The following is a 56,155-nucleotide window of genomic DNA, read 5'->3' as shown; positions in this document are numbered from 1 at the left end:
AGGGCCCGACGGCGCACCGTGGCGGGCCGTCGGCCGCGCAGGTGGGCGTGCAGCTCGAGCTGTTCCAGGGCCGTCAGGGAGTCCAGCAGCCGCGGTGCCTGGAAGACGACGCCGAGGTGGTCGCGGCGCCACCGCGTCGCCTCGGCCACGGAGGTCGTCGGGGTGAGCGCGACCTCCTCCCCGAGACGGACCCGGCCCGAGGTGGGCGGTGTCAGGCCGGCCGCGACCGCCAGCAGGCTCGACTTGCCCGACCCGGACGGTCCGAGCAGCGCGGTCGTGGTGCCGGCCGGCACGGTGAGCGAGACGTCGTCGACGGCGGTGAGCGTCGAGGTCCCGTCCGGGTAGACGAGGGTGATGCGGTCCAGGTGCAGGTCCACGGGTCTCTCCTTGCGGGGTATTCAGTGCGCGGCCAGCGCGGCGTGCGGGTCGATGCGGGTGATGCGGGCGACGGAGACGGCGGCCCCGGCCAGGCCGAGGAGCACGAGCCCGGCGGCGGGCAGCACGGTCGTGGTGGTGTCCACCAGCACGGGGACCGTCGCGGGCAGCAGACGGCCGCCCACGGCCGTGAGCAGGGTCCCGAGCCCGACTCCCACGGCGAGCACCACGGCCGCCTGGCCGAGCGCGTCCCGCAGCAGGTATCGGGTCGTGGCGCCGAGCGCCTTGAGCACGGCGACGTCGGCCGACCGGCTGATGGTCCACACGCTGAAGAAGGCACCCACCACCAGGGCCGAGATCGCGACCAGGAACCCCTGCATCGTGGTCAGCGACGTGTTCTCGCCGGCGTAGGAGGCCACGGCAGATCGTGCCTGGGCGGTCGTCACGGTGGTCGTGCCGACCGCGGCGTCGCCCCGGGCGGCTCCGTCGTCGCTCGTGGTCAGCGCGACGACGGTCGCCACCGGGTCGTCGGCGGACCCCGTGCCGCGGGCGCCGACGGCCTGCCAGTCCGCGAGGGTCGTCCACACCACCGGGGTGTGGGCGAAGGACGCCTCGACGTCCGTGGTGCCCACGACCTCCAGGGCGGTCCCCCCGACGGTCACGGTGTCGCCGGGAGCGGCGTCGAGCTCGGTGGCGGCCGCGGGGGAGAGCAGGACGCCGCCGGTGATGAGGTCCGGGGAACCGGCGGGCAGCAGGTGCGAGCCGGCCGGGACCCCGAACGCCGTGACCGAGGCGGTGCCGGCCGCCGACCCGGCGCGGGTCGTCGCGACCCCGAGGGGTTCGGCGGCGTCCACCCCCGGGACCTCTCGCCAGCGTCGCCACTGGTCGGCCGTGACCTGCGAGGCGGTGAAGGCCGGGGCGTCGTCCGGCCCCGGCATGGCGAACGCCAGGTGGTCGGCGGGCAGGTCGGTCACCGCTGAGGTGGACTCGCGGGCGAGGCCGGCGGTCAGGGAGGCGAGGAAGGTGACCAGGAAGGTGACGAGCACGATGACGGCGGTCATGAGGGCGAACCGCCCCCGGGCATGACGCAGGTCGCGCAGGGCGACGAACACGGCGGGTCCTTTCGACGAGGGATGTCCCCAGCGTCGTCGGCGCGGCGAGGCGTGCCATCGCCCCGGGGTGCGGTCCTGTCGCGCCGCACGGTCGATCCCGGGATCAACCGTTCGGACGATGTGCGGCGCGGCGGGCGGGCTAGCGTGGGACGGATGGACGGTCGCCCGCAGCACACGGCGGCACGCGGGCTCCTGGTGGGCCTCGACGTGCTCCTGGTCGTGCTCACCGTCGTGACGGTCGTCCGGGCGCCGGCGGGGCAGCGCGCGGCGACCGCGGTCGTCGCCCTGGTGCTGCTGGGGCTGTACGCGGCCGGACGACGCGTGGTGCGGGTGCACGACCGGCCCGTGGACGCCCCCCGCGGACGCTGGTGGCCGGACGCCGCCTGGGTGACCGCCCTGACGGTCGTGTGGGCCGTGCTGCTGGCCCTGTCCCCGGAGGCGTTGTGGACAGCCTTCCCGCTGCTGCTGCTCCAGATGCACGTCCTGGGGCCGCGCCGCGGGCTGCCCGCGGTGGCGGCGACGACCGTCGTGGCCGTCGGTGCCGGCCTGGCGCGCGCCGAGGGGCCGTGGCTCGGGTTCGTGCTCGGTCCCGTGCTGGGTGCCGCCGTCGCGGCCGGCGTCGTGCTGGGCCTCGAGGCGATCGTCCGCGAGTCCCAGGCGCGTCAGCGCGCCCTGGACGAGCTCACCCGCGCCCGCCGCCACCTCGCCCGGGCCGAGCGGGAGTCCGCCGTCGCGGCGGAGCGGGAACGGCTCGCCCGCGACATCCACGACACGCTGGCGCAGTCGTTGTCCGCGATCGAGCTGCTGCTGCGCACCGCCGACGAGGCCATCGGGACCGACGACGCCCGGGCACGGGCGCTCGTGGCCCGGTCCCGCGAGGCCGCCGCGAGCAGCCTCGCCGAGGCCCGACGGTTCGTGCGCGACCTGACCCCCGTGGACCTCGACGGCGGCACCCTGCTCGCGGCGCTGCGGCGCGTGGCCGAGCGCTCGACCGCCACGGCCGACGAGGCCGCGGGACACGCCGGCGCCCTGACGGTGACCGTGGAGTCGAGCGGCACACCACGGCCGCTGCCCCTCGCGGTGGAGACCGCGCTGCTGCGGGTCGCGCAGTCGGCGCTGGCGAACGTGGTCCGGCACGCCCGCGCCACCCAGGCCGGCGTCGTGCTGCGCTTCACCGACGACACCGTGGTGCTCGACGTCGTCGACGACGGGTGCGGGTTCGACCCGGGGGCGACCGACGGGTTCGGGCTCGCCGCCATGAGGTCGCGGGCGGCGGAGCTCGGCGGCACCCTCGTGGTCGACAGCACCCCGGGCAGCGGGACGGCGCTCGCGGTCGCGGTGCCTCTCGCCGAGGAGGCCGCGCCGTGATCGACCTGGTCATCGCCGACGACCATCCGGTGGTCAGGGCCGGCCTGCGCGCCGTCGTCGAGTCCACCGGGGACCTGCGCGTCGTGCACGAGGTCGCGACCGCCGAGGAGCTGCTGGCATGGCTGGCCGACGGCGGCACGGCCGACGTCGTCCTGCTCGACCTGCGGTTCGGCCCGGACCGGCTGACCGGGGCCGAGGCGACGCGCACGGTCGTGGACCGGTACGCCGTCCCGGTGCTGGTGGTGACGACCTACGGGTCGGACGCCGAGATCCTGTCCGCCGTGGAGGCCGGCGCGACGGGGTACCTGCTCAAGGACGCCCCCACGGAGGAGCTCGCGGGGGCGGTCCGGGCGGCCGCCGCGGGCCGGACCGTCCTGGACCCCGCGGTGCAGCGCCGGCTGCTGGGCCGGGTCAGGCAGCCCTTCGAGGCGTTGAGCTCACGGGAGCTCGAGGTGCTCGCGCTGGTCGCGGCCGGACGGTCCAACGAGGCGGTCGCCCGCGAGCTGGTCGTGTCGGTCGCGACCGTCAAGACGCACCTGACGCACGTGAACACCAAGCTGGGGACGCGTTCGCGCACCGAGGCGGTGGCGGTGGCGCGGGAGCGCGGGCTACTGCCCTGACCGACCGCGGGCGGTCCGTGGGGGGATGTGACGGCGCCCGTCACGTGCGGGCGGTGCGGCCCTGCAGCGCGCGGAACGCCAGCACGAAGCTCAGGACGCCGACGACGGCGATCGCCGCGAGGCCCTGCCAGAGCGCGGTCGCGTCCCAGCCCTCCATGATGAGCGACCGCAGCGCCGCGAGGAGATAGGTCACTGGGTTGAACTGGGCGATCGTCGCCAGCCACCCGGTCAGGGCGTCCAGCGGCAGGAACGTGGTGGTGAGGAACGCGAACGGGAAGAACAGCAGGAAGCTGGAGTTCACCGCCGCCGGGTTCCCCGTGCGCAGCGCGATGGCGTAGGGGAACCCGGTGAAGGCCAGCCCCCACAGGCCGGCGAGGAGCAGGAAGACCAGGACACCTGCGGCACCGGTGGCGAACTGGACGCCGAGGGCGAAGCCGAGGACGAGCACCGGCACCGACAGGGCGACGACCAGCGCGAGGTCGGCGACCATCAGGCCCAGCAGCAGCGAGGTGCGGTGCATGGGCGTGACGAGCAGCCGGTCGAAGTAGCCGCCGGTGATGTCGGTGACCAGGGCGCTGGCCCGCGACACACCCGTCACGGCGAAGATGATCGCCACGGGGATCTGGAAGGCCTTGAAGTCGTCGACGCCGGTGAACGTCGCGACGTCGCCGAGCGCGCCGACGTTGACCACGAAGAAGAACAGCGGGATGACCAGGGCGGGGATGATCGCCTCCGGCTCCCGGGGGATCTGCCGGAGCGCGCGGATCGCGACGGACAGCAGGTCACGCCAGAACCCGGCGGGTCGGGCCGAGACCGGATCGTCGCGCACGGCGGTGTCGGTGCTCATGGGGCCTCTCCTTCGTCGTCCTGGATGCGGTGACCGGTCACCCGGAAGAAGACGTCGTCGAGGGTCGGGTGACGCAGCGCGAGCTGCTGGACGGTGATGCCCGCACGGTCGAGCGCGAGGGCCACGGGGCTGACGGCTCGTGCGCCGTCGTCCACCGAGACCATGAGGGAGGTGCCGTCCGTCTCGACGCCACCGATGCCGGTGCCGCCGTCGAGCGTCTCGAGCGTCGTGCGGGCGTTCTCGACCTGGTCGCCGACCTCCACCACCAGGACGTCGGTGCCGATGGAACGCTTGAGCTCGCCCGGGGTGCCCTCGGCGACCAGCCCGCCGCGGTTGATGATGCCGACCCGGTCGGCGAGCGCGTCCGCCTCCTCGAGGTACTGGGTCGTGAGGAACACGGTGACCCCGAGCTCACGGTTGAGGCGGCGCACCTCGGCCCAGACCGTGGCGCGACTGATGGGGTCGAGTCCGGTGGTGGGCTCGTCCAGGAAGAGGATCCGCGGGTTGTGGATGAGGGCGAGCGCGAGGTCGAGCCGGCGCTTCATGCCGCCGGAGTACGTGCCCACCCGGTCGTCCAGCGCGTCGCCGATGTCGATGAGCTCGCGGAGCTCGGCCACGCGACGGGTGGTCTCCCGGGCGGTGAGCCCGTAGAAGCGGCCCTGCAGGCGGAGCATCTCGACGCCGGTCTGCTTGTCGTCGAGCGCCGCCTCCTGGAGCGCGACGCCGATGCGCAGCCTGACCGCGGTGGGCTCGTGCACGACGTCGTGGCCCGCGACCGTCGCCGTGCCGCCGGTCGGCGCCAGCAGGGTGCACAGCAGGCGGGTGAGCGTCGACTTCCCGGCGCCGTTCGGCCCCAGGAACCCGTACATCTCGCCCTCGTGGACGGTCAGGTCGACGCCGGCGACGGCGACGTTGTCGCCGAAACGTCGTTCGATGGCGCGCGTGACGATCGCGGTCTCGCTCATGGGGCTCCTCGGGGTGGCTGCACTCAGTGTGCTGAGTGATCACACGATCCGCTTCTCGAACGGGCGCCGACGAGCGTCCCGTGGTCAGGGCGCGGGAGCGTGGACTGCCCGCCTGACCGCTGGTTGACCGGAGCCTGAACATGTCCTGGACGGGCGCGGCGGATCCCTGTACTGTCCCGGACATCGACGACGGTGACGGGAGATCACTCCGATGACCAGCGGTTTCACCGCCCTGACCCGCACCGTGGCGATGGCGGTCGCCATTGCCCTCGGTCTGCTCACGATGCTCGTCGTCCCGGCCTCCGCGGCTGACGACGAACGTGAGGCCTCGGTGGTGGTCGTCGAGCAGGACACCAACTTCGTCTGGAGGCCGGCCGGGGGGTTCGTGCTCGACGTACGGGTGACCGACGAGGGCGGTCGCTCCATCGGCGGCCCGATCGAGGTGCTGGTGGACGGCGAGGTGGTCGAACGGAGGCGCCAGCCCTCCTACGAGCTGGGCGTGAACCCGCCGCCGTCGCTGCCCGGGCCGCACGAGGTCACGGTCCGGTTCCTGGGGGACCCGGCCTACCTGCCTGCCGAGTGGACGGGCACCCTCGACGTCGTGGAGGGCGACGTGTCGGCCGTCATGACCGTCGACGCCCCCGAGCAGGCCGCCCACCACGAGGGCGCGACCTTCACGGTCGACGTCGCGACGCCGTCCGACCCGCTGGTCGACGATCCTGACCAGCCGGACGGACGCGCGGTGGTGACCTGGGACGACCCGGCGATGGGCTTGCAGGACGCCCCGGTCCGGGAGGGATCCGGCGCGGTGCCGGTGCCGACGCAGATCCCCGGTGAGCACGCCTACGAGGTGACGTTCTACAGCTATGGCGACGTCCAGATCACCCGGGCCAGCGGGACGCTGACCATCGGCAAGGCCGGCCTCCCGCTGAAGGTCTGGTCCGACGACGCGCACGACGGGGTCGTGAACACCGCCCGGGGTGCGTGGGAGGTGGCCGTCTCCACGAACGCCTCCTGGTCGGTCGACGGCACGGTCTCGCTGTATGACGGGGACCGGCTGCTGCGGACCCGGGACGCCGTGGGCATCGAGTCCAGTGCCGCCGTGTTCACCCTCGCGGCCGACGAGGTGCCCGCCGGCCACCGGACGCTCACGGCGAGGCTGACGGGTTCGCCGTTCGTCGAGGACGCCAGCGCCACCCTGGACCTGGAGGTCGTGCGGAACCCGGCGGTGATCGGCGTGGAGCGCGCCACGGCCCGGACCTTCCAGTGGGGCCGTCCGCACAAGCTCCGTGTCGCCGTCCACAGCGCCGACAACTACTGGCCCGACGCCGTCCCGACGGGCACGGTGAAGGTGTACCGCGGAACGACGCGCGTCGGGACCGGGACTCTCGACGACTCGGGTGAGGTCGTCGTGCGGATCTGGGGCAAGAAGCTCCCGGTCGGACGCACGACGCTCCGGGTCGTCTACACCGGTGACACCGTCTACGAGAAGACGGTGCGGTACCGCACCGTGCGGGTGTACAAGGCCAGGACGAAGCTGCGGGCGAGCATCCTCGACACGACCGTCCACCGTCCCCAGCAGGTCAAGGTCCGGTTCCGCCTGAGCTCGCCGTCGAACGTCGCCCTGACGGGCAAGGTCAAGCTCAAGGTGGACGGCGTGACGGTCAAGACGGTGCGACTGAGGAAGAAGCACGACGGAGCGCGCACGGTCTCGCTGCCCGCGTCGGTCGAACCGGGGCACCACTACCTGAAGGTCGTCTACGTCGGCACCGCGACGAAGAAGAGGTCGGTCAAGGTGCCGCTGTACTTCACCGTGTCCTGACACGACCCCCCGCACGGCGTCAGAGGGACGACGCGACCGCGTGCACGCGCAGCAGCACGGCCTGCTCGGGTGCCAGCGGCGGCAGCGGCAGCCCGGTGCTGCCCAGCACCGATCCGGGCAGGGTGACCGACCCGGCGACCCACCACGGCGGCAGCGTCTCGCCGACCGCCAGCGGGGGACCGGTCAGCTCGACCCGTTCCAACCGGTAGGTGGTGGCGGGGTCGAGACCGGGCAGGACGAGCGGTGCGGGCACCGCCGGGCCCGAGGACCACCGGGTGACCACCGCGAAGGCCGCCTCCGCGGCGTCGGGGGACACCACGCCGTGCACCCACGTGTCCTCGTCCGGCCGGTCCGCCCGGACGGTGCGTCCGCCGGCCACGAGCGGCCGCAGCTCGCGCACGAGCGCCGTCCAGCGGGTGATCGCCGCGAGGTCGTCCCCGTCGAGGCGCGTCAGGTCCGTCTCCAGCCCGGAGTGCCCGAACAGCGCGGTCACGAGGCGCAGCTCGAGGTCGTGCACCCGGCCCGTCGTGTGCGCCCGGTCGGCCCCGACGTGGGAGCCCACCAGCTCGGGCGGCACGAGCAGACCGGTCCAGCGCTGCACGGCCTGGCGTTCCAGGGCGTCGTTCGTGTCCGAGGCCCACACCCGGTCGGCGCGGTCCAGCACGTCGAGGTCGACACGGCCGCCGCCGGAGGAGCACGACTCGATCTCCACGCCGGGGAAGCGGGCGCGGAGCTCGTCCATGAGCCGGCGCGTCGCCAGCACCTGGGGCCGGGAGGGCGCGTCGAGCACGTCCCGGTTCTGGTCCCACTTGAGGAACTCGATCGGGTACTCCTCCAGGAGCGCCACGAGGGCGTCCCGCACGTGGGTCCAGGCGTCCGGGTTCGCGAGATCGAGCACCTGCTGGAACCGCCACGGGATCGGGTCACGGTGGGCCGTGCCCCGCAGGACCCAGTCGGGGTGCTCGCGCGCGAGGTCGGAGTCGGCGTTGACCATCTCCGGCTCGATCCACAGCCCGAACCCCATGCCCAGGCCCCGCACGTGGTCGACGAGCGGGTGCAGGCCGGCGGGCCAGACGTCCTCGTCCACGGTCCAGTCGCCGAGGCCCCGGCGTTCGTCCCGGCGGCCGCGGAACCAGCCGTCGTCGAGCACGAACCGCTCGACGCCGGTGACGGCGGCGAGGTCGGCCAGCTCCCGCAGCCGCCCGAGGTCGTGGTCGAAGTAGACGGCCTCCCAGGTGTTGAGCGTGACGGGCCGCGGGCTGCGTACCCGGCCCGGCCTCGCCCGCACCCAGTCGTGGAACCGTGCCGAGACGCCGTCGAGGCCCTGGTCGGACCAGCACGCGAGGGTGCGCGGGGACGTGTAGGTCTCCCCGGGGGCGACGACGACGTCCCCGGGACCCCACAGCTCCCCGGCGCCGACGACGGTGCGGGCGCTGGGCAGGCGTTCGACGCGGAGCGCGCTGTCCCCGGACCACGCGTGGTGGACGGCCCAGACCTCCCCGGTGCGGAAGCCGAACCCCGCGGTGCCGACCACCGTCACGGTCGGCGCGTCGTGCCCGGGGCGACCGTGCCGCGCGCCGCGGAACCAGGTCCCCTCGCGCAGCGGGGCGCGTTGCGGTCGCCGCTCGCCGGACCAGCGTCCGGTGAGGTCGAGCACCTCGTCCGCCCGGTCGGGCAGCGGGAGGGAGGACGCGAGGTGGTCCAGCACGTAGTCGTCGCGTCCGGTGTTGGTGAGCGACGTCGTGGACTCCAGGACGCCGTGCTCGTCGAGGCCGAGGGTGATCACGACCTCGATCCCGGCGGCCTCGTCGGCCAGGCCGACCCGCAGCGACGACGGGGTCGCCGTCGTCCCGGTGTGCCGCAGGTGCGGGTGCCGGGCGGCCGACCGCGACTCCCCGGGCCGCCAGCCCGACAGACCGGGTGAGCCCTGCCAGCCGTCCGAGGACGTGGGCACGAGCGTCGTCCGCAGCGGGGTGCCGACGGCGCTCGCCGTGACGGCCGGCACCTGCGCATCGGCGAACGCCACCAGCGTCGTGTCGTCGAGCGCGCCGAGGTCGGTGCCCCAGTGGACGACGACGGGCACCCGCGTGCCGCGGGCGTCGAGCACGAGGCTCGAGCCCGCGGCACGCAGGTGGTGCACCCCGGGGGTGGAGGAGGTCACTCCGCCACCGGGATGGACTGCGACTGCAGCGTCTGGATCGTGGCCTCCTGACCCGACTCCAGCGCGTCGGTCAGGGTGCCCGAGCCGCCGAGGGCGGCGCCGAACCCGTCGGCCACGTCGTTGTACGTCTGCGCCATGGTCGGACCCCAGGTGAAGTTCGGGTCCGTGCCCGCGGCCGCCTCGGCGAAGACGTCGAAGATCGCCTGGCCGCCGTAGAACTCGAGACCTTCCTGCAGCGCCGGCAGCTCGAGACCGGCCGTCGTCGCGGGGTAGAGACCGCCCTCCTGGTTGAGCGTGGTCAGCGCCTCCTCGGAGGTGTTGAGCCACAGCGCGAACTGCGCGGCCTCGTACGGGTGCTCGCTGCCCTGCAGGACGGCGACGGTCGAACCGCCCCAGTTGCCCGCCGCGTTCGCGCCGGGCTCCCACTGCGGCATCGGCGCCACGGCCCAGTCGCCGGCGGTGTCGGGGGCACCGGACGAGATCGAGTTGCTGCCCCACACGGCGCTGACCCAGGTCCACAGCTCACCGGTGTTGAGCTCGTTGTTCCACTCGTCGGAGAACCCGGCCGTGTCCTTGACCAGGTCGTCGTCGATGAGGCCCTGCCAGTACTCGGCGACCTCGGTGGACTCCGGGCCGGTCAGGTCGACCGTCCAGGCGTCGCCGTCGTTGCTGAACCACTGACCGTCGTTCTGCCACACGAGGCCGGCGAACCAGTTGACGTCGGTGCGCGGGAAGTGGGTGATGTAGGAGCCCTCGTCCCGGATGGCCTGCGCGGCCTCGGCGTACTCGTCCCAGGTGGTCGGCACCTCGATGCCGGCCTCCTCGAACAGGTCGGCGCGGTAGAACATCGCCATCGGGCCGGTGTCCTGCGGGATCGCGTAGACCGACCCCTCCTCGCCGAACGTGACCTGCTGCCAGGTCCAGTCCACGAACTGGTCGCCGGCGTCGAGGACGCCCTCGCAGGCGCCGATGTCGACCAGGCCGTCCTGCACCCGGAAGTTCGGCAGCGTGTCGAACTCGATCTGGCCGAGGTCGGGCGCCTCGTCCGCCTCGAGCTGGTTGAAGAAGTCCTGGTAGGTGCCGGCGTTGCCCGCCGGACCGGAGTTGTAGGTGACCTGGATGTCGGGGTTCTGCTCGTTCCAGATCTCGACGGCGCTCTCCATGCCGGGGACCCACCCGGTGTAGGTCAGCTCGACCTGACCGTCCGTCGGTTCGCAGGCGGCGGCCTCGTCGCCGCCGTCGGTGGTGTCTCCGCTGCCGCCGGAGCAGGCGGCGAGCATCGCGGTGGCGGCGACGGTGGCCGCGCTCGCGCGGACCAGGTGTCGACGGGACATGGTGTTCCTCCTTGAACGGGGTGGGTGGTGCAGGTCGTGTCTCGGCGCGGTCATGCCTTGACACCGCCGGCCGCGAGGCCGCTGCGCCAGAAGCGCTGGAGCCCGAGGAAGGCGAGGATGAGCGGGACGACGGCCACGAACGCCCCGACGACGACGGCGGTGCGCAGCTCGGGCACGGCGTTGGTCTGGGAGTTCCAGGCGTACAGCCCGAGCGTGACGGGGTAGAGCTTGTCGTCGGAGAGCATGACCAGGGGCAGGAAGAAGTTGTTCCAGATGGTCACGAACTGGAACAGGAAGACGGTGACGAGCGCGGGCGCCATCAGTCGCATCGAGACGGTGAAGAAGGTTCGCACCTCCCCGGAGCCGTCGAGGCGCGCCGCCTCGAGCAGCTCGCCCGGGACGCTCGCCGCCGCGTAGATCCGCGACAGGTAGACCCCGAACGGGCTGACCAGGCTCGGCAGGAACACCGCCCAGTACGTGTTCGTCAGGTCCACCGCCGAGAAGATGAGGAACAGCGGCAGCGCGAGCGCCGTGACGGGCACGAGCACGCCGCCGAGGATCACGTTGAAGAGCAGGTTCCGCCCGCGGAACGCGTACTTGGCCAGGGCGTAGCCGCACATGGAGGCCAGCAGGGTGCCGAGCAGCGCACCGACGCCGGCGTACAGGACGGCGTTGGCCAGCCAGCGCAGGTAGACGCCGCCGTCGTACGTGAAGACGTACTGCAGGTTCTCCCAGAGCTGCCAGTCGGCGAACCACAGGCCCGCCGTCGACGCCATCTGGCCGCGCGACTTCGTCGAGGCGACGAACAGCCACCACAGCGGGATGAGGAAGTACAGGGTGAACACGGCCATCACGAGGGTGGCGGCCATCCGGGACATGAGCGGCTCGCGCACCGTGCGGGTGCGCGCGTTCTCGGGGCCGTACCCCGCGGTCCGGGTCAGCATGCTCACTGGAAGGCCCTCCTCTGCGTCAGCCGCAGGAAGACGAACGACAGCACGAACGTCAGCAGTGCGAGCACCACCGAGAACGCTGCGGCAAGGTTGAAGTTCGGCACCGTCGAGGTGGTGTAGACCAGCAGGTTCGGCGTGAAGGTGGAGCTGACCGAGGTCGTGAACGTCCGGAACACCTGCGGTTCGGTGAGGAGCTGCAGCGTGCCGATGATCGAGAACACGCCGGTGAGCACGAGCGCCGGGATCACCAGCGGGATCTTCACCGACAGGGCGATGCGCAGCTGCCCGGCGCCGTCGATCCGCGCGGCCTCGTAGATGTCCTGCGGGATGGCCTGCAGGGCGGAGTAGATGATCAGCATGTTGTAGCCGATGTAGACCCACGTCACGACGTTCGCGATCGACCACAGCACCAGCGAGCTGCCGAGCAGGTCCACGTTGCTGGTGACGACCTCGAACGGCGAGAGGCTGGGTGAGTAGAGGAAGCCCCACATGATCGCCGCGATCACGCTCGGCACCGCGTAGGGCGCGAAGAACGCCAGCCGGTAGAACCGCTTGCCCTTGACCAGCGTCGAGTCGATGAGCAGGGCCAGCAGCAGCGCGATGCCGAGCATCACCGGGACCTGCACGACGCCGAAGAGCAGCACCCGGCCCAGCGACGCCCAGAAGGCGTCGTTCTCGAACACCTGCCGGTACTGGGCGAACCCGCCGAAGACCTCGGTCGCCGCGCCGAAGGTCCCTTCCCGCTCGACGACGAAGAACGAGCGGTAGGCCGCGTACGCGATCGGTGCGAGGTAGAAGAGCGCGAACAGCACGAGGAACGGCGACACGAGCACGGCCACGGCGCCGCCGTGCGACGACCGCCGTCGCCGCGCCGGTGCCCCGCGGGCGGTGCGAGCCGCCGTGGCGGCCGGTCCGGTGGTGGTCATGCGTCCTCCTCCGAGGTCGGGCGGGAGTCCTGCGGGAGCTCGCGGACGACGGCGACGTCGCCCGGGGCCACGTGGTGCTCGGTCGCGTCGTGGCCGGTCAGGAGCTCGGTGCCCTTGACCTGCGCGACGAAGGGTTCGTCCGAGCCGTTGACGACGAACACGTACGAGGCGTCGTCGGCCGTGCGGCGCAGGACGTCGACGTCGCCGCCGGCACCGGGCAGCACGGGCGGGACGTCGGCGTCGGCCAGGACCTCCGTGACGAGGTCCTGGCGCCCGGCGTCGTCGAGGCGGGCCGCCACGTACCAGGCGGCGCCGCCGCCGTACCGGTGTCGGGTGAGGGCCGGGGACCCGGCGACGGGGCCGTCGGCGAAGCGTGCCCGCACCTCCGCCCCGCGGGCCTCGAGGCGCTCGGTCCACACGCTCGCGCGGCGGCCGTCGTCGAGGGACACGGTCTCGCCCGCCTGCAGCGGGAAGAACTCGTCCGAGCGCGCCCCGAGCACGTCGCGGAACGCCCCCGGGTAGCCGCCGAGGCGGACGTGGTCGTGCTCGTCGACGATGCCGGAGAAGTAGGTGACCAGCGCCGTGCCGCCGTCGGCCACGAACCGGTCGACCTCCGCGGCCGCGGCGTCCGTGACGAGGTACAGGGTGGGCACCACCACGAGCCGGTACCCCTCGAGGTCGTCGCCGGGGCGCACGACGTCGACGGCGACGCCGGCCCGGCGCAGCGCGGAGTGCATCGCGTGGACCTCGTCGAGATAGCGCACGTCCCCGGTGGGGTGGCCGGGACGGTCGGCCGCCCACCACGCCTGCCAGTCGAACAGGAGCGCCACGTCGGCCCGCAGCACCGATCCCGTGACCTCGTCGAGCGCGTCGAGCATCCCGCCGAGCCGGACCGTGGAGCGCCACTGCGCGGAGTCGGTGCCCGCGTGCGGCAGGAGCGCGGAGTGGAAGCGTTCGGCCCCGGCGCGCGAGGCGCGCCACTGGAAGAAGCAGACGGCGTCCGCGCCACGGGCGACGTGGGAGAGGACCATGCGCTCGAGCTCGCCGGGCCGCTTGGCGATGTTGCGCGGCTGCCAGTTGACGGCGCCCGCCGCGGCCTCCATGAGCATCCAGGGGCGCCCGCCCGCCAGCCCGCGGGTGGCGTCGGCGGTGAAGGCGAGCTCGCCCCACGGGTCCGGCAGGCGGTGGTCGAGGTAGTGGTCGTTGGCGACGACGTCCATGTGGTCGGCCCAGTCCCAGTAGTCCTGGGTGTCGATGTGGGCCGCGACCATGAAGTTCGTGGTGACCGGCGCCGTGCTGCGCTCGCGCAGGATCGCGGCCTCGGCGTCGTACCAGTCGAGCAGCGTGTCCGAGCTGAACCGCCGGAAGTCGAGCATCTGGGTCGGGTTCTCCGGGGACTCGACGTGGCGCGGGGGGAGGACCTCGTCGAACGACCCGTAGCGCTGGCTCCAGAAGCTCGTGCCCCACGCCTCGTTGAGCGCGTCGACGGTGCCGTAGCGCTCCGCGAGCCAGCGCCGGAAGTCGCGTGCCGACTCGTCGCAGTAGCACAGCGCGTTGTGGCAGCCGAGCTCGTTGGACACGTGCCACATCGCGAGCGCCGGGTGGTCGGCGTAGCGGTCGGCGACGGTCTCCACGAGCCGCATCGCGTGCTCGCGCACGACCGGCGAGCTGGGGCACCAGGCCTGGCGGCCGCCCGGGCTGACGGTGACGCCCTCCCGGGTGACGGGCAGGATCTCGGGGTGCGCGGTGGTGAGCCACGGCGGGGGTGTCGAGGTGCCGGTGCCGAGGTTCACCGCCACACCGTGCGCGTGCAGGATGTCCAGGACGGTGTCCAGGTCGTCGAAGCGGTGCACCCCGGGCGCGGGTTCGATCTCGGCCCAGCCGAACACGTTGACGGCGACGAGGTCGACGCCGGCCTCGCGCATGAGCCGGGCGTCCTGCTCCCACGTCTCGCGGGACCACTGCTCGGGGTTGTAGTCGCCCCCGAACGCGATCCCGGGGCGCGGGAGACCAGGTCGTCCCTGGTGAGTACGCATGTCCACGTCGACTGCCGATCCTCGTCCTCGAAGAAACTGTGTGTGCACGTGCACACACTCGTTGACGATACATGCTGCGACGTGGTGTGTCCACGTGCACACACGGATTGGAACGATACGATGTCGGCATGACCTCCCCACGCCGCACCCGGGCGACGGTGCACGACGTCGCGGCGCAGGCGGGGGTCTCGCGGGGCACCGTCTCCCGCGTGCTCAACGGCGCCGGGTACGTCTCCGCGGACGCCCGCGCGCGCATCGAGGCGGCGATCGCCGAGGTCGGGTACGTCCGCAACACCGCGGCGCGCAACCTGGCGCGGAGCAAGACGTGGGCGGTCGGGTTCGTGGTCCACGAGCCGCACCAGCTCTTCCTCGAGGACCCCAACATCGGGTCCATCCTGCTCGGCACGAACGAGGTCGTCGCCGACGCCGACCACCAGCTCGTCGTGCTCGTCGTCGACTCCGACCGGGACGCGAAGCGCGTGTCCGGCTACCTGCGCGGGGGGTTCGTCGACGGCGCCGTCCTGGTGTCCGCCCGGTCCGACGACACGGTCGCCGACGCGATCGTGGAGTTCGGCCTGCCGGCGGCCTTCGTCGGCCATCCGGCCGGGCGCGCGTCGGTCCCGCACGTCCGCATCGACAACCGCACCGCCGCACGACAGATCACGGAACGACTCCTCGCCACGGGGCGCCGGCGGGTCGGCATGCTCGCGAGCGCCCTGGACCGCGACTCCGGCGCCGACCGGCTCGAGGGGTTCCAGCAGGCCCTCGGCGACCGCTTCGACCCGCGTCTGGTCGTCGACGACCCGCTCTACTCGTACCAGGCCGGCGTGGCCGGCATGGCCGAGCTGCTGGACCGCGAGCCCGCGCTCGACGGCGTCTTCGCGGCGTCGGACGCGGTCGCGGCCGGGGCGCTGGAGACGTTGCGGGCACGCGGGCGCCGGGTGCCCGAGGACGTCGGGCTCGTCGGTTTCGACGACAGCGCCTGGGCGACGCGCAGCACGCCGCACCTGTCCACGGTGCGGCAGCCGGCGCGGGACATGGGCCGGGCCGCGGCGCGGCTCGTGCTCGACCAGCTCGGCGGCCACGAGGCGCACGACGTCACGCTGCCGACGGAGATCGTCTGGCGGGACTCCGCCTGACCCGGACGGTGCCCGGCGTTCAGCGCGCGGCCGCGTCCCGGGCGTCCGCGAGCCGGCGCACCTCGACGGCCGGCAGCTCGTCCCACCACCGCCGGTAGCGGCGGAAGACCGCGGGCTCGCGGTCGGCCAGCAGCTGCTGCAGCGAGGCCGCCTCGGCGGCCAGCGCGGACCAGACCCGGTCGGGCAGCGGCTCGACGACGGCCGCGTCGATCCCGTCGTCGGTCGCCCGCCAGAACCCGGTGACGCGGCCGTCCACCAGCACGGTCGCCAAGGTGTCGCCGTTGCGGCGCACGACGTGACCGCGCAACGCCTCGGGCACCACCCGGGTCCGGTCGGCGTGGGCGAGCAGGAGGCTGTCCCACATGCCCAGCAGGCGTGGGGGAGCGGGGGTGTCGGCGGCGGGCCGCGGGGCGTCCGGCAGGTCCAGCAGGGTGACGCCGTCGGGCCCGTCGATCTCGACGAGCTCCGGCCGCAGGGTCTCGACCGCGGGCCCGGTCCAGGGCTTGCGCAGCATCGTGAACCGGGCGAAGTCCGCCTCGGTGGCGGGGCCGAAGGCGGCGAGGTAGCGCCGCAGCAGGTGCACGACGGCGGGGTCGTCCCCCGCCGGCGGCTCGTTCGCGGCGGTCCGGGCGCCGGCGCGGTAGACCCGCTCGCGCGGGCTGAAGGACCACGGTGCCCCGCTCGGGACGTGGTGCAGCGGGGCCAGGGTCCGCAGCGCGAACCAGGTGGCGGGTGCCCGCTCGTCGTCCAGCAGGCGGCTCAGCTCGGTGACGATCTCGTCCTGGGTGCGGGGCCGGTCGGCGAAGGCCAGCACGGCGTCCCGCACCTCGTCGGCCTCGGCGGGGGTCAGCCGGGCCGGGGCGAAACGTCGGTCGTTCAGCCGGGAGCCGCGCAGCGGATGCGTCATCGCGTGGTGGAACGCCGCCCAGTCGTCCTGGTGGACGGCGTGCAGCGTGACCCGCATCAGGGTGGCGCGCACCACCGTGCCGGAGGCGAAAGCGGCGTCCAGGTCGTCCGGGCGGAACCCCGCGACGCGGTTCCAGAGCGCCAGGTACGGCCCGGCGGGTTCCTGCGCCTGCAGCGCGCCCACCCGGCGGACGGCGTCCGGTACGGACGCGTCCGCCCGCTCCAGCAGGAGCTGACGGGCGAGCGTGGCACGACCGAGCCCGGTCCGGTCCAGACGCATGGCGTCGAGACTGGCCCGGCGCGGCGTCACCGGCAAGCCGGACGCCCGCCGTGGCCACCGGCCGATCCGCAGCAGCGCGGTGCGGACGCGACGCGGCCGGCCCCCGACCCGGGTGAGGTCGAGGGCCGGCCGGTCGCCGTCTCAGCGGTTGAAGAGGCGCGAGAAGAAGCTCCCGCCGCCGCGCGGGGCGTCGGCGTGCCCGTCGCACCACTGGGAGGCGGGCACGGAGCGGCGCACGTCGGCGACGTGCTGGCCGCAGCCGCTCCACGTCGTCTTGCCGCAGGTGGAGCAGGTGGCGGGGTAGCACATGGGGTCGTTCTCCTTCGGGTCCGGGTCAGGCGAGGGTGAGGAAGAGCTTCTCGAGCTCGGCGGGCGTGAGCCCGTCCTCGGTGGTGTGGTCGGGGTCGACGAGGCACTCCTGCATCGCGTTCGCGACGACGGCGTAGCCGGCCTTGTCGAGCGCGCTGGCGACGGCGGAGAGCTGCGTGACGACGTCACGGCAGCTCCGGCCGTCCTCGACGGCGGTGATGAGCGCGTCGAGCTGGCCGCGGGCGCGCTTGAGCCGGTTGACGATCTTGCGCTGGGCGGCAGCGTCCTGGGTCGACATCGGTCAGGTCCTCTCGGGAAAGGTGCGGTTCAGCCCACGGGGCTGGACTCGGTGGACGCGGCGGGTGCGGTGCTGATGAGCAGGTCGTCAGCGGTGGCGCCGAGGGCGGCGCGCAGCGTGAGCATGCCGCCGGACAGCGAGGCCGAGTCGAACCCGGCCTGCGACAGCACGCGGTGGGCGATGTTGGAGCGCACGCCCGAGGCGCACAGCACGCGGACCGGGTGTCCGGACGCCGCGGCGGTGACCTCGTCGAGCCGCTCGCGCAGCTCGGTGTGCGGGATGTTCAGCGAACCGGGGATGTGCCCGGTGGCGAACTCGTCGCGGCTGCGGACGTCCAGGACGAGCGTGTCGCGCCGGACCTCCTCGAGCTGGTCGACGTGCCAGATCCGCAGGGTGCCGTCGAGCACGTTGCTGGCGGCCATCCCGGCGAGGTTCACCGGGTCCTTGGCCGCCCCGTACGGCGGGGCGTAGGCGAGGTCGAGGTCGATGAGGTCGGCCACGGTCATCCCGGCCCGCACGGCGGTGGCGAGCACGTCGATCCGCTTGTCCACGCCGGCGCGGCCGACGGCCTGGGCGCCGAGCAGCACGCCGTCGCCGGCCCGGAAGTGGATCATCATGTGGATCTGCTCCGCACCGGGGAACCAGCCCACGTGGTGGCCGGGGTGCAGGTGCAGCGTCTGGAAGTAGACGTCCGCGGCCCGCAGGTCGGCACGCGTCGCGCCGGTGGCCGCCGCGGTCATCTCGCCGACCCGCACGACGGCGGTGCCGACGGTGGGCGGCACCGGCCGGGCGGTCCCGGGCCGCAGGATGTCGTCGGCGACCAGGCGGCCGGCGCGGTTGGCCGGACCGGCCAGCGCGACCGGGCGGCGCACCCCGGTGACGGCGTCGGTGCTGGTGACCGCGTCGCCGACGGCCCAGATGCCGTCGGTGCTGGTGCGGCCGTGGTCGTCGACGACGATCGCACCGCGCTCGGTGGCGATCCCCGCCTTCTCGAACACGGCGGTGTCGGGGCGGACGCCGACGGACAGCACGATGACGTCGGCGGGCAGGCGGGTGCCGTCGGCGAGGACGACCGTGTCGTGGTCGGCGCCCTGCTCGATGCTGGACGCGCCCAGGCCGGTGCGTACCGTGACGCCGATCCGCTCGAGCTCAGCGGTGACCCGCCAGGCGACCTCGTGCTCCAGCGGGGGCAGCACGTGGGAGGACAGCTCGACGACGGTGACGTCCAGGCCGCGGGCGGCGAGCGTCTCGGCCGCCTCGAGGCCGATGAAGCCGGCCCCGAGGACCACGGCGCGTCCCGCCCCGGCGTCGATGCGCTCGCGCAGCGAGGTGGCGTCACCGATGGAACGCAGCGTGTGCACCCGTGCCGAGTCGATCCCGTCGAGGGGCGGGCGCACGGCCTTGGCACCGGGGGAGAGCACCAGGGCGTCGTAGTCGACCGTGTCCGTGCCGTCGTCGGTCAGCACCGTGAGCCGGCGTGCCTCGGGGTCGAGGCCGACGACGTCGTGCCGCGTGCGCACGTCGAGGTCGAGGGCGGCGCGGAGTTTCTCCGGGGTCTGGACGAGCAGCTCGTCGGCCTCGGCGATCTCCCCACCCACGTGGTAGGGGAGCCCGCAGCTCGCCCACGAGACGTGCTCGCTGCGGTCCAGCACGACGATCTCGGCGCTCTCGTCGAGCCGCCGAGCCCGGGCCGCCGCGCTCATGCCGCCGCCGACCCCACCCACGATGACGATCTTCATGGCTGCGAGAATATACCCCTTGGGGTATCACATCAAGATGACGTCCGCGTGGGCCTCGTCACCACGATCCAGGGTACGCCCGCCCGGTGGTCGTCTCGCGGGAGTCGCGGATCGGCGGTGAGATGGAGGTATGGGATCCCCGTCGGATCTCGGTCCGGCCGCGGTCGGCACAGCCGTCCCGTCGCCGCCCGAGGCGCCCTGGTCGTCACCGCCCGCGGAGGTGCTGGCCGCCCTGGGGTCCGGGCACGCGGGCCTGAGCGCCGAGGAGGCCGCCGACCGGTTGGAGGCGGTCGGGCCGAACCGGCTCTCCACCGTGCAGCGCGACCCCCTGTGGAAGCGGGTGGCGGTCCACTTCGACGACGTGCTCATCGAGATCCTGCTCGTGGCGGCGGTGCTCAAGGCCTTCCTCGCCGACTGGGTCGACGTGACCGTCATCCTCGCCGTCGCGGTGATCAACGCCGCCGTCGGCTTCGTCCAGGAGGGCCGGGCGGAGAAGGCCCTGGAGGGCATCCGGCGGATGCTGTCGGCCTCGGCCCAGGTGCGGCGCGACGACGCCTGGACCGAGATCGGGGCGGACGACGTCGTGCCCGGGGACCTGCTGCGCGTGGGGTCCGGCGACCGGGTGCCGGCCGACGTGCGCCTGCTGCGCGCGACCAACCTGCGGGTGGACGAGTCCGCGCTGACCGGTGAGTCGGTGCCCGCGGACAAGGGCGTGGACGCCGTGCCCGAGGGCGCCGGCATCGGGGACCGCACCGACATGCTGTTCTCCGGCACGCTGGTCGCCGCGGGCCAGGGGGTCGGCGTCGTCACCACGACCGGGCGGGCGACCGAGATCGGCCGGATCCAGACGATGATCTCCGAGGTCCAGGCCCTGGAGACGCCGCTGACCCGACGGCTGGACCGGTTCGGCAAGATCCTCGCGGCCGGGATCGTCGCGATGGCCCTGGTCATGGTGGCCGTCGGCCGGTTCGTGCACGGGTTCGGCGTGGACGAGCTGATCTCGGCCTCGATCGGCTTCGCCGTGGCCGCCGTGCCCGAGGGGCTGCCCGCCCTCGTGACGATCACGCTCGCTCTGGGCGTGCAGCAGATGGCGCGACGCCGCGCGATCACGCGCAAGCTGCCGGCCGTCGAGACGCTCGGGTCCGTGACGACGATCTGCTCGGACAAGACCGGCACGCTGACCAAGAACGAGATGACCGCGCGCACCGTCCGCACCGCCGCGCGGTCCTTCCTGGTCTCGGGGGCGGGCTACGCCCCGCACGGGGTGGTGGAGCTCGCCCCGGACCACGGCGGCCGCCCGGTCGACCCGGACGCCGACCCGGACCTCGTGGCCGTGGCCGAGGTCATGATGCTCTGCAACGACGCCCGCATCGTCCCGGACGGCTCCGACGAGGGCGGCTGGGCCCTGGTCGGCGAGCCCACCGAGGGTGCGCTGCGCTCCCTCGGGCACAAGGCCGGGATCGAGCCGGCCGGGTGGCGTCGCGTCGACCTGGTGCCGTTCGAGTCGGACACGAAGTTCATGGTCACCCTCGACGAGGACCCGGACGGCCTGCTGCACGTGCACCTCAAGGGCGCCCCGGACCACGTGCTGGACCGCTGCACGACCCAGGTCGGTCCGGACGGCTCGGCGCAGCCGCTGGACCGCGCGTTCTGGGACGCGCAGATCGACGCGCTCGGTGAGCAGGGGCTCCGCGTGCTCGCCGCCGCACGCTCCGCCGCGCCGGACGGCGCGACCGAGGTCGACGTGCCCGACGTCGACGGCGGCATGGAGCTGTGCGGGCTGGTGGGGATCCTCGACCCGCCCCGTCCCGAGGCCGTCGACGCCATCGCCCGCTGCCGCGACGCCGGGGTCCAGGTCACGATGATCACCGGCGACCACGCCGGCACGGCGATCTCCGTCGGCCGCGAGATGGGCATCGGCGACACCGCGGTGCTGACCGGCGCCGAGCTGGAGGCGATGAGCGACGCGGAGCTGCGCGCCGTCGTGCGGGACGTCCACGTGTACGCCCGCACCAGCCCCGAGCACAAGATCCGCATCGTCTCGGCGCTGCAGGCCCACGACGAGGTCGTCGCCATGACCGGCGACGGCGTCAACGACGCCCCGGCGCTGACCCAGGCCGACGTCGGCGTCGCGATGGGGATCAAGGGCACCGAGGCCACGAAGGAGGCGGCGGACGTCGTGCTGGCCGACGACAACTTCGCCACCATCGAGCGGGCGGTGGAGGAGGGGCGGCGGATCTACGACAACATCCGCAAGTCGGTGCTGTTCCTGCTGCCCACCAACGGTGCCGAGTCGCTGGTGATGCTGGTGGCGGTGCTGTTCGGTCTCGCGCTGCCGCTCGAACCGGTCCAGGTGCTGTGGATCAACCTCATCACGGCGATCACCCTGACCCTCGCCCTGGCCTACGAGCCCGCCGAGCGCGACATCATGGCCCGCCCGCCGCGCCCGGCCGACACCCCGATCCTCGACGGCGTGCTGCTGCGGCGGGTCGTGCTGGTCTCCCTGCTCATCGGCGGCGCGACCCTGTTCCTCTTCTACACGGCCCGGGCGTCCGGTGTCCCGGTGCCCGAGGCGCAGACCGTGGCGGTGACGATGCTCGCCCTGGGCCAGCTCGCCTACCTGTTCAACTGCCGCCTGCTGGACCGCTCCAGCCTGACCGTCGACGTGCTGCGCGGGAACCCTGCGGTGTGGATCTCGGTCGCGGTGCTGCTGCTGCTCCAGGCGGCGTTCGTGTACGCGCCGTTCATGCACACGTGGTTCGGCTCGGCGCCCATCGGCCCGGCCGACTGGGCCGTGGCGGCCGCGCTGGCCGCGGTGGTGTTCGTCCTCGTCGAGGGAGCGAAGTGGTGGGGGCGGCGGCACGGTCGCTCGCGGCCACGTCCCGAACATGCACCGTCGTCCGACGTGTCCTAGGTTCACTGGTGTCCGGCCCACCGTTCGACCCTGGAGAGTGAACCGCGCATGGAAGTGACCGGGATCATCACCGCCATCATCATCGGCGCCGTCATCGGCGCCCTGGGACGACTGGTGGTGCGCGGGAAGCAGAACATCTCGATCATCGCCACGATCCTCGTCGGCATCGTGGCCGCGCTGATCGGCACCTGGCTCGCCAGCCTCGTCGGGGTGGCCGACACGGGCGGGATCGACTGGATCGAGCTGGCCTTCCAGATCGGGCTCGCGGCGATCGGTGTCGCGATCGTGGCGGGTGCCGGTCGCCGCTGATCCGCCGGACCCACCGCACCGGGACGGGGTGCCGCCGACGCCTCCGGGCGGACGGCGGCACCCCGTCGGTCGTCGGGGCTGGAGCGCGCGGCGGTCCATGAACTACAGTTTTCGGTATGCCGAAAACTCTGACGCGGACCTCCGGATCAGCGCTCACCCTGGCGGCCGCCGCGGCGCTGCTCGCCGGGTGCGCCGTGCCGACCGGCCAGGCCGCCGACGGGGACGACCGTCCCGTGGTGCTGACCACGTTCACCGTGCTGGCCGACATCGCCGAGAACGTCGCCGGTGACCACCTGCGCGTCGAGTCCATCACCAAGGTCGGCGCCGAGATCCACGGGTACGAGCCCACGCCCGGGGACGTGCGACGCGCCGCCGACGCCGACCTGATCCTCGACAACGGGCTGAACCTCGAGGCGTGGTTCGGCCAGTTCGTCCAGGACGCCGACGCCCCGCACGTCGTCGTCTCCGAGGGGGTCGAGGTGCTCGACATCGCCGAGGACGCCTACGCCGGCACCCCGAACCCGCACGCCTGGATGAGCCCGCTGAACGTCCAGACCTACGTCGACACCATGGTCGACGCGTTCTCCGACCTCGCGCCCGAGCACGCCGAGGACTTCGCCGCGAACGCCGAGGCCTACGACGCCGAGCTCCAGGCGGTCCAGGACGACCTCGTCGCGGCGCTGGAGACCCTGCCCGCCGAGCAGCGGGCGCTGGTCACCTGCGAGGGCGCCTTCTCCTACCTGGCCCGCGACGCCGGGCTCAGCGAGCAGTACCTGTGGGCGGTCAACGCCGAGCAGCAGGCCACGCCGCAGCAGGTCGCCGACGTCATCGAGTTCGTCGGGGCGAACGACGTGCCCGCCGTGTTCTGCGAGTCCACCGTCTCCGACGCGGCGATGCAGCAGGTCGTCGAGGCCACGGGCGCCCGGTTCGGCGGCACGCTCTACGTGGACTCGCTCTCCGAGCCCGACGGGCCCGTGCCGACCTACCTGGAGCTGGTGCGGCACGACGCCGACCTCATCGTCGCGGGCCTGACCGGCGCCGCGGCGGGCGACGGGGCCGGCTCGTGACGGAGTCGGCCCCGGTGATCGAGGCCGACGACGTCACCGTCCGCTACGGGGACGTGCTGGCCCTCGACGGGGTGACCCTGCGCGTGGGCGCCGGGACCGTCTGCGGGCTGGTCGGGATGAACGGTTCCGGCAAGTCCACGCTGTTCAAGGCCCTCATGGGCATGGTCGACGTCACGCACGGCGGGGTACGGGTCGCGGGCGGCACCCCCGCCCGCGCCCGGCGCCAGGGTCTGGTGGGCTACGTGCCCCAGACGGAGGCGGTCGACTGGGGCTTCCCGGTCTCCGTGCACGACGTGGTGATGACGGGACGCTACGGCCACCTCGGCCTCACGCGCCGCCCTCGCCCCGCCGACCGGGAGGCCGTCGCCGAGGCGCTCGACCGGGTCGAGCTGACGGACCTGGCCGACCGTCAGATCGGCCAGCTCTCCGGCGGCCAGCGCAAACGCGCCTTCGTGGCCCGCGGCATCGCCCAGGACGCGCGCCTGCTACTGCTCGACGAACCCTTCGCGGGGGTGGACAAGCGCTCCGAGGCCACGATCGTGCGCCTGCTGCGCGAGCTCGCCGCGGACGGACGGACGGTCCTGGTCTCCTCCCACGACCTGCACGCCCTGCCGCAGCTCGCCGACGAGGCGGTCCTGCTGCTGCGCCGGGTGCTGTTCCACGGGTCGGTCGCCGAGGCGCTGGAACCGGACCACCTGGCGCGGACCTTCGGTCTCGAGGTGCCGCTGGACGCGCTCGGAGGGGAGGCCTCGTGACCCTCCTCGACCTGCTCCTCGAACCGCTGTCCTACGACTTCATGGTCCGGGCCTTCGTCACGACGACGGTCGCCGCCGTCGTCGCGGCGCTGCTGTCCTGCTGGCTCGTGCTCGTCGGCTGGTCGCTCATGGGCGACGCCGTCTCGCACGCCGTGCTGCCCGGCGTCGTCATCGCCTACATCCTGGGAGCCCCGTTCGCGCTGGGTGCGCTCGTCTTCGGCGGGCTGGCCGTGGTGCTCATCGGTGCCGTGCGCGACTCCGGCCGGGTCAAGGAGGACGCCGCGATCGGCATCGTCTTCACGACGCTGTTCGCCCTCGGGCTGGTGCTCGTCTCGGTGACGCCCAGCCAGACCGACCTGAGCCACATCATCTTCGGCAACGTCCTGGGGATCTCGTCGGTCGAGCTGGCGCAGGTGCTCGCGCTCGCCGTCGTCGGCTCGACGGTGCTGCTGGTCAAGCGGCGCGACCTCGTGCTGTTCGCCTTCGACCCCACCCACGCCCACGCCATCGGGCTGTCGACACGTCGGCTCAGCGCCCTGCTGCTCGGGGTCCTCGCCCTGACCGCCGTCGTGACGCTGCAGGTGGTCGGCGTGATCCTGGTCGTGGCGATGCTCATCATCCCCGGGGCGACGGCGTCGCTGCTCACCCAGCGGTTCGGACGGATGCTGGTGCTGGCGCCGACGATCTCGGCGCTGTCCTCGATCGTCGGGATCTACCTGTCGTACTGGCTCGACGCCGCCTCGGGCGGGATGGTCGTGCTGGTGCAGGGGGCGGTGTTCACCGTGGTGCTGCTGACCAGCCCGCGGTACGGCCCGCTGCGTCGGTGGCGGGCGCGGTCGGTCCCGGCCGGCGTGCGGGCCTGACCGGTGGGCGGGCACCGGGGTGCCCGCCCACGGAGGGGTCTCAGGCGCCGGTGCGGACCAGCATCTTGCCGACGTTGCCGCCGCTCATCATGTCGAGGAACGCCTGCGGGGCGTTCTCGATGCCGTCCACGACGGTCTCGTCGTAGGCGATCTTCCCCTCGGAGAACCAGCCGGTCATCAGCTCGCGGAACCGGGGCGCGTGGTCGAGGTAGCCGCCCAGCGTGAAGCCGCGCAGCGTCAGTCCCCGCGTGATCGCGTTCGCCAGGTTGTCCGGGCCGGGCGTGCGCTCGGTGTCGTTGTACTGCGAGATGGCGCCGCACAGGGCGATCCGTCCGCCGGTGTTCATCCGGTCCAGCGCCGCCTCGAGGTGGTCGCCGCCGACGTTGTCGAAGAACACGTCGACGCCGTCCGGGGTGACCTCGCGCAGCTGTTCGCGCACGGGGGCGTCCTTGTAGTTGAACGCGGCGTCGTAGCCGTACCGGCTGGTGAGCAGCTCGACCTTCTCGGCCGAGCCCGCGGAGCCGATGACGCGTCCCGCGCCGAGGAGGCGCGCGATCTGGCCGACGGCCGTGCCGACGGCACCGGCGGCACCCGAGACGAACACGGTGTCGCCCTCGCGCAGGTCGGCGATCGCGGTGAGACCGACGTAGGCGGTCAGGCCGGTCATGCCGAGGATGCCGAGGTAGAGGGACGACGGGACGCCGGGGATCTCGGGCAGGACCTGGAACCCGCCGGCGTCCTCCTGGACGACGTCGCGCCAGCCGTACTGGTGCAGCACCAGGGCGCCGACGGGGACGTCGTCGGACGCGGACTCGACGACCCGGCCGACGGCGCCGCCGGTCATGGTCTCGTCCAGCGCGAACGGCGGGACGTAGCTCTTGACGTCGTTCATCCGACCGCGCATGTAGGGGTCGACGGACACGTACTCGTTGGCGACGCGGACCTGGCCGGGCTCGAGGTCGCCGTAGGTGACCTCGACGGTGCGGAAGGTCTCCGCGGTGGGCCAGCCCGTGGGGCGGGCCGCGAGCTGGATCTGGGTGGAGGTGGCCTGGGACATGGTGGAACTCCCGAGAAGGGTGGGGTGCTGCGGTCGGTCGGTGGGTCAGGAGAGGAGGGCCGCCGTCACGGCGACGACGGCGAGCAGCGGCAGCGTGCCCTGGGTGACGGCGGCGCGGCGCTTGTCCGGCGAGGAGACCAGGAGCACCAGGGCCGCCGCCGTCATCGCGCCGGTGCCCGCGAGGAGGAGCGACGCGCCGGCCGGGCTCGGGTCGTCGGACGCTCCGGTCAGCAGCGTCAGGACGATGCCGGTCACGGCGATGATCGCGAGGAACAGGTTGTAGAACCCCTGGTTGAAGGCGAGCTCGCGGGTCGCGGCCGCCTGGTCCGCCGTCGTGCCGAACACGGCGCGCGCCCGGGTGGTCCAGGCGAAGGACTCCAGCCAGAAGATGTAGACGTGCAGTGCGGCGGCGAGGCCGGTCAGGACCAGTCCCGTGACGATCATCGGGGTCGCTCCTCGGTCGGTGGACGGCACGGTCGTTCTGCACTGCTCGTTCCACAACGTATAGTGGAACGATCGTTGCAGCAAACCGGGAGCGTGGCATGGGTAGGGCGCAGACCTTCGACACCGACGAGGTGGTGCGCGCCGCGCTCGGCGTGTTCTGGAGGTCCGGGTACGAGGCGACCTCCGTCCCCACCCTGGAGCAGGCCACCGGGCTGAACCGCTCGAGCCTTTACCACGCCTTCGGGTCCAAGCGCGGCCTCTTCGACGCCGCCGTGCAGGCCTACCTCGACGACGTCGTGCGTCCCCGGTTGCGCCCCCTCGTCGCCGACCCCGTCGGCCCGGACGCGGTCGTCGACTACGTCGTGGGCCTGCGGTCGGCGCTCCTGCGCGCCGACTCGATCCAGGCGGACAGCGGGTGCCTGCTCGTCAACACCTCCGGGTCGCCGATCTCCCGCGACGAGACCGTCCGCCGGACCGTCGCCGCCTACCGGGCCGAGCTGCGCTCCGCGCTGGGGCGCGGCGTGGACGCCCGGTTCACCGACCGGGGCGCCGTCGAGCGTGAGCGTGTCGCGGACCTGTGCACCGCGCTCGTGGTCAGCGCCTTCGCCACCGTGCGGGTCGACCCCGCCGGGGCCGTCAGCGCGCTGGACGGCGCCCTCGGCCTGCTCGAGGCCGAGCCGACATAGCGATTCCTGCCCGATATCGGGCATCAGGTGGACACTCGGCCCGCGGTAGCGCACCATGGCGGGATGCAGGAGCACGGCATCGACCCCGAGCTGGTCGCGCGCATCGCCGCGACGACCGGCCTCACGGCGTCCGAGGGCGCCCGCGTGGTCGAGGACGTCCTGGCCTGGTACGCCGAACCCGTCGAGGACTACGTCCGGCGCCGGCACGCGAGCCTGCGGACCGCCGGCCACCGGAACGACGAGGTCTACGCCCGGATCGTCGCCGAGCTGCGGGCCCGGGTCGTCGCCGCTCCGGTCCTGACCGAGCGGCAGGTCCGCCGCATCGTCACCGGCTGACCTGCTCGTCACCTCGTCCCACCACACCCTCCGGAGCAGCAACCATGTGCGGAATCGTCGGCTACGTCGGCCCCCAGCAGGCCGCGCCCGTCCTCGTCGAGGGCCTCACCCGGCTCGAGTACCGCGGGTACGACTCCGCGGGCATCGCCGTGCTCAACCCGCGCTCGGACGCGCGCCCGTCCCGGGTGGTGCGCTCCCGGGGCCGGGTCCGCGACCTCGAGGCCGCCCTGCCCGCGCGCCTGACGGGCACCACCGGGATCGGGCACACGCGGTGGGCCACCCACGGCGAGCCCAGCGAGCGCAACGCCCACCCCCACACCTCGGCCGACGGCCGGGTGCACGTGGTCCACAACGGGATCATCGACAACTTCGCCACGCTGCGCAGCCGTCTGGCCGACGACGGTGTGGACCTCACCTCGGACACCGACACCGAGGTCGTCGCCCACCTCGTGGCCCGCGAGCTCGACGCCGGGCTGAGCGTCGAGGACGCGGTCCGGGCCGCCGTCGCGCAGATCGACGGCACCTACGCCCTCGCCGTGCTCGACGTCGAGACCCCCGACCGCGTCGTCGTGGCGCGCAACGGGTCCCCGCTGCTGCTGGGCGTGGGTGACGGCGAGATGTTCGTCGCGTCCGACCCGGCGGCGATCGTGCGGCACACCAGCCAGGTCGTGCTGCTCGACGACGGCGACTTCGCCACCGTGACCGCCGACGGATTCCACAGCTTCACCGCCGGCGAGGAGCGGACGGCCCGGTCCGCCGTCACCCTCGACCTCACCGTCGAGGAGCTGGAGCTCGACGGCCACGCGCACTTCATGCACAAGGAGATCCACGAGCAGCCCGACAGCGTCGAACGGATGCTCACCGGCCGGCTGGACGACCGGTTCGGCACCGCCAAGCTGGCCGGCCTCAACCTCGAGCCGCGCGACCTGCGCCGCTTCGACCGGGTCAAGGTGCTGGGCTGCGGGTCGGCGTACTACGTCGGTCAGCTCGGCGCCTCGATGATCGAGGACCTCGCGCGGATCCCCGCCGACGCCGAGCCCGCCAGCGAGTTCCGCTACCGCAACCCGATCATCGAGCCCACCACGCTGTACGTCGTGGTCAGCCAGTCCGGCGAGACCGCCGACACCCTCTTCGCGGTCCGCGAGGTGCAGCGCAAGGGCGGCACCGTCGTCGGGCTCGTCAACGCGGTCGGGTCCTCGATCGCCCGCGAGGTCGACGGCGGCATCTACCTGCACGCCGGGCCCGAGGTCGCGGTCGCCTCCACCAAGGCCCTGACGCACATGTCGATCGGGTTCGCGCTGCTCGCCCTCGTGCTCGGCCGGGTCCACGACCTCTCCTACGCCGACGGGCGGCGCATCATCGCCGGTCTGCGGGCGATCCCCGGGCAGATCCGCGAGATCCTCGCCGGGGAGGAGGCGCTCGCCGAGGCGGCGCGTGAGCTCTCCACGGCGCCCAGCCTGTTCTTCGTGGGCCGCGTGCGGGGCTACCCGGTCGCGCGTGAGGGTGCGCAGAAGTTCAAGGAGATCACCTACCGGCACGCCGAGGCCTACCCGACCAGCGAGCTCAAGCACGGCCCGCTCGCACTCATCAGCCCCGAGCTGCCGTCGGTCGCGATCATCCCGGACGACGACCTCGTCGAGCGCAACATCACGGCGGCCCAGGAGATCCGGGCCCGCGGCGGCGCCGTCGTCGCGATCACCCACCCGGGTGTCGAGCTGGGCGACGCCGCGACCTCGCGCATCGAGGTGCCGCGCAACGAGGTCGAGCTCGACCCGATCCTGCTGACCATCCCCACCCAGCTCCTCGGGTACCACGCGGCCGTGGCGCTGGGCGAGGACGTGGACCGCCCCCGCAACCTGGCCAAGTCCGTCACCGTGGAGTGACGCCCGGCACGGGCCCCTGGTGCGGAGTGCCGACCCGCCTGCCACGATGGCGGCACGTGGATCCACCGGCAGCGTGACGGGGGGCTGACGATGACGTCGCAGGAGGACACGCGGGCGACCCGGACGACGGTCGGCGTCTGGACGCTCACGGCCATGGTCGTCGGTTCCATGGTCGGCGCCGGCGTGTTCTCCCTGCCCAGCCGGTTCGCCGAGGAGACCGGGGTGGCCGGCGCGCTGATCGCCTGGGCCGTGGCCGGCGGCGGCATGCTCACCCTGGCGCTCGTCTTCCAGCGCCTCGCCGTGCGCCGCCCGGACCTCGACGCCGGGGTGTTCGCGTACGCCAAGGCCGGGTTCGGCGAGTACACGGGGTTCTTCTCCGCGGCCGGCTACTGGGCCAGCGCCTGCGTGGGCAACGTGACGTACTGGGTGCTGATCATGTCCACGCTCGGCGCGTGGGTCCCCGCCCTGGGCGAGGGGGACACCCTGGTCGCGGTGGCCGTATCGTCGGTGGGCCTGTGGCTCTTCTACCTGCTGGTGCGCCGCGGCATCACCGAGGCGACGGCCATCAACCGTGTCGTGACGGTCGCCAAGCTGGTCCCGATCGTCGTGTTCGTCCTGCTGGCGCTGTTCGTGTTCGACCCGGCGGTCTTCGCGGGCAACTGGGGCGGAGAGTCCTACGGCTCCCTCTTCGACCAGGTGCGCGACACCATGCTGATCACGGTCTTCGTGTTCCTCGGCGTCGAGGGGGCGAGCGTCTACTCGCGGCACGCGCGGCGGCGCGAGGACGTCGGCCGGGCCACCCTGCTGGGCTTCGGCAGCGTCCTGGCGATCTTCGCGTCGGTGACGATGGTGTCCTACGGCGTGCTGCCCGTCGAGGAGATCGCCGAGCTGCGGCAGCCCTCCATGGCCGGTGTGCTCGACGCGGCGGTCGGGGAGTGGGGCACCGCCTTCGTCAGCGTCGGCCTGATCATCTCCGTGCTCGGTGCCTACCTGGCCTGGACCCTCATGGCCGCCGAGGTGCTGTTCGTCGCCGCCAAGGACCGTGACATGCCGCGGTTCCTGTCCCGGACCTCGGCGCGCGACGTGCCGGTCAGCGCCCTGCTGCTGACCACCGTGCTGTCGCAGGTCGTGCTGGTCATCACGTTGTTCAGCGCCGACGCCTTCGACTTCGCCCTCGACCTGACGGCGGCGATGACGCTCATCCCGTTCCTGCTCGCCGCGGCCTACGCGCTCAAGCTCCGGCTCCGGCGCGAGACGTATGGCGGCGCGCCGGCCCGGACGCTGCGCGCCGACCTCGTGATCGCCGTCCTGGCGACCCTCTACACGGCGTTCCTGGTGTTCGCGGCCGGGCTCGACCTGCTGCTCCTGTCGCTGATCTTCTACGCGCCTGCCACGCTGCTCTTCGTGATGACCCGGCGTGAGCAGGGCCGGGCGGTGTTCCGCCCGCCGGAGCTCGTCCTGTTCGGGGTCGTCACGGCCGGCGCGGTGCTCGGCGTCGTCGGGTTGGCGACCGGCTGGGTCACCCTGTGAGACAAGGAGAAGGACCGTGACGGGAACCACCGGAGCGACTGCCCACGGCGTGCACTCGGAGGTCGGGCGGCTGCGCAAGGTCCTGGTCTGCCGACCGGGTCTGGCGCACGAGCGGCTCACCCCGACCAACAGCGACGACCTGCTGTTCGACGACGTGATGTGGGTGGAGGCCGCCCAGCGCGACCACGCCGACTTCGTGGAGAAGCTGACCTCCCGCGGGGTCGAGGTCGTCGAGCTGCACGACCTGCTCGCCGAGACGATGGCGATCCCGGCCGCCCGCGCCTGGCTGCTGGACCGGCTCCTGGTGCCGAACCGGGTCGGGCTGGGACTGGTCGACGGCACCCGGGCCTATCTCGAGTCGTTGGCGCCGCACGAGCTCGCCCGGTTCCTCATCGGCGGGCTGTCCACGGCGGACATGCCCCAGGACTACCTGACGGGGTACGTCTCGCTGGCGCGCGAGTCGCCCGACGCCCGGGAGTACCTGCTGCCGCCGCTGCCCAACACGCTGTACACCCGGGACACCACCTGCTGGATCTACGGCGGGCTGACGCTGAACCCGCTGTACTGGCCGGCCCGCAAGGACGAGACGCTGCTCATGACGGCGATCTACTCCTTCCACCCGGGCTACAAGGACTCCACGATCTGGTGGGGCGACCCGGAGGTCGACTGGGCGCAGGCCTCGCTCGAGGGTGGCGACGTCATGCCGGTCGGCGACGGCGTCGTCCTCGTCGGGATGAGCGAGCGCACGTCGCGCCAGGCCATCAGCCAGTTCGCCAAGTCGCTGTTCGACGCCGGTGCCGCCCGGCAGGTCGTCGTGGCCGGCATGCCCAGGCTGCGCGCGGCGATGCACCTCGACACCGTGTTCACGTTCGCCGACCGCGACCTGGTGACGGTGCACCCGCAGATCGTCGACGGCATCCACCCCTACGTGCTCTACCCGAGCGACCGCTCACCCGGGATCGAGGTGGTCGACGCCCGCGGCAAGTCCTTCGTCGACGTCGTCGCCGGGGCCATGGGACTGCCACGCCTGCGGGTCGTCGAGACGGCCGGGGACCTGTACGCCTCCGAGCGTCAGCAGTGGGACTCCGGGAACAACGCGGTCGCGCTGGAGCCCGGCGTGGTGTTCACCTACGACCGCAACACCCTGACGAACGCGGCGCTGCGGCGCGCCGGGGTCGAGGTCATCGAGATCGTCGGCGCTGAGCTCGGCCGCGGCCGCGGCGGCGGGCACTGCATGACGTGCCCGATCGTGCGCGACCCGCTGGACTGAATAGAGAGTCAGCCTTCTGAGGCCACCATTGCGCGCGCCAGCTCGGCACACGTCGCCGTCACGTCGTCCCATTTCCACCACCGCTTCTCCAGGCCCTTGTAGCGAGGGAGCTCGGGGATGACGGCGGCGTCCTTCGGTTCCGGTGCGGCGAGCTGAGCGGCGACCTGGGTGGCGACGGGGGACTCGTCGTGCAGCAGGTCGGCGTAGTAGTCGTCGATGCCGACCAGCACGCGTGCAGCATGGTCGGTCCCGGCAGCCGCGGCGAGCGCCGCGACGTCGAGGTAGTCGCGCACCTGGTTCCGCTTGACGATGAGGAAGGCCTTGATGCGCAGGATCTCGTCGAAGGTCGGCACCGTGAGCGTGCGGCCCGAGGGCAGGCGAAGTCGTTCGGTCTCCAGCGGCCTCGTGCGGATCAGCTGCCGCAGGCCGGACTCGATGCCTCCGAGCTCTCCGAGAATGATCTTTCCGGGGCGGACACGGTTGGTCAGCCACTCACCCTCGCGCTCGAGGGCATCGAGGATGATGTCGAAACGGTCGCGCAGGTCGACGAGCACATGGTCGTGGTCGACGGAGAGTCGATGCCGCGCGTGCAGCGCCGCGGCGGTACCCCCGACGAGGACGGCGTCCGGGACGATCTCCTGCAGCCTCGCGGCCGACTCCGCGAGCTCGTCCAGGGTCGGGACATCGTGCGGGTCTGCAGCGTCCTCCACAGCAGGCATATGATTATCGTATCTGATAAGGGGGACCGATGCTCCGTTTCCGCAACATCGATGCCAGCCCGGAGGATCCGGTGTCGTCCTGGGGCATCGAGGGACTGTCCACCGCCCTGGAGCGGGGATACCTGCCGCACTGGCAGCGCATCGCGCGAGCGGTCCGCGACGAGCCGCACGGTACCGTCGCCCGCCAGCTCGAGACGGCGCTCACCGTCGTCGAGCCGAACGGCGCCACCGCCCTGCTGTCCGCCGTGCTCGCGCAGGCCCGGGAGAGTGACCGGGCGGCCGTCGCCCGGAGCCTGCGTGAGCACGTCCGCCGATCCGGACTCACGGCCCAGGAGCTCGCGGCGGCTGTCGGTACGTCACCGTCCCGGCTCTCGACCTATCTCTCCGGTCGGGTCGTGCCCTCGGCCGCCATCGCGCGGCGCATCGCACGGACCGCCGAGGAGCATGCGCGCCGTGGCCGGATCCACCCCGGCGGCGCACTCGACAGCCCTGCTGCCTGACGGGCCGGGTCGTCGTCAGGACCCGGGCCGGTCCGCCGCCTCGAGCTCCTCGATCGCCGCGATCAGTGTGGCGGCGTCGTGCGGCCCGCGATGCCGGGTGCCGTCCAGGAAGAACGTCGGGGTGCCCTGCGCGCCGCTGGCCCGGGCGCTCTCGGCGTGGTCGGCGACCCGGGCGTGCAGCGCCTCGTCGGCCAGGTCGGCGTCGAACTGCTCCGGGTCCAGCCCGAGCTCGTCGGCATAGCCCCGCAGGTCCTCGGCCTCGAGCGCGGTCTGGTTCGCGAAGAGCAGGTCGTGCATCTCCCAGAACTGTCCTTGCCGGGCGGCCGCCTCGGCGGCGACGGCGGCGAGCCGGGCGTGCGGGTGCACGTCGTCCAGGGGCAGGTGCCGCACGACGTAGCGCACCCGACCGTCCAGGGCGTCGCGCAGGTCGCGCCACATGCCGGTGGCCCGGGCGCAGAACGGGCACTCGAAGTCGAGGTACTCCACGATCGTGTGCGGCGCGTCCGGGTTGCCGCGGTAGTGGTCGTGGCGCAGGTCGACCGCCGGGTCGAGCGTCGTCGGCAGGTCGGCGCTCTCCTCACCCCAGCGCACGCGCGCCAGCCGGAACAGCACCCAGCCCAGCAGCGAGGCGAGCACGAGGGCGAGCAGCACGCCGACCGTCGCGGCCTGCACCTGGGACTCGTCGTCGAAGGCCAGGCCGATCACCAGCAGCGACACGGTGAAGCCGATGCCGGACAGGGCGGCGCCGCCCAGGACGCTGCCCGGCCCCACGCCGTCGGGCAGCGTGCCCAGGCCCAGGCGGACGGCCACCCAGGTGCCCAGGCTGATGCCGACGAGCTTGCCGACCACCAGCCCGGCGACCACCCCCCACGTGATGGACGAGACGAGCGCCTCGCCCAGCGCCCCGCCCCGCAGGTCGATCCCGGCGTTGGCCAGGGCGAACAGCGGCACGACGACGACGTTCACGGGGGTGTTGAGCACCTCGTGCAGGCGGTGGTTCACCGAGATGGAGCGGGAGAGCCCGAGCTGGACGTCGCGGGCGACGGCGGCGCTGGGGGACTGCCAGTAGGCGCGGTAGAGGTTCTTGGTGCGCACCACGTCGGCCCGCTTGGTCAGCGCGGCGGGCACCAGCAGCCCGGCGAGCATCCCCGCGATGGACGGGTGGATGCCGGCCTGCATGGTCGCGCCCCAGAGCACGACGACGACGAGGACGTAGGGGGTGCTGCGCCACTCGCGCATCCGGCCCAGCAGCCACAGCGCGACGAGGCACGCCCCGGCGAGCAGCAGCGGGCCCACCTGGACGTCCTCGGAGTAGACGACGCCGATGATCGACACCGCGAGGAAGTCGTCCACCACGGACAGCGTCAGCAGGAAGACCCGGAGCTGGTTGGACATCCGCGGACCCACCAGCGCCAGGACACCGAGCAGGAACGCCGTGTCCGTGCCGACGACGGCACCCCACCCCTGCGGTGCCGCGCTACCGGCGATCGCCAGGTAGATCAGCGCGGGCACCACGACCCCGGCGGTGCCGGCGACGAGCGGGACGAGCCGCTGGCTCCGTCGTCGCAGGGACCCGATCGTCAGCTCCTGACGCACCTCGAGCCCGACGACGAAGAAGAACAGCACCATCAGCCCGTCGTTGACCCAGTGGTGCAGGTCCATGTCGAAGGCCAGGTCGCCGAGGTCGACCTGGATCGGGATCTCCCACAGCGCGGTGTACGACGCCGAGAACGGGGAGTTGGCCCACAGCAGGGCGAACAGCGTGACCGACAGCAGCAGCACGGCCGCGCCGGTGTCGGTGCGCAGCCGCTGCGCGATCTTCAGGGCCATGGGGACTCCTTCGAGGGGCTCTGGGAGCCTACGACGGCCGGGCGCGGTGCGCTGCCGGTGCCGGGCCGTCGTCGCACCGCCCGGAGGGAGCACCGCGCGGACGGAGGGGCCCTGCCTCCGTCCGCGCGGTCCCGACCGTCCGTCAGCCGAGCGGGCGCACCACCAGGGACTGCGCCAGGCGGCCGAACGGGCCGTCGGTGTCGTGCAGGACGGAGCTGGTCGTCCCGGCGCCGTGCGCGCCGAACGTGACGGTCGTGTCCAGCCCCAGCCACCCGCCGGCCGGTGCCCGGAACAGGTGCGCGGTGAGGTCCAGGTTGGGGAACGCGACGCGGCGCGGGTCGGCCCGCACGGTCATCCCGTTGGCGACGTCGAGCAGCCCGACGGTCCGCGCGAGGGCGCCGACCTCCTCGTCCTCGACCAGCGGCACGTCGGTCCGCACCCACACCGTGCCGCGGCCGGGCTCGGCGAGCGTACGCCGTACGTCGATCGAGGCGATGAAGGCGCCGGGCCAGTCCGTCGTGGGGTCCCAGGGGGTCGTGTCCTCGGGGCCGGGGATCGCGGGCGGGGCACCGGCGGCCAGCTCGCTCGTGTCGGTCGTGCCGGCGAGCCAGGCCCGCAGGGTGGCGACCGTCCGGCCCGCGCACGAGACCTCGGCCTCGACGAGCTCCACCCCGCGTCCGGGGCGCAGCACGCGGACGGCGGTGTCCATGAGCTCCAGGGGGTAGGGGCCCCACACGTCGAAGGTCAGGCGGACAGGGGTGAGGTCGTCGCGGCCGCGGGTCACGCGGTCGGTCTCGACGAGATGGGTGAGCAGACCGAACGTCGGTGCGACGTGCTGCTCGTCGGTGCGCCATGCTCCGCCGACCAGATCGGTGGGGGCGAAGGTCGAAGCGTCCTTGCGTCGGAAGTAGGCCATGGAGCACATCCTGACAGCCCCGCGACGGGACACCGCACCGCTCCGGGGCGGGACATGCCCTGTCAGGACACCCCTGCGGGCCGGTCGGCCGGAATCTTTTCGGCCTCCCGGTGTTGTGACCCGTGAGCCCATCGAGGCTCGCCGCCACCGCCGACCCGAGGAGTCACATGACGATCGCCACGACCAGACCGGAGACCGACGCGCTACCCACGGGTGGAGTCGTCCACCTGCTCGGCGAGGAGGTCCCGGCCCCGGCGTGGCTCGTCCGTGTCGGTGAGGAGACCTTCCTGCGGTCGACGACGCCGCACGCCGTCGTCGACGCCCGCGGTCGCGGTCGGGTGCGCGTCGGCGCCACCGACCGTCACGTCGTGCTGAGCGAGGTCGCGCCGGAGATGCACGACCTGCTCGACGACGCCTTCCGCGCCACCTACGGGCGGTGCCGGCCGGACCAGGTGGCGGACATGGTGTCCGACGACGCGGCGGCCTCCACCTACCGGGTCCGCGGACGCCGGCCCACCGTGGCCGAGCGGCTCGGGGACCTGGTCGTGGCCTGGCGGGCGCGGACCACCGCACCGGGCCGCGGGGTGCCCGGGGTACGGCGCGGAGCCGACACCTGCCCCTGCACCCCCTGACGGCCGCCGGGCCGGCGGGGTCACGGAGCGGCGATCTCCAGCCGCAGGATCCGGTCGTCGTCCTCGCCCGGTGACCCGCGCCCGTCCGTGTTGTTGGTGAGGACCCACAGCGACCCGTCCGGGGCGACCACGGCGTCGCGCAGCCGGCCCTCGTCGTCGACGACGACGGCGGAGGTCGACGGGTCGTCGACCGGCACGGCGCGCAGGGCCTCGCCCCGGAGGTTCGCGACGAAGAGCGTGCCCCCGAGCTGGGCCAGGCCGCTGGGGCTGGCGTCCTCGGGCCGCCACTGCTGGACCGGGTCCACGAATCCCTCGACGCCGGCGATCCCCTCGACGTCGGGCCAGCCGTAGTTCGCCCCCGGTTCGACGACGTTGAGCTCGTCCCAGGTGTTCTGGCCGAACTCGGTGGCGAACAGGGTGCCGTCGTCGGCCCACGCCAGACCCTGGACGTTGCGGTGCCCGGAGCTGTACACGAGCGACCCGGGGGAGGGGTTGTCGCTCGGCGCCTCGCCGTCGGCCGTCATCCGCAGGATCTTGCCGGCGAGCGAGTCCGGGTCCTGCGCCCGCTCCGGGACGCCGGCGTCACCCGTGCTGGCGTAGAGCATCCCGTCGGGCCCGAACGCGAGCCGCCCGCCGTCGTGGAACGAGGCCGCCGGGATGCCGTCGACGAGGGTCACCGGCTCGCCCAGCGTCAACGCACCCGGGTCGCCACGCAGGTCGTAGCGCTGGATGCGGTTGCCGTCGGCGCCGGTGGAGTAGACGAACAGGCGTCGCCGGTCGTCGACCGCCAGACCCAGCAGGCCGGCCTCGCCCGAGCCGTCGACGCCCGCGACGACACCGATCTCGCGCGTGGCCCCGTCGTCGGCGACCTCCAGGACGCGGGCGCTGTCGCGCTCGCTCACGAGCGGCGTGCCGTCCACGAAGGCGATCGACCACGGCGCCGCCAGTCGCGTCGTGACGGGGGACGGCTCACCGTGCGGGGAGGCGGGCAGGGCGCTCGCCGCGTTCTCCGGGGCGGCGCCGTCCGCCGCGTCGTCGGAGGTGGTGCAGCCCGCGATCAGCAGGCTGACCAGGGCCGTCGTGACGGCGGCGCGGACGGGTCTCGGCACGGGGTCCCCCTCGGGTCGCTCCTGTCGGGCGAACGCCGGTCGGGCACCGGTGATTCCCGTCCCTGTCGAGCCGCGGCGGCCGTGGTGCGCAACCGGCGAGCATCGGGCACTATGTGGACGGCCGTGGAGTGGACGCGGCCACCGAAGATCGAGTGAGGATGACAGTGGACGACCAGACACCCCACGGCGGAGTCCGTTTCGACTCCGACGATGCCCGCTGGACCATGTGGGGCGAGGTCGACGCGGCCGTGAAGAAGCGGGTCGGCGACGACCTCGAGGCGCACCTGCTTGCCACGGCCGACGACCCTCTGACGATCGACCTCGCCGAGGTGACCTTCATCGACTCCGGTGGTCTGCGGCTGCTGTACATGGCCGCGGAGAAGAAGTCGTCCCCGCCGGCGCTCGTCAACGTGCCCACGCGGGTCCTCGACCTGCTGAAGCTGAGCGGTGTGGATACGCTGTTCGTTCTCGCGGACTGAAGGAGGCGAGATCGTGGATCCCAGGATCACCGCCGCGCCCGCGCCGTACGGGTTCCGTGAGGTGAGGTCGTGGCCGCTCCTGACGATCGAGCAGCTTCCCGCCCTGCGAGGGGACCTCGAGGCGAACCTGCCCACGGCGGAGAGCGCGAGCCTCGACGCCGTGCCGGAGGCGATCGTGCTGGTGGCGAGCGAGCTCGCGACCAACGCGATCGAGCACGGTGACGGCCCGGCCGCCGTCCGCCTGCTGGAGAGGGACGGAGAGCTGCTGCTCGACGTCGCCGACCGGGCGTCGGGGACGACGCCGAGGATCACGACCGACCCGTGCGCCTCCGGGGGGTTCGGCCTCGTGCTCGCGGCACGGCTCGCCGACGCCGTCGGCTGGTACGCGACGCAGGCCGGCAAGCACGTGTGGGCCCGGTTCACGGTCGAGACCCGCGAACCGTCCCTGACCGCCTGACCGACCGGCCCGGCCCGTCAGTCGCGCCGCACGACCACCGCGGTGGCGTCGTCGTCGGAACCCGGGTCGCGCACCAGCGCGACCAGCGTCGCAGCGCCCAGCGTCTGCTCGGTGGCGCTCCGCAGCCGCTCCAGGGAGTCCACGATCGACTCGTCGCGACGTTCCACGAGGCCGTCGCTGAAGAGCACGAGGGCGCCACCGTGCGGCACCTGCACCGTCGCGGTGCGACTCTCGCGCCGACCGACCCCGAGGGGCGGCGTGCCGAGGGTGTCGGCCACGACCGCGCCGTCCGGACCCACGACGACGGGCGGCGGGTGCCCGGCGGTCACGTACTCGGCCTCGCCGGTGGTCGGGTCGACGAGCGCCACGACGAGCGTGGCGACCTGCTCGGGCATCGTGGAGCGCAGGAGCTGGTCGACCTGCTCGACCGCGAGCTCCGGCCCGCTGCCGGTCAGCAGCAGCGCGCGCAGCGCGTTGCGCATCTGCCCCATCGTCGCGGCCGCCGAGAGGCCGTGACCGGTGACGTCACCCACCACGACGGCCAGCCGACCGTCGTCCAGGACCAGGGCGTCGTACCAGTCCCCGCCGGCCAGACCGCCCCCGGACGGCTCGTAGACGGCGTCCACGGTCCAGCCCGGGACGGTCGGCAGCTCGGTGGGCAGCAGGCTGCGCTGCAGCATGGCGGCGGCACGGATGTCCCGGCGGCCCCGCAGCAGCAGGCCCTCGGCGAGGTAGGACCGCAGCGACGTCGCGACGTCGACCTGCTCCTCGGCCCACGGCTCGCTCGTCCCGCGCACGACCTCGCGCCAGCGGTCGAAGGACTTGCGGGGGGAGAGGCGCACGGTGTCGCCCTCGCGTCGGGCGATCGCCTTGTTGCGGGGGTCGCCGCCCCAGTCCACGCTCTGCACGACCTCCGGGCGCAGCCACACGACCGCGGCACCGCCCGGCACGACCAGCGCGAGGATCCCTGCGACGTCGGGCACGATCTCGGCCAGCTCGGGTTCGCGCTCGGCGAGCCGGTCGGTGACGAGCACCTCGGTGTCGAGCTCACCCAGTGCCCGGGCGAGCCGGAGACAGGTCTCCTCGTCGGGTGCCGTCCCGACACGGTTGACGCGGCCCTCGGCCGCGACGAACGCGCCGTCGGCCGCCACGAGGTCGAGCAGACCGGGGGACCCCGTCAGCGCGTCGGTCAGGGGGACGTCGTCGTCGCGGGTCACGGCCACGAGCCGGGCCAGGACGCCGGCCGAGCGGCGAGCGGCCGAGGCGCGGTCGTCCTCGGCCTGGGTGACGAGCCGGGCCGAGAGCGTCGAGCCGAGGAACTCGGCCGCGGCACGGGCCCCGTAGGACGGGGTGTGCGGGCCGGAGTAGTGGTGGCACGCGAGCAGGCCCCACAGCCGGCCGTCGCGCAGCAGCGAGATCGACATGGAGGCGCCCACGCCCATGTTCTGCAGGTACTCGACATGGATCGGCGAGACGCTGCGCAGCGTGCCGTAGGTGAGGTCCAGGGGCTGTCCGTTGACCGGGTCCGCCACGGGGACGACCTCGGCGGGGCGGTAGCCCACGTCCGAGATGAGCCGGATCCAGTTCTTCTCGTAGAGCGCGCGGGCCTGCGGGGGGATGTCGGAGGCGGGGTAGTGCAGCCCGAGGAACGGGTTGAGGTCCTCCCGTCGCGCCTCGGCGACGACCTCGCCGTTGTAGGACGCGTCGAAGCGGTAGAGCATCACACGGTCGAACCCGGTGAGCTCGCGGACCCGTCGCACCGCGATGTCGTACAGCTCCTGCAGCGAGCTGGCGCGGTCCAGCTCGGTGAGGGCGTCACGCACCGGCTCGAAGGTGCTCGTGTACGTCAGCGAGACGTGGCCCGAGAACGGTTCGAGCTCGACGACGAGCACGGCGGGGCGGTCCGTGGTGGCCGACCCCGGAGCGTGGTGCAGCACGGCCTCGAACGAGCGGGAGGCGCCCCGGACCTCGATCTCGATCTCGATCGGGTTGCGCAGCCGTGGGTCGTCGACCGACGCGACGTGCCCCAGCAGCCGGTCGGCGGCCTGGTCGCCGACGGCGGCGGCGAACGGCGCACCGAGGACGGCGTCCAGCTCGACGCCGAGCAGGTCGGCCACGTTCGCCGAGCACTGCGTGACGACGGCGTCGTCGGTGCGCAGGGCGAGCAGCACCCCGCGGGGCTGGATCCGCCCGGGGATGTGGATCGGTTCACGAGCGCAGTTGTCGAGGTCGACGGTCTCGTCGGGGGCGAGGAACCCCTGTTCGGTCACACCCACCTCCGATGGATCGTCCGAGGAGAGCAGGATACGGCCGACCGGCGACGAGGACGACCGGGCGGGACGCCGTCCGGCGAGACGCCGCTCACTCGTGTCACCAGCGCGCGCGTCGCGCGCGTGCGCACGGGAGCGCGACGCCGTTCTCAGCCGAGCAGCGCGTTGCCGTACCGCAGCAGGACGGCGGCGACCAGGAGGACGATCCACGCCGCCGTCAGGTACACGTCGGCGTCGATCCGGATCATCGAGACCGCCCAGCGCTGCACGCGGCGGGGCAGGTAGAGGTTGTCCTGCATGACGTTCCAGTGCAGCAGGGTCATGAAGACCACCGTCGTGGAGAGGGTGACCAGCAGGCACCACGGGCACAGGGCGTGGATGACGAAGTACGACTGCGCGAAGAGCCAGTAGGCGAACAGCAGGCCGATCGTGTACACCCCCTGCGCGGCGGCCATGAACCAGCGCGGGAACTGCACGCCGCCGAGCCCGGCGACGGCGATGGTGATGACCACCGGCTCGGCGATGAGCCCGAGGAACGCGTTGGGGAACCCGAGCAGCTGGGCCTGCCAGGACAGGGCGACGCTGCCGCACGACAGCACGGAGTTGATGTCGCAGGCCAGCTCCGTCCCCGGATCGCCGGCGAGCTTGACGGCGTCGATCGACAGCACGAGAGAGGCGGTCAGGCTGATGAGCGCGGAGAACAGCATCCCGGCGAACACCCAGGTGCGGGAGTGGCGTCGACCCGACAGCTGCGACATCTCGCGTGGCTCCATGGCAGGAGCCTATCCAGCCCGGACCGCGCCGTCGGACGGGTCAGTCCAGCCGCGCGGGCCGGTCGATGACCCGCGACATGACGATGGCGGTGCGCGTCTTGTCCACGCGGGCGTTGACCCGGAACGACTCGACGATCCGCTCGACGTCGGACATCGAGCCCGCCATGATCTGCACCAGCGCGTCGGCCTCCCCGGTGACGGTGTCGACCCGCACGACCTCCGGGATCGGTCCGAAGTCCCGCTCCAGCGCCGCCGGCGAGATGTTCCCGCGACAGAAGATCTCGACGTAGGCCTCGATGCCCCAGCCGAGCTCCTCCGGCGCCACCCGGACCGTGAAGCCGGAGATCTCCCCGCGCGCCTGCATCCGGTCGACGCGACGCTTCACCGCCGTCGCCGACAGCCCGACGGCGTCCCCGATCTCGGCGTACGACGCCCGGCCGTCACGCAGCAGGATCGACACGATCTCGCGGTTGGTCTGGTCCATCCACTCCTCCTCGACGCAGGTTCGTTGCGACCAGCGTACGGAACCGTGCGATATCCACCGTCCACGTGCAGGAAAAGTGCCGTTCGGGTTCACGTCTGTCCCCCTAGCCTCGCAGCATGACGTTGCTCACACCGCCTGTCACCGAGTCGGAGCCGACCGGCTCCGCCCGCACGCCGACCGCCCGCCACTACCTCATGTGCCCGCCCGTCCACTTCGACGTGGTCTACGCGATCAACCCGTGGATGGACCTGTCCGTACCGGTGGACGCCGGTCACGCCGTCGTGCAGTGGCAGGCCCTCAAGGACGCCTACGAGGCGCACGGCCACACCGTCGACGTCATCGAGCCCGAGCCCGGGCTGCCCGACATGGTCTACGCCGCCAACGGCGGCATCGTCGTGAACGGTCAGGCGCTCGCCGCGCGGTTCACCCACCCCGAGCGTCAGCCCGAGGGCGTCGCCTACGACGCCTGGTTGCGCGGTTCCGGCGCGCAGCACGGTCTGGTCGGGCTCGGGCAGGCCGCCGAGCAGAACGAGGGCGAGGGCGACCTCCTCTGGGACGGCGAGGTCATGCTCGCCGGCACCGGCTTCCGCACCTCCCGTGCCGCGCACGCCGAGGTCGCCGAGCGTCTCGGCGTCGACGTCGTCACCCTCGAGCTGGTCGACCCGCGCTTCTACCACCTGGACACGGCCCTCGCGGTCCTGACCACGGCGTCGGAGGGCACCCGCCCGGAGATCGCCTACTTCCCCGCGGCCTTCACCCCGGAGGCCCAGGCCGTGCTGCGCGAGCGCTACCCGGACGCGATCATCGCCACCGAGGCCGACGCGGAGGTGCTCGGCCTCAACGCCGTCAGCGACGGCAAGCACGTGTTCCTGTCCGACCGCGCCACCGGGATGCACGCCGCGCTGCGGGAGCGCGGGTTCACGCCGGTGGGCATCGACCTGTCCGAGCTCCTCAAGGGCGGCGGCTCCGTCAAGTGCTGCACCCTCGAGCTCCGTCCCGCCCCGGAGGTGCGCGCATGACCACCGTCGACCTGCTGGACGTCGCCGCCGCTGCCCGCTGGGTCGCCGAGCGCGGCCCCGAGCGCATCATCAGCGAGCTCGCCGACGCCCTCGCCGAGGACTTCCGTCGCTGGCCCGAGCTCGACAAGCGTCCCCGGATCGCCTCGCACTCGCGCGACGGCGTCATCGAGCTCATGCCCGCGTCGGACGACGTCACCTACGGCTTCAAGTACGTCAACGGCCACCCGCTGAACCCGACGCGCGGCTACCAGACCGTCACCGCGTTCGGCGTGCTGTCCGAGGTGCACAACGGCTACCCGACGTTCCTGGCGGAGATGACGCTGCTCACCGCCCTGCGTACCGCGGCGACGTCGGCCCTGGCCGCGCGGACGCTGGCCCGCCCGGGCGCCCGGACGCACGCCCTGATCGGCACCGGGACGCAGGCGGAGTTCCAGGCGCTCGGGATGCGCGCCGCCCTCGGTGCCACGCAGATCCGTGCCTGGGACGTGGACCCGGCGGCCCGCGAGAAGTTCGTCCGCAACGCCCGTGCCCTCGGGTTCGACGTGCACGAGGCGACCAGTGCCGAGGACGCCGTCGCGGGTGCCGACGTCGTCACCACCTGCACCGCCGACAAGCGCAACGCGACCGTCCTCACGGCCGCCATGCTGGCCACCGCCGCGCCGGGCGTGCACGTCAACGCCATCGGCGGCGACTGCCCGGGCAAGACGGAGCTCGAGGCGAGCATCCTCACCGCGCCGGGGACCGCCGTCGTCACGGAGTACACCCCGCAGACCCGGATCGAGGGGGAGATCCAGCAGCTCGCCGACGACTTCGCCGTCACCGAGCTGTGGGAGATCCTCACCGGCCAGGCCTCGGGCCGGACCGACCCGGACCAGGTCACGGTGTTCGACTCCGTCGGTTTCGCCGTCGAGGACTGGACCACGCTGCGGTTCGTGCACGCCGCGCTGCGGTCGGACCCGGCCGGGCGCGAGCTGCTCCAGCAGGTCGACCTCATCGCCGAGCCGACCGACCCGAAGGACCTGTTCTCCCTCGTCGCGACCCCGCTGCTGCAGCCGCAGGGCTGACGGCGGGCCCCACCTCCCCGGTCCGTGCGGGCTCAGGTCCGCACGGGCCGGGCGGTGGCGACGTCGTCGACGACGTCGATGATCGCCAGGAGGTTGGCGATCAGCGCTCCGTACAGCGGCCAGTAGCGGCCGGACAGGTCCTCGTCGGACAGGTCGTCGGCCAGCTGCTGGACGTCCCGGCGCAACGGTGCGACGTCGACGTCGGGGTCGGCGACCCCCCGGCCGGTCTGGCTGAGCAGGTCGATGTACCGGTCGCGGAACCGCGGGTCCCAGTCGTGCGCCTCGCGGCTCGAGTCGCGCACCTGCCGCGCGATGCTCTGGGTCTGTGCCACACCCTCCTCCAGCCGCAGGAGCACCTCCGGGTAGGTGCCGATCTCCTCCCCGGGATGCACCCGTCGGCGGGGGTTCCACCGGCCGGCCTCGCGCGCGTGCCGCACGAGCGTCCACGCGTGGTCGACGTCGCGCTGGACGGAGCGGGTGCGCTCGATCCAGTCCTCCTCCTCCTGGGAGTCCCAGGACCGGTCCATCTGCACGGCCATGTCCTGCAACAGCTGACCGAGGCGCTCGTCGGCGTCGTCGATCTGCCGCTGCGCGCTGGAGTCGTTGAGCGGCGGGAACACGATGAGGTTGACCAGCAGCGCGACGGCGACACCGATGGCGGTGTCGATCAACCGGTCCGGGAGCAGGGCGATCGCTCGTTGCTCGGACAGGTTGTACCCCGTGGTGATGACGAACAGCACGGTGGTCGCGACGTACATGCCCTCGTCCCTCAGCCAGGGCACACGGCTCAGGCCGAGGCCCACCAGCAGCGCCAGGCCCAGCGACCACGCGGTCGCCTCGAAGGCGGAGACGACGACGAGGGAGATGAGGATGCCCGCGGCGACGGCGAGCACGGTCTGCGCGCCGCGTCGCAGCGTGCGGTCCACGGTGGGGTGCACCGTGAGCAGGGCGACCCAGGGTGCCAGGAACGCCTGTTCGAGCCCGAAGGCGAACTCGGCGAGGCCCCAGGCGGCGGTCGCGGCGAACGCCGTCTTGACGAGCTGCAGGACGTCGGTCTGGTTCGCGGGCGACGTGAGCCAGTCGCCGACGCGCGACCAGGGGCGGGTCTTCTCGTGGCTGGGCATGGATCCAGTCAAACCGATCCCGGGCCGGAATTCCTGTCCACGGGCTTGCCAGCACCGGGTGCTGCGCTGCCATCATGTCCCTGACGTGCGCGGATGTCGGGCGCCGGGGCGACCGGCAGGGGGAGAGGGCGCGTGAGCGCGAGGAAGAACGCCGTCGAGCGGTCGTCGGGCGCCGTCGAGCGGGCGCGGCAGCTGCGCGCCGCGGCGGCCGCGGCCGGCCACGACGACGGCCCGGGCGCCGCCGGCACCGTCGACCCGGACGTCGTCCGGACGGCGCTGGCGACCCTGTCGCACGACGACCAGCGGCTGCTCGGGGACCGGTACGTCGCGGGCCGACGGCTCGAGGTCGTGGCCCGTGAGCTCGGGATCCCCGGTCGGTCGGCATCACGTCGGTTGGGGCACGCCGAGGACCGGTTCGCCCGGGCGCTGGCGGCAGCGCACGCCCGCGGCGGGTCGCGCCGCGCGTGCGTGGAGACGCGCCACGCCCTGCCCGGCTACGTCGGGCACCGGCTCGGTGGCGGACGTCGTCAGCTCCTCGAGGACCACCTGTTCGGCTGCAGCGGCTGCCTGCGCGCCTTCGTCGAGGTCCGCGGGGTGGCCTGGGCGCTGCAGGACGTCGCGCCCACCCTGCGCGGTGCACCGGTCCCCACCGTGCGGTCGTTGCCGGCCGTGCTCGGCGCCCCGCTCACCCCCGGCCCGCGCCGCGGGCTCCTCCCCGGGCCGGTACCGGCCGCGGTCGGGCGCCCGGTGGCGGTCGCCGCGGCGGTCGGCGTCGTCGCGGTCGCGATCGCGGCGGGGACCCTGCTCGACGGCGGCGGTGCGCTCGACGGGACGTCGTTGCCGGTCCCGGCGGCGATGCAGAGCTCCTCCTCGGCGCCGGCACCCCAGGTCACGATGCTGCTGTCGCCGGACCCCTCCGCCTCGGCGCAGTCGCCCGGCGTGTCGCCGACCTCCTCGCCGTCGCCGTCGCCGTCGTCGGCCTCGTCGGGTCCGGTGCCCGACCCGGAACCGACGCCCTCCGCGTCGACGTCCTCCCCCGGCGACGAGCCGACGTCGCAGGAGTCGTCCGCGTCGGTGCCGCCCGCCTCGACGCCGCCTCGCGGATCGTCGCCCGGGACGACCTCCGCACCGTCCCCGGAACCGACCCGGTCCGCGTCGTCGCCGTCGGCCCCGGCCCCGGCCTCCGAGCCCGTCACCACCACGGTGGCCCTCGACGTCTCGGGACGCGGGACGTCCCAGGTGGTCCCCACGGGAGGCGGCCAGATCGTCGACGTCTCACCGCGTGACGGCAACGTGCGGGTCCAGCGCGCCGCGGACGGCTCCTGGTCGGTGTCGACCCGCGGGTCCTCGACGGGTGTCCTGGACGTGCGGGTCACCGGGCCGGGCGGGTCCGCACCGGGCGCACTTCTCGTACCCGTGGACTGATGCGGACCGGGGCGGCCCCGCGTGATGCGGGACCGCCCCGGTCCGTGGTGTCGTCGCTGCGCTCAGCGGCGCAGGCCCTTGCCGGGCGGCTCGGGGGCGTTGCCCGGGCCGCCGCCCACCTCACCGTTGACGTCCTCCGTGCTCCACGCCAGCTGCTGGGCTGCGTGACCGATCGCCCGCGACATGATGTCGAGGGCCTCCATCGACACGTTGTCGATGTCGTCGGCGGGGGTGTGGTAGTTCGGGTCGAGCAGGATGCCGGCCGTCCCGCCGAACATGTCGGCCTCTTCCTCGGTCTTGACGCCGTCCGCGCCGGTGAACAGGCCCGAGGCGGGGATGCCGACCTCGATGAACGCCTGGTAGTCGGAACGGCCCGAGAACGGGGAGTCGACCCACGGCTGGTCGATACCGTCGAAGTAGTCGGTGAAGATCGACTCCACCGCGACCGACCCGTCCGGCACGGTCACCGGGGCCTCGAACGTCGACTCGTTCGCGTCGTACACGCCGATCGTGTAGTTCGGCGAGCCGATCATGTCGAAGTTGAGGTACGCCGAGATGTCCTCGAGCTCCTCCGGGCTGTTGAAGTAGAGGTCCTCGATGTAGTGCCACGAGCCGAGCAGGCCGAGCTCCTCGGCGCCCCACCAGGCGAAGCGGACCTTGTTGTTCAGCGGACCGCCCTTGGAGAGCTGGACGGCGGTCTCGAGGATCGCCGCGGAGCCGGAGCCGTTGTCGTTGATGCCGGCGCCCTCGTCCACGCTGTCGAGGTGGGCGCCGAGCATGACGACGTTGTCGTCACGGCCCGTGCGCGTCTCGGCGAGGACGTTGAAGGTCTCCTTGGTCTCGAGCGAGGTCTGCAGGTCGAAGAACACCTCGAGGTCCGGGTTCGCCTCCCACGCCTGCAGGATGAGGTCGCCCTCGGCCTGCGTGACGCCGACGGTCGGTGCGAAGTTCGCGTCCGGGCCGCCGAGGGTGCCGTTGAGGGCGCCCGCGGCGTTGTTGTAGATGATGACGGCCTCGGCACCCGCCGCGGCCGCGTTGAGCGACTTGGCGGCGAACGTGCAGCCGCCGCGCGAGACGAGGGCGATCATGCCCGTGGCGTCGATGCCGCCCCAGTCGCCGGCCGCGCAGCCGGTGACGACCGACGGCTCCACCAGCATCCCCGTGACGCCGTCGTCCGGGGTCGAGGTGGAGTAGCTCATCGGACGGGGCTCGAGCTCGACGCCCGGCACCTCGACGGTGAGGTCGAGGACGCTGAACTGCTCGACCTCGAAGTACTGCCGTTCGGTCTCGTAGCCGGCCTTCTGCAGCACCGACTCGACGTAGGCGCCGGACGCCTCGTAGCCGGGGGTGCCCATGGCGCGGTTGCCACCGTTCTCGTCGGCGATCTCCTGGAAGGCCTCCAGGTGGTCCCAGACCCGTTCGCCGGTGACCTTCTTGGCCAGATCGCGGCCCGGGATCTCGGGGGGTGCAGCGGTGGCGGGTGGCGCCAGGAGCGCCGCGCCGAGGAGCCCGGTCAGGGCCACGGACGCGACGGTTGGCGTGAGGAGCTTGTTGCGCACGAATCAACCTCCAGGTCGAGCACCCGGGGCCGGTCGGCCCCCTGTCCACCCGTGCACGACGCGCGGATGCGGGTGCGGTTGCCTGCGACACTAGAGCCTCAGGGTGATCTACGTCACTACCGACACGCGCTCAGATCCGCTCGAGCAGGACCATCACCTCGAAGTGGGAGGTCTGGGGGAACATGTCCAGCAGCACCGCCCGCCGCGGCCGCAGCGACGGCATCTCGGCCAGGTCGCGGGCGAGCGTGCTCGCGCGGCAGCTCGAGTACAGGACGTGCCGCACCGCCGAATCCTCGAGGCGGCGGGCCAGGTCGGCGCCGATGCCGCGCCGCGGCGGGTTCACCACGACCAGCTGCGGGTCGTTCCCGGTGCCGAGCGCGAAGTCCGTCGCGTCGCCGGCGACGAACCGCACGTCCCGCACGGCGTCCCGCCACCAGGCCGCGTCGTGGTCGCCGACGACCGCGTCGGGAGGCAGGGTCGCGAGCTCGGTCGCCGTCGTGGTCGCCGAGGCGACGGCCTCCGCGGAGATCTCGATCCCGGTGACGGCCCGACCCGGCGCGGCGACGTGCAGCGCGAAGCCGCCGACCCCGCAGTACAGGTCCCACAGCGAGGTCGGCCCGATCTCGTCGACCCAGGCGCGTGCCTGCCGGTACAGGGCCGCCGCGACGCCCGTGTTCGTCTGGAAGAAGCTCTGCGGTCGCAGGTGCAGGGTGATCCCGTCCACGCGCATCGGCAGCGTCGAGCGCTCGGTGAGCACGATCTCCTCGTCGCCCTCGAGCACGGCGGCGTGCGCGGGCTGGACGTTGACGCTCAGGACCGCCAGCCCGGGGAGCTGCTCGTGCAGCCAGGGCAGGTGCTTGCGGATCCGGTCCACCGCCTCGGTGGAGCGCAGCACGAGCCGCACCATGAGCTCGCCGTCGGGCGACAGGGTGACCAGCACGTGCTTGAGCTCGCCACGCCGGGCGGCGTCCCGGGGGGTGACCCGTCGCCGGCGCGCGGCGCCGTCGGCGCCGGCGCCGGGCGGCGACAGGTCGTACGGCTGGATCCGGGCCCGCGTGACGAGCGCGGCGAGGGGGCCGAAGGAGGCCTGGAGCGCGGCGGGGTAGAGGCCGCAGTCGGTGAGGTCGACGCTCTGCCCGGCGTACGGTCCGGGGGGTCCCACGATCCCCAGCACCGGGTCGTCGACGGTGCCGGTGACCACCATCTTCGCCTTGTTGCGGAACCCGCTCTCCGGGCCGACGACGGGCGGCAGCCAGGTGACGTCGTCGTACCCCGCGAGCAGCTCGCGCACGTGCGACTCCTTGTCGCGGACCTGCTCGGGGCGCGGGATCTCGATGAGGGTGCACGACCGGCACCGGCCGGCGTCGTAGTGGGGGCACTGCACCGACCCATTGTCGCCCGGGTCAGGCGGGGAACCGCTCCGCGATCGCGCGCAGCCGGGCGACGTACGCCGCCTGGTCGACGTCGGGGATGTTCGTGCTCCGGGGGAGCAGCCCGACGGCGCCGTCGATGCCCTCACGGAGGATGTCGGCGTGGCCGGCGTGCCGTTGCAGGTCGGCGAGCACGTGCACGACGACCCGCTCGAGCGTGACGCCGCCACGGTCGCCCCACCAGGGCACGTGCCCCGGGGCGTCGAGCGGCAGCGACTCGATGGTCTCGTCGGCGAAGGCCGCGACGCGGCGGTAGAGGTCGAGGATCTGCTCCGCCGACTCGTCGGTGGTCGCGAAGAAGTCCCCGTTGGGCTCGGTGTCGAAGCGGGTGGTCCACGCGATCTCGTCCGGCGTCGGCCACGGCCGCCCGAAGACCTCCCCGAAGTAGCCGACCTCCGTGCTGGCCGCGTGCTTGACCAGCCCGAGCAGGTTGGTACCCGTGGTGGTGCGTGGCATCCGGAGCTCCCGCTCGGAGAGTCCTTCGGTCTTCCACACCAGGGCCTCGCGCGCGTCGTGCAGGTAGTGGAGCAGCATCTCCCGGGTGTCCATCGTGGTCACGGCGGTGTCCTTCCGGCGGTCAGAGGGTGAGCAGACCGCGGCGCGTGGCGACCGCGACGGCCTCGGCGCGACGCGACGCCCCGAGCTTGGCCAGGATGTTGGAGACGTGCACGCTGACCGTCTTGGTGGTGATGTAGAGGCGTTCGCCGATGAGGCGGTTGGACAGACCCTCGGCGACCAGCGCGAGGACCTCCTCCTCCCGGTCGGTCAGCAGCCCGGTCTGGCGTCGCACGCCGGGCAGGGCCACCCGTGCGCGTCGGGCCCACGCGCGGGTCGCCTCGACGAGCGGCACCGCACCCATGGCCTCCGCCTCGTGCAGGGCCTCGGCGGTCTCCAGCTCCGCGGTGTCGCGCTCACCGGCGGCGAAGAGCGCCTGGGCCCAGCGCAGCCGCGAGCGGGCCACCTCGTAGCGGTAGCCGTAGGAGAACTCCTGCACGGTGGCCTCCCAGACCTCCGGGTCGGCGGGGCCGCCGCCCGTGGCCGCCACCAGCCGGGCGTGCTCGGCCTCCGCCCGCTGCAGCCACGCCCGCCCCTCGGGGCCGAGGACGCCCCCGCGCGGTCTGCCCCGCTCGGCCGTCCGCCGGGCGATCGTGCGCAGCTCGTCGCCGCGCCGCCGGCGCTCGGCCTGTGCCGCGTCGCCCCGACCGGCCGTGGCCTCCTCCGCCGCGCCGGCAAGGGCCGCCAGCGCGAGCGCGGAGATCCAGATCCGGCCGAGGAAGTACATGCTCCACACGGTGCCGAGCCGCTCGGCGACGTCGCCGGCCAGCTCCACCGCCTCGTCGTACCTCCCGGCCCAGGTCAGGGCGTCGACGCCGCAGCCACCGGCGATCAGCAGGACGAACCCGTCGATCTCACCGTCCTGGCGCAGCGCGGCGGCCCGGTCGAGGGCGTCCGCGTCGCCGCGGGCGACCGCCGCGTACAGCCCGGCGGCTGCCACGGTCGGAGCCGCCCCCGGGCCCGGTCCGCTCTCGCCCGCCCTCAGGTCGCCGCGCACGTAGCGCAGCAGCTCGGCGAGCTCCCGCATCGCCAGGCCGTAGGATCCGCGATCCGTGGCGGTCTCCCGGGCGCGGGCCAGCCCGGCGCGCAGCACGTCCTCGGCGGCGTCCAGCTGGCCCGCGTAGTACCGGGTCGAGACGAGGTTGAACCAGCAGCGCAGCTCGGTGCTCAGGCTGCCCGCCGCGACGGCGCGGTCCCGTGCCGCCTCGAGCAGCCGCGCCGCCTCGTCGGGATCGCCGACCTCCAGGACGGCGAGCGACGTCAGCGCGTCGGTCTCCGGCACCGGGTCGTCGACGGCGCGGGCGACCGCCACGGCACGTTCCAGGAACTCCCGTGCGACGTCGTCCTCGTCCCGGTTGAGCTCGATGCGGCCCCGGGTGGCGAGGGTGGCGGCGAGCTCCGCCGTCGGCTCCGCCCCGAGCGCCGTCAGGGCCGGGTCGGTCTGCCGGGCGGCCTCGTCGAGGTCGTCGAGCTCCAGCTGGTAGCGGGCGACGACGTGGCGCAGCGCGGCCTGCCGTCGCGGGCTGTCGTCGAGGGAGGTCACGGCGCCCTCGGCCAGCTGGACGGCGCGTGTCGGCCGCCCGTCGCGCGAGGCGGCCCCGGCCGCCTCCAGCGCCACGTCGACGCGGTCCGCCCCGATCAGCCCGGCGGCGTCCGGCACGGACTCCCACAACGACAGGACGTTCTCCAGGTGCCGCAGCTGCTCGCCGGGGGCCAGCAGCTCGCGGGCCCGGTCGGCCGCCTCCGCGGACGCCGCCAGCGCGGTCGGCAGGTCGTGCCCCTGCCGGGCGTGGTGGGCCCGTTCGGCGGCCGACCCCAGGTCGGGCCGCTCGGACAGGGTGGCGAGGTAGGTGCGATGGGTCGTGGCCCGTTCGCCCGGCAGCAGGTCGAGGGCCAGCGCCTCGGCCAGCAGGGCGTGACGGAAGGTGACGTGGACGCCCTCGACCGTGAGCACCTGCCGGGCGACGGCGTCGCGCAGCGCGGCCGTGGCCGCGCCGGGCCCGTCGAGCCCGGGGGTGCGCGCCGCCACCGCCAGCAGCAGGTCTTCGCGGACCTGGCGACCGGCGACCGAGGCGAGACGCACGAGCTGCTGCACGGTGGGGTCGAGGTGCTGCATCCGGGCGTGCAGCATGTCGGCGAGGGTCCACGGCAGGGTGCCGGGCGACGCGTCCGCGGCGAGCAGCTCCTCGGCGAAGAACGCGTTGCCCTCCGACCGGCGCAGCACCTCGGCGAAGTCTGCCTCGGGCAGCGGCTCGCCGTGCACGGCGGTGGTGAAGGTCCGCAGCTCGTCGGGGGTGAACGGGTCGAGCTCGACGTGCTCGACCGGCTGCATGCGGTGCAGCTCGGCGAGCAGCGGGCGCAACGGGTGCCGGCGGTCGACGTCGTCGCTGCGGTAGGTGAGCACGAGCAGCAGGTGCTCGGTCCGCATCCGGGCGACGAGGAACCGGAGCACGTCCCGCGTGGAGGGGTCGGCCCAGTGCAGGTCCTCGACGACCAGCACCAGCGGTGCGCCCGGGCGGCCGGCGATCGCGAGCGCGCTCGCGATCCCGTCCAGCAGCGGGAGCCGCTCGGCCTGGTCGTCGCGACCGGACGACGGCGGCTCGTCGTCACCGGGCCCGAGCAGGCGGGCCAGCGCGGGCCGCCCGGCGATCAGCCGCGCCACGCGGCCGGCCACGTCGTCGTCGGACGCGGCGGGGGCCCGGAGCAGGCCGAGCGCCTCGGTGAAGGGCAGGTAGGGGATGCCGATCTCGCCGAGGTCGACGCAGTGCGCCACCACCACGTGCCCACCGGCACGGTCCGCCGTCGCGGCGAGGTCCGTGACCAGGCGCGTCTTGCCGACGCCGGCATCGCCGGAGACGACCAGCACGCCCGGCCGTCCGACGGCCGCGCGGTCGTAGGCACGGCGGAACCCGGCGACCTGTGACTCCCGGCCGACCAGAGGAACCTGCGACGAGCGCCTCACCTCCATATCGTCCCACCCGCCCCCGACATCTCGGGCACGGTCGTCGACGGCCCCCGGCCCTGCCGCGGTCACGCCGGCTGGTGGTGGTGTGCCCCGGCACGGACCCGGACCGGTCGTGCCGCAGGGCCCCGGGTGGCCCGCCGGGTGCGCCACCGATCCCACCAGGTCGGGGCGTGGTAGGCCTGCGCGGCGCGTTCGCGCCGGTAGGCGAGCTCGGCCTCCAGGGCCGGACCGAACAGCTGGGACATGATCTCGCTCCTCGTCGTGCGTCGTCCTGACACCCCCGACGGTGCCCCTGAGGTGCCCGGGGGCGGATCGTCCGAACGACCGGTCCTGCCGCTCTCCGGGCACCTCAGACGTCCCGCCTCACCGCCTGAGGTACCCGGGGATGTCGAGAACCGTCCGGTGGCTCCGTCCCCCGGGTGTCGGCACGATCGACGAAGGACCCCGGACGAAGGAGACGACCATGACGAAGTACCTGATGCTCAAGCACTACCGCGGCGGCCCGGAGCAGCGGCCGAACGCGGTGCAGCCGATGGACCGCTGGACGCCGCAGGAGGTGTCCGACCACATCGCGTTCATGGACCACGTCATCGACGTCCTCACCGAGCGTGGTGAGTTCGTCGACGCCCAGGCGCTGTCCCCGGAGGGCACGTTCGTGCGGTTCGACGGCGAGGGGCGCCCGCCCGTCACCGACGGACCGTTCGCCGAGACCAAGGACGTGATCGCCGGGTGGATGATCATCGACGTCGACTCGACCGAGCGGGCGCACGAGGCGGCGGCGTTCCTGTCGTCGGCGCCCGGACCCGGTGGGCTGCCGCTGGAGGAGTGGATCGAGGTGCGCCCGTTCCTGCAGGACGCGCCGGCCGGGGCGGAGTGACCGGCCCGGGCGACGGAGCGGCCGTGGACCGGACGGACGTGGCCGGGCTCCTGCGCGAGCTCGGCCCGCCGGTCCTCGGCGCGCTCGTGCGGCGCGGCGCGGACTTCGCCACCGCGGAGGACAGCGTCCAGGAGGCGCTGGTCGAGGCCGCACGTCGCTGGCCCGCCGACCTCCCGGCCGACCCGCACGCGTGGCTCGTCACCGTGGCCTGGCGCCGGTTCCTCGACGCCCGGCGCGCGGACGAGGCCCGACGGCGGCGCGAGGAGCAGGTGACGGCCGCCCCGGGGCAGGGCCCGACCGAGCAGGGCGACGACACGCTGCTGCTGCTGAGCCGGTGCTGCCACCCGTCGCTGAGCCCGGCCTCGGCCGTGGCGCTGACGCTGCGCGCGGTCGGCGGGCTGACGACGGCGCAGGTGGCGCGGGCGTACATGGTCCCGGAAGCCACGATGGCCCAGCGGATCAGCCGTGCGAAGCGCACCGTCGCCGGCGAGGCGTTCGACCGGCCAGGTGATGTACAGAACGTCCTGCGCGTGCTGTACGTGATGTTCACCGAGGGGCACACGGGCGAGGTGGACCTGGCCAGGGAGGCCGTCCGGCTGACGCGGCAGCTCGCCGTCGCCACGGCCGACCCGGAGGTCGCCGGCCTGCTCGCCCTCATGCTGCTCACCGACGCGCGTCGCGCGGCCCGGTGGACGCGGCGTGGCGAGCTGGTGCCGCTCGCCGAGCAGGACCGCTCGGCCTGGGACACCGCGGCGATCGCCGAGGGGGTGCGGCTGCTGCAGGCCGCGCTCGCCCGGGACCGCCTGGGGGAGTACCAGGTGCAGGCGGCCATCCAGGCGCTGCACGACGACGCGGCGACCGCCGCAGAGACCGACTGGATGCAGATCCTCGAGTGGTACGACGAGCTCGTGGCGCTCGCGGACTCCCCGGTGGTGCGCCTCAACCGGGCGGTCGCCGTCGGGCACGCCGACGGTCCACCCGCCGGGCTCCGGGCTCTCGACGCCGTCGCCCCGGACGTGCCACGACGGGTCGCCGTCGAGGCGTACCTGCACGAGCTCGCCGGTGCGCGGGTGCTGGCGGCGGACCTGTACGCACGGGCTGCCGGGACGGCCACGTCCGTGCCGGAGCGGCACCACCTGCTGCGTCGCGCAGCAGTGTTGCGGAACGCCCCCGAGGACCGCGCGGTCGCGCCGCCGGCGGAGGATAGGTATACCTAAGTCCTGCGCTATCGTGGAGGGGTCCCGACACGTCGTCACCATCCGTCCCGGTGGAGGTCCCATGCCCGTCGTCGCCCCGGAGCGCACCCTCTCCGCCCTGCTGCGCGACGGCACGCGCGAGGAGCACGAGCAGGCCGAGAACGAAGGCTTCGTCTCCCTGCTCCTGGGTGGTCGGCTCGACGTGGACGCCTACGCCGACCTGGCCGCCCAGCAGCACGCCGTGTACACCGCCCTGGAGCAGGTGGGCGAGACCGTGCGCCAGGATCGGCGCGGCACGGGCCTGGTGTTCGACGAGCTGAGGCGCGTCCCGGCCATCGAACGCGACCTGGCGTTCCTGCGCGGACCGGCCTGGCGGGACGAGATCCGGGTGCTGCCGGCCACCGCGACCTACGCCGCCCGGCTGCACGACGTCGGGACCCGGGTGCCGGAGTACGCCGCCCACGCCTACAC

General features: G+C 73.3%; 52 protein-coding genes (2 of these 52 only partly in view). 24 read left to right on the top strand and 28 right to left on the bottom strand.

Features of this window, described 5'->3' with window-relative positions; genetic code table 11:
• Both Q6347_RS00770 and Q6347_RS00765 read right to left on the bottom strand, forming a co-directional pair.
• Positions 1-377 carry the 5' portion of an ABC transporter ATP-binding protein gene (locus tag Q6347_RS00770; RefSeq protein ID WP_304606373.1) on the bottom strand. It extends 358 nt beyond the left edge of the window, so the window shows 377 of its 735 coding nt (coding positions 1-377); its start codon is at positions 375-377; its stop codon lies off the left edge, out of view.
• Positions 378-398: 21 nt separating this feature from the next.
• The gene (locus Q6347_RS00765; RefSeq protein WP_304606372.1) at positions 399-1,487 is read right to left on the bottom strand and encodes an ABC transporter permease; all 1,089 of its coding nucleotides are present in this window, start codon (positions 1,485-1,487) and stop codon (positions 399-401) included.
• 153 nt (positions 1,488-1,640) lie between these two features.
• Between Q6347_RS00765 and Q6347_RS00760 the strand changes: the two genes are divergently transcribed.
• Both Q6347_RS00760 and Q6347_RS00755 read left to right on the top strand, forming a co-directional pair.
• Entirely contained in the window at positions 1,641-2,855 is a 1,215-nt protein-coding gene (locus tag Q6347_RS00760) for a sensor histidine kinase (RefSeq protein WP_304606371.1), read from the top strand.
• Positions 2,852-3,475, top strand: a complete 624-nt coding sequence (locus Q6347_RS00755; protein WP_304604779.1) for a response regulator — start codon at positions 2,852-2,854, stop codon at positions 3,473-3,475. The genes Q6347_RS00760 and Q6347_RS00755 overlap by 4 nt, the downstream gene beginning before the upstream one ends.
• A gap of 40 nt (positions 3,476-3,515) precedes the next feature.
• Here the strand turns inward: Q6347_RS00755 and Q6347_RS00750 are convergent, their stop codons facing one another.
• Together Q6347_RS00750 and Q6347_RS00745 are read right to left on the bottom strand one after the other, a co-directional pair.
• Entirely contained in the window at positions 3,516-4,322 is an 807-nt protein-coding gene (locus Q6347_RS00750; RefSeq protein ID WP_171246573.1) for an ABC transporter permease, read from the bottom strand.
• Positions 4,319-5,287 carry an ATP-binding cassette domain-containing protein gene (locus Q6347_RS00745; RefSeq protein ID WP_304606370.1) on the bottom strand — a complete coding sequence of 323 codons (969 nt, stop codon included), beginning with the start codon at positions 5,285-5,287 and terminating at the stop codon, positions 4,319-4,321. The genes Q6347_RS00750 and Q6347_RS00745 overlap by 4 nt, the downstream gene beginning before the upstream one ends.
• A gap of 211 nt (positions 5,288-5,498) precedes the next feature.
• Here Q6347_RS00745 and Q6347_RS00740 point away from each other — a divergent pair, with 211 nt between their 5' ends.
• Positions 5,499-7,109 (top strand): Ig-like domain repeat protein, encoded by a 1,611-nt coding sequence (locus tag Q6347_RS00740; protein WP_304606369.1) that lies wholly within the window; start codon positions 5,499-5,501, stop codon positions 7,107-7,109.
• Positions 7,110-7,128: 19 nt separating this feature from the next.
• Here Q6347_RS00740 and Q6347_RS00735 read toward each other — a convergent pair whose 3' ends face one another.
• The 5 genes from Q6347_RS00735 to Q6347_RS00715 are packed head-to-tail and all read right to left on the bottom strand — an operon-like array spanning position 7,129 to position 14,516.
• Complete coding sequence (locus Q6347_RS00735; RefSeq protein ID WP_304606368.1) at positions 7,129-9,270, bottom strand: alpha-galactosidase; 2,142 nt, start codon at positions 9,268-9,270, stop codon at positions 7,129-7,131.
• Positions 9,267-10,604, bottom strand: a complete 1,338-nt coding sequence (locus tag Q6347_RS00730) for an ABC transporter substrate-binding protein (protein ID WP_304606367.1) — start codon at positions 10,602-10,604, stop codon at positions 9,267-9,269. The genes Q6347_RS00735 and Q6347_RS00730 overlap by 4 nt, the downstream gene beginning before the upstream one ends.
• A 50-nt stretch (positions 10,605-10,654) precedes the next feature.
• The gene (locus tag Q6347_RS00725) at positions 10,655-11,548 is read right to left on the bottom strand and encodes a carbohydrate ABC transporter permease (RefSeq protein ID WP_246246840.1); all 894 of its coding nucleotides are present in this window, start codon (positions 11,546-11,548) and stop codon (positions 10,655-10,657) included.
• A 2-nt stretch (positions 11,549-11,550) separates the two neighbouring features.
• The gene (locus Q6347_RS00720) at positions 11,551-12,480 is read right to left on the bottom strand and encodes a carbohydrate ABC transporter permease (RefSeq protein WP_171248427.1); all 930 of its coding nucleotides are present in this window, start codon (positions 12,478-12,480) and stop codon (positions 11,551-11,553) included.
• On the bottom strand, positions 12,477-14,516 hold the full coding sequence (locus Q6347_RS00715) for a beta-galactosidase (RefSeq protein ID WP_304606365.1): 2,040 nt from the start codon (positions 14,514-14,516) through the stop codon (positions 12,477-12,479). The genes Q6347_RS00720 and Q6347_RS00715 overlap by 4 nt, the downstream gene beginning before the upstream one ends.
• Positions 14,517-14,644: 128 nt before the next feature.
• On the opposite strand from Q6347_RS00715, the gene Q6347_RS00710 reads away from it, so the two are divergent.
• The gene (locus tag Q6347_RS00710; protein ID WP_304606364.1) at positions 14,645-15,655 is read left to right on the top strand and encodes a LacI family DNA-binding transcriptional regulator; all 1,011 of its coding nucleotides are present in this window, start codon (positions 14,645-14,647) and stop codon (positions 15,653-15,655) included.
• Positions 15,656-15,674: 19 nt separating this feature from the next.
• Here Q6347_RS00710 and Q6347_RS00705 read toward each other — a convergent pair whose 3' ends face one another.
• From Q6347_RS00705 to Q6347_RS00690, 4 genes are all read right to left on the bottom strand, one after another.
• A complete protein-coding gene (locus tag Q6347_RS00705; protein WP_304606363.1) occupies positions 15,675-16,841 on the bottom strand; it encodes a winged helix DNA-binding domain-containing protein in 1,167 nt (388 codons plus the stop codon).
• A gap of 141 nt (positions 16,842-16,982) precedes the next feature.
• Entirely contained in the window at positions 16,983-17,150 is a 168-nt protein-coding gene (locus tag Q6347_RS00700) for a hypothetical protein (RefSeq protein WP_171246258.1), read from the bottom strand.
• Positions 17,151-17,175: 25 nt separating this feature from the next.
• Positions 17,176-17,448, bottom strand: coding sequence for a metal-sensitive transcriptional regulator (locus Q6347_RS00695; RefSeq protein WP_304604763.1), 273 nt, complete (start codon positions 17,446-17,448; stop codon positions 17,176-17,178).
• A gap of 29 nt (positions 17,449-17,477) precedes the next feature.
• The gene (locus tag Q6347_RS00690) at positions 17,478-19,187 is read right to left on the bottom strand and encodes an FAD-dependent oxidoreductase (protein WP_304606362.1); all 1,710 of its coding nucleotides are present in this window, start codon (positions 19,185-19,187) and stop codon (positions 17,478-17,480) included.
• A gap of 130 nt (positions 19,188-19,317) precedes the next feature.
• Here Q6347_RS00690 and Q6347_RS00685 point away from each other — a divergent pair, with 130 nt between their 5' ends.
• The 5 genes from Q6347_RS00685 to Q6347_RS00665 all read left to right on the top strand — a co-directional run bounded on the left by Q6347_RS00685 (position 19,318) and on the right by Q6347_RS00665 (position 25,095).
• A complete protein-coding gene (locus Q6347_RS00685) occupies positions 19,318-22,101 on the top strand; it encodes an HAD-IC family P-type ATPase (protein ID WP_304606361.1) in 2,784 nt (927 codons plus the stop codon).
• Between the two features lie 48 nt (positions 22,102-22,149).
• Positions 22,150-22,410 carry a GlsB/YeaQ/YmgE family stress response membrane protein gene (locus Q6347_RS00680; RefSeq protein WP_304604760.1) on the top strand — a complete coding sequence of 87 codons (261 nt, stop codon included), beginning with the start codon at positions 22,150-22,152 and terminating at the stop codon, positions 22,408-22,410.
• 116 nt (positions 22,411-22,526) lie between these two features.
• The gene (locus Q6347_RS00675; RefSeq protein WP_304604759.1) at positions 22,527-23,477 is read left to right on the top strand and encodes a metal ABC transporter substrate-binding protein; all 951 of its coding nucleotides are present in this window, start codon (positions 22,527-22,529) and stop codon (positions 23,475-23,477) included.
• Complete coding sequence (locus Q6347_RS00670) at positions 23,474-24,232, top strand: metal ABC transporter ATP-binding protein (RefSeq protein ID WP_304606360.1); 759 nt, start codon at positions 23,474-23,476, stop codon at positions 24,230-24,232. Before Q6347_RS00675 ends, Q6347_RS00670 begins: the two co-directional genes overlap by 4 nt.
• Entirely contained in the window at positions 24,229-25,095 is an 867-nt protein-coding gene (locus Q6347_RS00665) for a metal ABC transporter permease (RefSeq protein WP_304606359.1), read from the top strand. The genes Q6347_RS00670 and Q6347_RS00665 overlap by 4 nt, the downstream gene beginning before the upstream one ends.
• A gap of 40 nt (positions 25,096-25,135) precedes the next feature.
• On the opposite strand, the gene Q6347_RS00660 is transcribed toward Q6347_RS00665, so the two are convergent.
• On the bottom strand, positions 25,136-26,152 hold the full coding sequence (locus tag Q6347_RS00660; RefSeq protein ID WP_304606358.1) for an NADP-dependent oxidoreductase: 1,017 nt from the start codon (positions 26,150-26,152) through the stop codon (positions 25,136-25,138).
• Positions 26,153-26,197: 45 nt separating this feature from the next.
• Positions 26,198-26,596 (bottom strand): DUF1304 domain-containing protein, encoded by a 399-nt coding sequence (locus Q6347_RS00655; protein WP_304604755.1) that lies wholly within the window; start codon positions 26,594-26,596, stop codon positions 26,198-26,200.
• Positions 26,597-26,694: 98 nt separating this feature from the next.
• Here Q6347_RS00655 and Q6347_RS00650 point away from each other — a divergent pair, with 98 nt between their 5' ends.
• The 5 genes from Q6347_RS00650 to Q6347_RS00630 all read left to right on the top strand — a co-directional run bounded on the left by Q6347_RS00650 (position 26,695) and on the right by Q6347_RS00630 (position 32,301).
• The gene (locus tag Q6347_RS00650) at positions 26,695-27,282 is read left to right on the top strand and encodes a TetR/AcrR family transcriptional regulator (RefSeq protein ID WP_304606357.1); all 588 of its coding nucleotides are present in this window, start codon (positions 26,695-26,697) and stop codon (positions 27,280-27,282) included.
• Between the two features lie 63 nt (positions 27,283-27,345).
• Positions 27,346-27,618 (top strand): hypothetical protein, encoded by a 273-nt coding sequence (locus tag Q6347_RS00645; RefSeq protein WP_304604753.1) that lies wholly within the window; start codon positions 27,346-27,348, stop codon positions 27,616-27,618.
• Between the two features lie 44 nt (positions 27,619-27,662).
• On the top strand, positions 27,663-29,501 hold the full coding sequence (glmS, locus tag Q6347_RS00640) for a glutamine--fructose-6-phosphate transaminase (isomerizing) (protein WP_304606356.1): 1,839 nt from the start codon (positions 27,663-27,665) through the stop codon (positions 29,499-29,501).
• 90 nt (positions 29,502-29,591) lie between these two features.
• Entirely contained in the window at positions 29,592-31,031 is a 1,440-nt protein-coding gene (locus Q6347_RS00635; RefSeq protein ID WP_304606355.1) for a basic amino acid/polyamine antiporter, read from the top strand.
• 16 nt (positions 31,032-31,047) lie between these two features.
• Positions 31,048-32,301: an arginine deiminase gene (locus Q6347_RS00630; RefSeq protein ID WP_304606354.1), complete on the top strand. Its 1,254-nt coding sequence runs from the start codon at positions 31,048-31,050 to the stop codon at positions 32,299-32,301.
• A gap of 8 nt (positions 32,302-32,309) precedes the next feature.
• On the opposite strand, the gene Q6347_RS00625 is transcribed toward Q6347_RS00630, so the two are convergent.
• Positions 32,310-33,020, bottom strand: coding sequence for a hypothetical protein (locus Q6347_RS00625; RefSeq protein WP_304604750.1), 711 nt, complete (start codon positions 33,018-33,020; stop codon positions 32,310-32,312).
• A gap of 29 nt (positions 33,021-33,049) precedes the next feature.
• Here Q6347_RS00625 and Q6347_RS00620 point away from each other — a divergent pair, with 29 nt between their 5' ends.
• Entirely contained in the window at positions 33,050-33,520 is a 471-nt protein-coding gene (locus Q6347_RS00620) for a helix-turn-helix transcriptional regulator (RefSeq protein WP_304606353.1), read from the top strand.
• A gap of 15 nt (positions 33,521-33,535) precedes the next feature.
• On the opposite strand, the gene nhaA is transcribed toward Q6347_RS00620, so the two are convergent.
• Together nhaA and Q6347_RS00610 are read right to left on the bottom strand one after the other, a co-directional pair.
• Positions 33,536-35,350 (bottom strand): Na+/H+ antiporter NhaA, encoded by a 1,815-nt coding sequence (gene nhaA / locus Q6347_RS00615; RefSeq protein ID WP_304606352.1) that lies wholly within the window; start codon positions 35,348-35,350, stop codon positions 33,536-33,538.
• 142 nt (positions 35,351-35,492) lie between these two features.
• Positions 35,493-36,266 (bottom strand): thioesterase family protein, encoded by a 774-nt coding sequence (locus Q6347_RS00610; protein ID WP_304606351.1) that lies wholly within the window; start codon positions 36,264-36,266, stop codon positions 35,493-35,495.
• Positions 36,267-36,433: 167 nt separating this feature from the next.
• Here Q6347_RS00610 and Q6347_RS00605 point away from each other — a divergent pair, with 167 nt between their 5' ends.
• Positions 36,434-36,898, top strand: a complete 465-nt coding sequence (locus tag Q6347_RS00605; protein ID WP_304606350.1) for a DUF2255 family protein — start codon at positions 36,434-36,436, stop codon at positions 36,896-36,898.
• 20 nt (positions 36,899-36,918) lie between these two features.
• On the opposite strand, the gene Q6347_RS00600 is transcribed toward Q6347_RS00605, so the two are convergent.
• The gene (locus Q6347_RS00600) at positions 36,919-38,007 is read right to left on the bottom strand and encodes a sorbosone dehydrogenase family protein (RefSeq protein WP_304606349.1); all 1,089 of its coding nucleotides are present in this window, start codon (positions 38,005-38,007) and stop codon (positions 36,919-36,921) included.
• A gap of 158 nt (positions 38,008-38,165) precedes the next feature.
• Between Q6347_RS00600 and Q6347_RS00595 the strand changes: the two genes are divergently transcribed.
• Both Q6347_RS00595 and Q6347_RS00590 read left to right on the top strand, forming a co-directional pair.
• On the top strand, positions 38,166-38,486 hold the full coding sequence (locus Q6347_RS00595; protein ID WP_304606348.1) for an STAS domain-containing protein: 321 nt from the start codon (positions 38,166-38,168) through the stop codon (positions 38,484-38,486).
• 13 nt (positions 38,487-38,499) lie between these two features.
• The gene (locus tag Q6347_RS00590; protein WP_304606347.1) at positions 38,500-38,943 is read left to right on the top strand and encodes an ATP-binding protein; all 444 of its coding nucleotides are present in this window, start codon (positions 38,500-38,502) and stop codon (positions 38,941-38,943) included.
• Between the two features lie 17 nt (positions 38,944-38,960).
• Here the strand turns inward: Q6347_RS00590 and Q6347_RS00585 are convergent, their stop codons facing one another.
• From Q6347_RS00585 to Q6347_RS00575, 3 genes are all read right to left on the bottom strand, one after another.
• Complete coding sequence (locus tag Q6347_RS00585) at positions 38,961-41,219, bottom strand: SpoIIE family protein phosphatase (RefSeq protein ID WP_304606346.1); 2,259 nt, start codon at positions 41,217-41,219, stop codon at positions 38,961-38,963.
• Positions 41,220-41,362: 143 nt separating this feature from the next.
• Positions 41,363-41,986 (bottom strand): vitamin K epoxide reductase family protein, encoded by a 624-nt coding sequence (locus Q6347_RS00580; protein WP_171246234.1) that lies wholly within the window; start codon positions 41,984-41,986, stop codon positions 41,363-41,365.
• A gap of 40 nt (positions 41,987-42,026) precedes the next feature.
• Positions 42,027-42,470 carry an Lrp/AsnC family transcriptional regulator gene (locus Q6347_RS00575; protein ID WP_304604734.1) on the bottom strand — a complete coding sequence of 148 codons (444 nt, stop codon included), beginning with the start codon at positions 42,468-42,470 and terminating at the stop codon, positions 42,027-42,029.
• A 116-nt stretch (positions 42,471-42,586) separates the two neighbouring features.
• Here Q6347_RS00575 and ddaH point away from each other — a divergent pair, with 116 nt between their 5' ends.
• Together ddaH and Q6347_RS00565 are read left to right on the top strand one after the other, a co-directional pair.
• The gene (gene ddaH / locus Q6347_RS00570; protein WP_304604733.1) at positions 42,587-43,489 is read left to right on the top strand and encodes a dimethylargininase; all 903 of its coding nucleotides are present in this window, start codon (positions 42,587-42,589) and stop codon (positions 43,487-43,489) included.
• Entirely contained in the window at positions 43,486-44,553 is a 1,068-nt protein-coding gene (locus Q6347_RS00565) for an ornithine cyclodeaminase (protein WP_304606345.1), read from the top strand. The genes ddaH and Q6347_RS00565 overlap by 4 nt, the downstream gene beginning before the upstream one ends.
• Positions 44,554-44,585: 32 nt before the next feature.
• Here the strand turns inward: Q6347_RS00565 and Q6347_RS00560 are convergent, their stop codons facing one another.
• Positions 44,586-45,677: an aromatic acid exporter family protein gene (locus Q6347_RS00560; RefSeq protein ID WP_304606344.1), complete on the bottom strand. Its 1,092-nt coding sequence runs from the start codon at positions 45,675-45,677 to the stop codon at positions 44,586-44,588.
• A 132-nt stretch (positions 45,678-45,809) separates the two neighbouring features.
• On the opposite strand from Q6347_RS00560, the gene Q6347_RS00555 reads away from it, so the two are divergent.
• On the top strand, positions 45,810-47,102 hold the full coding sequence (locus tag Q6347_RS00555; RefSeq protein ID WP_304606343.1) for a zf-HC2 domain-containing protein: 1,293 nt from the start codon (positions 45,810-45,812) through the stop codon (positions 47,100-47,102).
• 62 nt (positions 47,103-47,164) lie between these two features.
• Here Q6347_RS00555 and Q6347_RS00550 read toward each other — a convergent pair whose 3' ends face one another.
• The 5 genes from Q6347_RS00550 to Q6347_RS00530 all read right to left on the bottom strand — a co-directional run bounded on the left by Q6347_RS00550 (position 47,165) and on the right by Q6347_RS00530 (position 53,856).
• Positions 47,165-48,661 (bottom strand): M20/M25/M40 family metallo-hydrolase, encoded by a 1,497-nt coding sequence (locus Q6347_RS00550; protein WP_304606342.1) that lies wholly within the window; start codon positions 48,659-48,661, stop codon positions 47,165-47,167.
• 130 nt (positions 48,662-48,791) lie between these two features.
• Entirely contained in the window at positions 48,792-50,045 is a 1,254-nt protein-coding gene (rlmC, locus tag Q6347_RS00545; protein WP_304606341.1) for a 23S rRNA (uracil(747)-C(5))-methyltransferase RlmC, read from the bottom strand.
• Between the two features lie 19 nt (positions 50,046-50,064).
• On the bottom strand, positions 50,065-50,640 hold the full coding sequence (locus tag Q6347_RS00540; protein ID WP_304606870.1) for a DinB family protein: 576 nt from the start codon (positions 50,638-50,640) through the stop codon (positions 50,065-50,067).
• A gap of 28 nt (positions 50,641-50,668) precedes the next feature.
• Positions 50,669-53,614 carry an AAA family ATPase gene (locus Q6347_RS00535; RefSeq protein WP_304606340.1) on the bottom strand — a complete coding sequence of 982 codons (2,946 nt, stop codon included), beginning with the start codon at positions 53,612-53,614 and terminating at the stop codon, positions 50,669-50,671.
• Between the two features lie 62 nt (positions 53,615-53,676).
• Positions 53,677-53,856, bottom strand: a complete 180-nt coding sequence (locus tag Q6347_RS00530; protein ID WP_304606339.1) for a hypothetical protein — start codon at positions 53,854-53,856, stop codon at positions 53,677-53,679.
• A 218-nt stretch (positions 53,857-54,074) separates the two neighbouring features.
• On the opposite strand from Q6347_RS00530, the gene Q6347_RS00525 reads away from it, so the two are divergent.
• The 3 genes from Q6347_RS00525 to Q6347_RS00515 form a co-directional block, all read left to right on the top strand.
• Entirely contained in the window at positions 54,075-54,488 is a 414-nt protein-coding gene (locus Q6347_RS00525; RefSeq protein ID WP_304604725.1) for a YciI family protein, read from the top strand.
• Positions 54,489-54,511: 23 nt separating this feature from the next.
• The gene (locus Q6347_RS00520) at positions 54,512-55,705 is read left to right on the top strand and encodes an RNA polymerase sigma factor (RefSeq protein ID WP_304606338.1); all 1,194 of its coding nucleotides are present in this window, start codon (positions 54,512-54,514) and stop codon (positions 55,703-55,705) included.
• A gap of 61 nt (positions 55,706-55,766) precedes the next feature.
• Positions 55,767-56,155: the 5' portion of a heme oxygenase (biliverdin-producing) gene (locus tag Q6347_RS00515; protein WP_304606337.1), read on the top strand. 265 nt of this gene lie beyond the right edge of the window; the window shows 389 of its 654 coding nt (coding positions 1-389); it begins with the start codon at positions 55,767-55,769; its stop codon lies beyond the right edge, outside the window.

The organism is Isoptericola sp. b408 (assembly GCF_030588085.1).
Taxonomy (GTDB): Bacteria; Actinomycetota; Actinomycetes; order Actinomycetales; family Cellulomonadaceae; genus Isoptericola; species Isoptericola sediminis.
The sequence above is the reverse complement of the archived record's forward strand: the minus strand, read 5'-3'. Positions and strand labels throughout refer to the sequence as shown.

Coding starts and splice junctions, on each gene's coding strand:
- Q6347_RS00760 (WP_304606371.1), top strand. CDS start 1,641: ATGGACGGTCGCCCGCAGCACACGGCGGCACGCGGGCTCCTGGTGGGC.
- Q6347_RS00750 (WP_171246573.1), bottom strand. CDS start 4,322: ATGAGCACCGACACCGCCGTGCGCGACGATCCGGTCTCGGCCCGACCC.
- Q6347_RS00745 (WP_304606370.1), bottom strand. CDS start 5,287: ATGAGCGAGACCGCGATCGTCACGCGCGCCATCGAACGACGTTTCGGC.
- Q6347_RS00740 (WP_304606369.1), top strand. CDS start 5,499: ATGACCAGCGGTTTCACCGCCCTGACCCGCACCGTGGCGATGGCGGTC.
- Q6347_RS00730 (WP_304606367.1), bottom strand. CDS start 10,604: ATGTCCCGTCGACACCTGGTCCGCGCGAGCGCGGCCACCGTCGCCGCC.
- Q6347_RS00725 (WP_246246840.1), bottom strand. CDS start 11,548: ATGCTGACCCGGACCGCGGGGTACGGCCCCGAGAACGCGCGCACCCGC.
- Q6347_RS00720 (WP_171248427.1), bottom strand. CDS start 12,480: ATGACCACCACCGGACCGGCCGCCACGGCGGCTCGCACCGCCCGCGGG.
- Q6347_RS00715 (WP_304606365.1), bottom strand. CDS start 14,516: ATGCGTACTCACCAGGGACGACCTGGTCTCCCGCGCCCCGGGATCGCG.
- Q6347_RS00710 (WP_304606364.1), top strand. CDS start 14,645: ATGACCTCCCCACGCCGCACCCGGGCGACGGTGCACGACGTCGCGGCG.
- Q6347_RS00705 (WP_304606363.1), bottom strand. CDS start 16,841: ATGCGTCTGGACCGGACCGGGCTCGGTCGTGCCACGCTCGCCCGTCAG.
- Q6347_RS00700 (WP_171246258.1), bottom strand. CDS start 17,150: ATGTGCTACCCCGCCACCTGCTCCACCTGCGGCAAGACGACGTGGAGC.
- Q6347_RS00695 (WP_304604763.1), bottom strand. CDS start 17,448: ATGTCGACCCAGGACGCTGCCGCCCAGCGCAAGATCGTCAACCGGCTC.
- Q6347_RS00690 (WP_304606362.1), bottom strand. CDS start 19,187: ATGAAGATCGTCATCGTGGGTGGGGTCGGCGGCGGCATGAGCGCGGCG.
- Q6347_RS00685 (WP_304606361.1), top strand. CDS start 19,318: ATGGGATCCCCGTCGGATCTCGGTCCGGCCGCGGTCGGCACAGCCGTC.
- Q6347_RS00680 (WP_304604760.1), top strand. CDS start 22,150: ATGGAAGTGACCGGGATCATCACCGCCATCATCATCGGCGCCGTCATC.
- Q6347_RS00675 (WP_304604759.1), top strand. CDS start 22,527: ATGCCGAAAACTCTGACGCGGACCTCCGGATCAGCGCTCACCCTGGCG.
- Q6347_RS00660 (WP_304606358.1), bottom strand. CDS start 26,152: ATGTCCCAGGCCACCTCCACCCAGATCCAGCTCGCGGCCCGCCCCACG.
- Q6347_RS00655 (WP_304604755.1), bottom strand. CDS start 26,596: ATGATCGTCACGGGACTGGTCCTGACCGGCCTCGCCGCCGCACTGCAC.
- Q6347_RS00650 (WP_304606357.1), top strand. CDS start 26,695: ATGGGTAGGGCGCAGACCTTCGACACCGACGAGGTGGTGCGCGCCGCG.
- Q6347_RS00645 (WP_304604753.1), top strand. CDS start 27,346: ATGCAGGAGCACGGCATCGACCCCGAGCTGGTCGCGCGCATCGCCGCG.
- glmS (WP_304606356.1), top strand. CDS start 27,663: ATGTGCGGAATCGTCGGCTACGTCGGCCCCCAGCAGGCCGCGCCCGTC.
- Q6347_RS00635 (WP_304606355.1), top strand. CDS start 29,592: ATGACGTCGCAGGAGGACACGCGGGCGACCCGGACGACGGTCGGCGTC.
- Q6347_RS00625 (WP_304604750.1), bottom strand. CDS start 33,020: ATGCCTGCTGTGGAGGACGCTGCAGACCCGCACGATGTCCCGACCCTG.
- Q6347_RS00620 (WP_304606353.1), top strand. CDS start 33,050: ATGCTCCGTTTCCGCAACATCGATGCCAGCCCGGAGGATCCGGTGTCG.
- nhaA (WP_304606352.1), bottom strand. CDS start 35,350: ATGGCCCTGAAGATCGCGCAGCGGCTGCGCACCGACACCGGCGCGGCC.
- Q6347_RS00610 (WP_304606351.1), bottom strand. CDS start 36,266: ATGGCCTACTTCCGACGCAAGGACGCTTCGACCTTCGCCCCCACCGAT.
- Q6347_RS00605 (WP_304606350.1), top strand. CDS start 36,434: ATGACGATCGCCACGACCAGACCGGAGACCGACGCGCTACCCACGGGT.
- Q6347_RS00595 (WP_304606348.1), top strand. CDS start 38,166: ATGACAGTGGACGACCAGACACCCCACGGCGGAGTCCGTTTCGACTCC.
- Q6347_RS00580 (WP_171246234.1), bottom strand. CDS start 41,986: ATGGAGCCACGCGAGATGTCGCAGCTGTCGGGTCGACGCCACTCCCGC.
- Q6347_RS00575 (WP_304604734.1), bottom strand. CDS start 42,470: ATGGACCAGACCAACCGCGAGATCGTGTCGATCCTGCTGCGTGACGGC.
- ddaH (WP_304604733.1), top strand. CDS start 42,587: ATGACGTTGCTCACACCGCCTGTCACCGAGTCGGAGCCGACCGGCTCC.
- Q6347_RS00565 (WP_304606345.1), top strand. CDS start 43,486: ATGACCACCGTCGACCTGCTGGACGTCGCCGCCGCTGCCCGCTGGGTC.
- Q6347_RS00560 (WP_304606344.1), bottom strand. CDS start 45,677: ATGCCCAGCCACGAGAAGACCCGCCCCTGGTCGCGCGTCGGCGACTGG.
- Q6347_RS00540 (WP_304606870.1), bottom strand. CDS start 50,640: ATGGACACCCGGGAGATGCTGCTCCACTACCTGCACGACGCGCGCGAG.
- Q6347_RS00535 (WP_304606340.1), bottom strand. CDS start 53,614: ATGGAGGTGAGGCGCTCGTCGCAGGTTCCTCTGGTCGGCCGGGAGTCA.
- Q6347_RS00530 (WP_304606339.1), bottom strand. CDS start 53,856: ATGTCCCAGCTGTTCGGTCCGGCCCTGGAGGCCGAGCTCGCCTACCGG.
- Q6347_RS00525 (WP_304604725.1), top strand. CDS start 54,075: ATGACGAAGTACCTGATGCTCAAGCACTACCGCGGCGGCCCGGAGCAG.